Here is a 49,702-nt window from a genome sequence, read left to right as displayed (position 1 = left end):
AAGCGCATAACTGAGCGCACCGTCAACGGGCGTGGAGCCTTTGTCGAACACCGCCGCGCCTGGCGCAGGCGAAAGCAATAGGCGTTCCTATTCCTTTAGATTGTTACTGGAGTGATAAATGACTTCAGCAATTGATCGATGCATCCTCCTTTGCAGGGGCCTCTTTCCAAATATTATGCACGTACAGCCCACCATCTCAACGCGATGGGCACCAGGACACTGAAGGTGCATTTTTGCGGAAGTGATGTTCATGACTGGGCGCAAGGCGAGGCAATACGTTTTACAGATAAGCCAGAAAACTGGGCGCTGTTTCTGGAGGCACTGATCGTTTCCCATGGGGTGACAGATATTCTGCTGCACGGAGACCGCAGATATTACCACAAATTGCCATTGGCGTTGCCAAAGCGTTTGACGTGAATGTCATCGCCACAGAGCTCGGCTATCTTCGCCCCGACTGGATGACTGTTGAATATGGCGGGTGTTCTGCGCTCTCGCATTTTCCGCAGAGTAAGCAGGAGCTGCTGCTGCTCGATTGTCCCGTCAGCAAGGACGAACCTGCTGTGCTTTATCCTAGCAATTATGCGCAGATTGTCTTGCAAGAGCTTGGGTTCACTGCTTTCAACAGTGTCCATGCGCGCAAGTTCCCCCATTATAAAAACCATCGCACTGAGCCCCGCACACAGGTCTACGCTGGGTGGCTGAGGGCTCGCATGTTAGCCAAACGCCGGAACCGTGATGCCGTAGCAGTCAGGGAACAGCTCAGGCACAGTGGGGTCTCGTATTATCTATTTGCGCTTCAGCTCAACGGCGACTTCCAAATCCGCGATCATTCACCGTTTGCGAGCATCTATGAAGCTATAGAGACTGTCATTGCTTCCTTCGCCCAGAAGGCACCAGAAGGGACCTTGCTGCTACTCAAAAGCCATCCGTTAGAGTACCGGTTTAAGATCTAATGAGAGCTCTAAAACACGCAAGTCGTAAACATGGAGTTGAGGACCGGACCCAACTGATCCACGGACAATCCATCAAAGAGCTAGCAAAACCCTCCCTTGGTCTGCTGACAATCAACAGTTCAGCCGGCATTGAGGCGTTGGAACACGGTGTGCCAACTTGTTGTATTTTGCCAACCATTTACGATGTTGAAGGTTTGACTCATCAAGGCAACTGGGAAGATTTTTGGACAACGGCGTCAGTGCCTGATCCAATTATTTTCCGCAAGTTCGTTGATGCGCTCAAGGCAACCATTCAGGTGCGCGGTACTCTTTATAACGCTAAAAGGCTGGAAGCTGCAGCCAAAGGCACGGCAGAGAAAATCTTATCCAGTGAGTATGAGGCACAACGCCGTAAGAAATCAGAGCCTCCACGCTTGGAAAAGGCTCGGAATATGGGCGTCACCTACAACGAATTTTTGTGATTTAGGGAAAGCACGTGCGGATCTGCCTCATCTCCAATGCAAGCGTCTATGCGGATGCAGTACTACATTCACTCCTTGCTTATCCGGAGTTAGAGATCTCCGGTCTGGTCGAATGTACAGCGTTACGGGAACCGCCAATGACTGGCATGCGTATAAGCGTTTGTTTGCGCGTTCTGGGATTATCTATGCCGGATATTTGGGTGCAGTGACAAAACCCCAGTTTCGACTTCCTCACCTACCTAAATGGAAGAGTATGAAGGCATGGTCTCACAGTCTCAGCTGCCCAATTTGGCAACCACCAACATTAGCACGCCAGAAACACTAGATTTTATAGAGCAGTGTACGCCTGACATTATCCTTACCGCTCATTTGGGGCAGATCCTACAGCCAGCCTTCTATGAGCTATTTGCCGGACAGACCTTCAACATACATCCGGGAAAGCTACCGGTGTTTAAAGGGCCCGATCCTGTCTTTCATGCCCTGTTGGAAAAAGAAAAATTGTTCACAATCAGCCTGCATGAAAGCATTCGCCAAATCGATGCGGGAAAGGTGCTTGCTGAAAAAACCATCCAACCTGAAAGACAGACCCTGTTTCGAACCAACCTTGAGCTCTTCAAATTCGCCGGAGAGCTGATAGCCTCACATTTCCTTAGTAAAGACGATTGCCTGCCAGTGCCGGAGAACCGTCCAGCCAACTACCGAAGTTGGCCCACGAATAGCGAGATTCTCAAATTCCTCGCCGCAGGCAATAGACTTTGACCGTAACCGTTCGTTCAAGGCGAGAGCACCCAAAAGGGTTGTGTCGCAAAGTTTTTCTCTCGACTGATATTCTATCATATACTGGTTAGGAACGTAACCGTCCGCTCAGGACCGCCTTACTTGATTGCGTTTGATTGAGTATTTTCTTCTTCAGTTTTAGTTGAGGAGGCAAGTCATTGTTGGATGAATCGAGGCCACGGCGGTCGTGGACACGGGTAGAAAAGGCGGCAATCACTGCGCAAGTTGGGGTTGATGGAGCAACGCTGTTTGATGTTGCGCAGAGCCATGGTGTCGGCCGGTACTTGCTGACGCGATGGATGCCCCCTGTGTCAGGGATGTTGTCCGCTGTTCTATTTTTCTCTATTTTAAGGTGGGCGGGATAGGAAGATGACGTGGGATATTCACCGGAACGAAAAGCGGCAGTGCTTAAGCGGATGCTGCCACCGGGCAACATAGCCATTCGGCAGTTGTCGCGCGAGGAAGGGATTTGCGAGGCGACGCTCCATAAATGGCGGGCTGAGGCGCGCGGCAAAGGCCAGCTTTTGCCCTGCGCTGACACGAGCCCTGAGGGATGGTCCTCGCGTGATAAGTTTGCCGCTGTGTTGGAAACGGCGGCGTTGAATGAGGCTGATTTGGGCGAATACTGCCGCAAGCGCGGGCTCTATCCCGGAACGTGTCAACGACTTTGAGACAGTAGCTTTTGGATTTTAAACTTGATTTTCTTTCGTTGTCTTTGGTGGATTGATCGTAACCGCCCGCTCAAGGCGCCATGATTTGGGCTTGACGCTGTGATTTTGCGTCCGGCTTCCAGTTCCATGGCAGGAGCTCGTGGAGGCGGTTGATCATGTGATCGTTGATGCGGGGTAACCGTCCGCTCAAGGCGCCAAGGTTTGGGCTTGCCGCTGTGATTTTGCGTCCAGCTTCCAGTTCCATGGCAGGAGCTCGTGGAGGCGGTTGATCATGTGATCGTTGATGCGCTCGAGGATGTCGGTCAGATAGATTTGTGGGTTAAGGCCATTCATCTTTGCAGTTTCAATCAGCGTCATGGCGTCGGCTAGAGTTTCTCCGCCCGCCATTGATCCAGCAAATAAGAAGTTCTTACGGCCCAGAGCAATAGGTCTGACTGCGCGCTCAGCAGCGTTGTTATCGATCGCGACACGGCCCTCGTCGAGGAACAGGGTGAAGGCGTGCCAGCGGGAAAGGCCATAGCGGATAGCTCTGGCAAGGTTGGATTTGCCTGAGACGCGAGTAAGTTGAGCTTCACACCAGGCCTTGAAGGCCTGAGCGATGGGTTTACTGTGCTTCTGCCGTACCTCATGCCGCTGGTCTGGTGGTTTTCCGCTGATCTGGCGCTCGATGTCATAAAGCTTACCAATCTGTTCTAACGCGTATCTGGCCAGTTCTGATTTGGTGGCGGTGAAGATATCATGGAAGTCGCGACGCCAATGTGCCCAGCAGGCGGCTTCCTTTATCTTGCCCACCTCGTAAAGCTGCCTGTAGCCGGCATAGGCATCGGCCTGCAGGATTCCGGAGAACTCTTTAAGGTGATCCACCGGGTTTACGGCCTTGCGATCGGCTGAGAACCAATAGGCCGCGATAGGCGGGGCTTCTCCTGCGAAGGGACGATCATCGCGTACATAGGTCCAGATCCGGCCCTGCCTTGAAGCTTTGCCGGGACCGCTCGCCGCCTTGAACTGACGCCCCAGTACATCAATGGGTGTGTCATCGGTGTGTAGGCGATCTGAGAGCATCACCTCAGCTTTAAGCAGTTCGGTTAGCGGGGCCAGCGTTTTCATGGCAAGCCCGCACCAGTCCGACAAAGTAGAGCGGGGAATATCAATGCCGTGCCGGGCAAGGATCTCGTTTTGACGGTATAGCGGCAAATGATCATCGAACTTGGAGACCAGAATATGCGCCAGTAAGCTGGCTCCGGCACTGGATTTTTCAATAGGCCGGGTTGGCGCTGGAGCTTGCACGATTTCTCGCACACCCGACAGGATTTCTTGGGCCTTGCTGTTTCAATCACCTTCAGTTTTGCGGTGATGAACTCCACCAGCTCAGATACATCCTCCCGATGAGCCGCAGCTTGCCACCACACTCGGGGCACGCTTCTGGTGATTGCAGAGTAACGCGCTCGCGGTCCACATCGCTGCTCACCCGAGGTTTGCCGCGGGTTGGTTTGGGTGGTTTTTCAAGTGCGGAGGTGGCCAGTTCGGGCACGGGTAACCGCTCACCTTCCGGCTCCTGGCATGGGTGGGCAACCTCCAGGTTTTCCAACGCCAGTTCAAGCTGCGCAATCTCGCGGTCGATCTTTTCTGAAGATGCGCCAAAGCGTTGCCTGCGCAACTTAGCCAAAGCTTGTTTGAGTGATGCAATCAGAACCAGATGGGCTTGCTCATTAGCTTGTAAACTCTCAACCTTACCGCTTAAAGCTTCAATCTCACTTTGGGCGGACAACAGCAATGCCTTGAGCAAAGCAGGGTCATTAGGAAGGGGGTTAGAGATTGGTTCATATGGGTATTTTACCTCATATATCTCCGATATCAAAGCAATGCCTTATTCAAAACCAAAGATATTCACCCCATTCGAGCGGGCGGAGCTCCCCAGCTTGGGCGTCTCCAGTCCATCCCTTCCCACAGCATGGCCAGCTGTGCTGAGGTCAATCTGGCTGAGCCATCGACTGGTGAAGGCCACGGGAACCGGCCCTTTTGTTAGGGTAAGAGACGTCAGCCACAGCTGACGTTTCTCCCCTCCGAACCGTACGTGCGGCTTTCACCGCATACGGCTCTCCATTCAAGCTTGGCTAGAAAGCCAGCACGAGACCACGATAGTGCGTTTCGTAGAAAGGAGCCTCGTTCTTTTCCCGAAGATAAGGATTTGAACGTGGTGTCTTCCAGCGGAATTGCCCGCGCTGATGATTGGTTAGCCGGTACAAGATGCTTGAAACGCGTACTCCTTCTTTCGTCATCGAGTGCACCATCCATGTCTTGGCTTTTAAGCCATACGGCCGCGCGAACCACTTTCGCATCAGACGAGAGATGCGCGAGCGATACTTGCGCCCCAGCCAATGTGCCATTTTCCAGAACACGACGGTATCGACGTGCTGGAAGACCTTGGATGTGTAATCGGTGAACTGATAGAAGTTTGCCCAACCCATGAGTTGGCGGTTTAGCCGCTTAATCATGTCGTATGGGGCGTTTGTGGTCGCCGCTAAGAGCCTTAACCAGTCGGTTTTGAACCCTGGTTTTCTCCGGGAATGGTCGTTACTGGCGCATCACGCCACGGGGACCGCGTTTGCGAATGATCCGGTGACCGAGAAAGACAAACCCATCATTAACATGAGTGACATGGGTTTTCTCCATGTTTAACGTCAATGCCAGATCGCCTTCCAGGAATGCTCGCATTCCTCGCGTACCGCGAGCGCCTGTGCCTTCGTGCCTTTGACGATGACAACAAAGTCATCGGCATAACGGCAATAGGACACTGCCGGTCTGCGACAGCGGTTCTCACGAACCGCCACAGGGCTGGCTTTTCTGACGCTCTCATTCCAACCACGACGTTTGTTGCGCGCTGCTTTTCCAAGGAATTTCTCATCCATCCAACGATCAAACTCATTGAGCATAATGTTGGACAGAAGCGGAGAAAGAACCCCGCCTTGAGGAACGCCCTTGCTGGCGGCGCAGAAGAGGCCTTTATCGATGTGACCTGCCTTCAAAAGCCTCCAGAGCAGTGCGATAAACCGTTTGTCCCGGATGCGCTTGCGCACACACGAGAGCAGCTTGCGGTGATGGACAGTATCAAAGTAGCTTGCTAGATCACCTTCGATCACCCAGCGACCCTTTGTGTTCCTGCCATCCGTTGTCTGCATCAAAACGGCCCGGATCGCGTGGTGCACGCTACGCTGTGGCCTGAAACCATATGAGTAAGGACTGAAGTCGCTTTCCCAAATCGGCTCCATCACCATCAGCATGGCGCGCTGTACTATGCGATCCGTCAGTGTCGGTATTCCCAACGGTCTCAGCTTTCCGTTCCCTTTCGGGATGTAGACGCGTCGTGTTGGAGCGGGCGCATAGGTCCCATCCAGCAGAGATCGCCCCAACGTCGCAAGGAGTTCCTCCTCATTTTGTCGGAAACGATCTCGGTCCACGCCATCTACGCCCGGGGTCTTTGCGCCGCTCGACGCCAAGGCAACCCGGGCAGCCTCAGTCAGCCAAGTCCGATCAGCAATTAAGCGTAAGAGGCGATCAAATCTTCTGGTTCGCTCGTCCTGCGCCCATTTCGCAAGCTTGTGTTGCATGTCGCTGATTATCAAAGGTCTTCACCTCGTTGTGGTCAGTTAATGTGCAGCCCTAAGCAGCTTGAACTGTTCCCCTTCGCCATGTGACAGGCTTTCCCTATCCCGGACTACTACGGGAACTCCGCCAGCGTGGCCGTCATCGGGGTGAACTCCCTTGCGAGTATTAAATATACCAACCTCATTCGGCACACGCCTTCCCTCGTTCCTATGTTGGACTTAAAGCGTATTGGTTAGGCTGCCGGCCGTAGTCTTTTCCCTTGCGTCCCGCAAGTCGGCATCGGCCATCGCCAACAAACTGCATAAGTTGACGACACCCTCGAAAGCGTTTCTGGAGTACGCTGTCGGTTTGCGCGCTTCCGGTCATGAAATCCATGGCGCGACCGATGTTCCGCCTGTTAACCATGTAGGCGGAGGCTACAATTCAGCCCCTCAGATACGGTTTAGCCGGTTCGTGTTCCTCAACCTTCCAATACTCAGCCTGAAGATGGGTCTTGACTTAATGGCTTCGTCGCACATCTCTTTATCCCACGGGCTACGTCACCTTGCCAGTTCACGACAAATCACCGCCGCTTCGGCTCTCGCCCTTTCGCAGTAAAGGACGGTCTGTTAAAGGAAACGCCTCCTTTCACTAGAATTCCAAACATAAGCGCCCCGGTCGAAACCAGGTTCGAGGCGCACCCAGTACCTTGTAGTAAAGGCAAAACCCTGACCATCCCAATAGAGCAGTTTGATCCGGTCGCCGCGCCGCCCGCGAAACGCAAACACGGCGCCATTTGCAGGGCGCTGGCGTAATTCCGTCTCCGCCAAAGCGGTCAGACCCGCAATGCCCTTGCGCATATCCGTCACACCGCACGCAAGATAAACCCGCACACCTGTTCCCGGGCCGATCATGTCGCTTCCACCAGCGCAATAAACCGGCGAACCTGCGCATCACTTAAGTCACTGGAAACCCTCAGGCTGCGACCGTTCCCGAGCCCAACCTCAATAACAACTGGTCCTGATGGTTCAGGATCAGTAACAACAACAGGCACAAGAAGGGGACCCTGCGGGTCTTCGCTTGTGTTGCTGTCGCCGTACTTAGCCATCCATCGCTTCAGCAAGCACCGGCTGACACCATGGCTCTGCGCAACACCGAACAGCGTTGCTCCATCAACCCCAACTTGCGCGGTGATTGCCGCCTTTTCTACCCGTGTCCACGACCGCCGTGGCTTCGATCCTTCCAACAATGACTTACCTCCTCAGCTAGAACTGAAGAAGAAAATACTCAATCAAATGCAATCAAGTAAGACGGTCATGAGCGGACGGTTACCTTCATGCCGCAGGTCTGGTGGTTTTCCGCTGATCTGACGTTCAATGTCATAAAGCTTACCGATCTGCTCCAGTGCGTATCTGGCCAGTTCTGATTTGGTGGCGGTGAAGATATCATGGAAGTCGCGGCGCCAATGCGCCCAACAGGCGGCTTCTTTAATGTCCCCGCTGTCATAAAGCTGCTTGTAGCCGGCATAGGCATCGGCCTGCAGAATGCCGGAAAACTCTTTGAGGTGGCATCGCGGGTTGTCAGCCTTGCGATTTGCGGAGAACCAATAGGCAGCAATAGGCGGGGCCTCTCCTGCGAAGGGGCGATCATCGCGCACATAGGTCCAGATCCGGCCCTGCCTCGAAGCTTTGCCGGAACCGCTCGCCGCCTTGAACTGGCGACCCAGGACATCAATGGGTGTGTCATCGGTATGCAAGCGATCTGAGAGCATCACCTCAGCTTTAAGCAGTTCGCTCAGCGGAGCCAGCGTTTTCATGGCAAGCCCGCACCAGTCCGACAGAGTAGAGCGGGGAATATCAATGCCATGCCGGGCAAGGATTTCGTTCTGACGGTATAGCGGCAAATGATCATCGAACTTGGAGATCAGAATATGCGCCAGTAAGCTGGCTCCGGCACTGGATTTTTCAATGGGCCGGGTTGGTGCTGGAGCTTGCACGATTTTCTCGCACACCCGGCAGGACGTCTTGGGCCGCGCCGTTTCAATCACCTTTAGCTTTGCGGTGATGAACTCCACCAGCTCAGACACATCCTCCCCGATGAGCCGCAGCTCGCCGCCACACTCGGGGCACGCTTTGGGTGACTGCAGAGTGACCCGCTCGCGTTCCACATCGCTACGCACCCGAGGTTTGCCGCGGGTCGGTTTGGGGGGCTCTTCAAGTGTGGAGGTGGCCAGTTCCGGCACGGGCAACTGCTCATCTTCCGGCTCCTGGCATGGGTGGGCAGTCTCCAGGTTTTCCAGCGCCAGTTCAAGCTGGGCAATCTCGCGGTCGATCTTTTCTGAAGATGCGCCAAAGCGTTGCCTGCGCAACTTGGCCAAAGCTTGTTTGAACCATGTGATCAGAACCAGATGGGCCTGCTCATTGGCTTGTAAACTCTCAACCTTTCCCTGCAACGCCAGCACCATGGCCTTGAGTAAAACTGGATCATCAGGAAGGGAGTTAAGAGACTGGTTCATATGGGTATTTTACCTCATATATCTCCAATATCAAAGTAATACCCCATTCAAAACCCAAGATATTCACCCCATTCGAGCGGGCGGAGCTCCCCAACTGGGGCGTCTCCAGTCCATCCCTTCCCACAGCATGGCCAGCTGTGCTGAGGTAAGTCGGGCTGAGCCATCGACTGGTGAAGGCCACGGGAACCGGCCCTTTTCCAGCACCTTGTAGTAAAGGCAAAATCCCTGACCATCCCAGTAAAGCAACTTGATCCGGTCGCCGCGCCGACCGCGAAACGCAAACACGGCGCCATTTGCAGGGCGCTGGCGTAATTCCGTCTCCGCCAAAGCGGCCAGACCCGCAATGCCCTTGCGCATATCCGTCACACCGCACGCAAGATAAACCCGCACACCTGTTCCCGGCCCGATCATGTCGCTTCCACCAGCCCAATAAACCGGCGAACCTGCGCATCACTTAAGTCACTGGAAACCCTCAGGCTGCGACCGTTCCCGAGCCCAACCTCAATAACGGCGGGTCCTGAAGGCTCAGGATCAGTAACAACAACAGGCACAAAAATGGGAGCCTTCGTGTTTTCACTTGTGTTGCTCTCGCAGTACTGAGCCATCCATCGTTTCAGCAAGTACCGGCCGACACCATGGCTCTGCGCAACATCAAACAGCGTTGCTCCATCAACCCCAACTTGCGCAGTGATTGCCGCCTTTTCTACCCGTGTCCACGACCGCCGTGGCCTCGATTCATCCAACAATGACTTGCCTCCTCAGCTAAAACTGAAGAAGAAAATACTCAATCAAATGCAACCAAGTAAGGCGGTACTGAGCGGACGGTTACGATGCGGGCAAGGACATCTGTGAGATATTCCTGCGGGTTGAGACCATTGAGTTTGGCGGTTTCAATCAACGTCATGGCGTCTGCCAGAGTTTCTCCGCCGGCCATTGATCCGGCAAATAAGAAGTTTTTACGGCCCAATGCAATAGGTCTGACTGCGCGCTCAGCCGCATTGTTGTCGATCGCGACGCGACCCTCGTCGAGGAACAAGGTGAAGGCGTGCCAACGGGAGAGGCCATAACGGATGGCTTTGGCCAGCGGTGATTTGCCTGAGATGCGGGTAAGCTGAGCCTCGCACCAGGCCTTGAAGGCCTGAGCGATGGGTTTACTGTGCTTCTGCCTCACCTCATGCCGCAGGTCTGGTGGTTTTCCGCTGATCTGACGTTCAATGTCATAAAGCTTACCGATCTGCTCCAGTGCGTATCTGGCCAGTTCTGATTTGGTGGCGGTGAAGATATCATGGAAGTCGCGGCGCCAATGCGCCCAACAGGCGGCTTCTTTAATGTCCCCGCTGTCATAAAGCTGCTTGTAGCCGGCATAGGCATCGGCCTGCAGAATGCCGGAAAACTCTTTGAGGTGGCATCGCGGGTTGTCAGCCTTGCGATTTGCGGAGAACCAATAGGCAGCAATAGGCGGGGCCTCTCCTGCGAAGGGGCGATCATCGCGCACATAGGTCCAGATCCGGCCCTGCCTCGAAGCTTTGCCGGAACCGCTCGCCGCCTTGAACTGGCGACCCAGGACATCAATGGGTGTGTCATCGGTATGCAAGCGATCTGAGAGCATCACCTCAGCTTTAAGCAGTTCGCTCAGCGGAGCCAGCGTTTCATGGCAAGCCCGCACCAGTCCGACAGAGTAGAGCGGGGAATATCAATGCATGCCGGGCAAGGATTTCGTTCTGACGGTATAGCGGCAAATGATCATCGAACTTGGAGACCAGAATATGCGCCAGTAAGCTGGCTCCGGCACTGGATTTTTCAATGGGCCGGGTTGGTGCTGGAGCTTGCACGATTTTCTCGCACACCCGGCAGGACGTCTTGGGCCGCGCCGTTTCAATCACCTTTAGCTTTGCGGTGATGAACTCCACCAGCTCAGACACATCCTCCCCGATGAGCCGCAGCTCGCCGCCACACTCGGGGCACGCTTTGGGTGACTGCAGAGTGACCCGCTCGCGTTCCACATCGCTACGCACCCGAGGTTTGCCGCGGGTCGGTTTGGGGGCTCTTCAAGTGTGGAGGTGGCCAGTTCCGGCACGGGCAACTGCTCATCTTCCGGCTCCTGGCATGGGTGGGCAGTCTCCAGGTTTTCCAGCGCCAGTTCAAGCTGGGCAATCTCGCGGTCGATCTTTTCTGAAGATGCGCCAAAGCGTTGCCTGCGCAACTTGGCCAAAGCTTGTTTGAACCATGTGATCAGAACCAGATGGGCCTGCTCATTGGCTTGTAAACTCTCAACCTTTCCCTGCAACGCCAGCACCATGGCCTTGAGTAAAACTGGATCATCAGGAAGGGAGTTAAGAGACTGGTTCATATGGGTATTTTACCTCATATATCTCCAATATCAAAGTAATACCCCATTCAAAACCCAAGATATTCACCCCATTCGAGCGGGCGGAGCTCCCCAACTGGGGCGTCTCCAGTCCATCCCTTCCCACAGCATGGCCAGCTGTGCTGAGGTAAGTCGGGCTGAGCCATCGACTGGTGAAGGCCACGGGAACCGGCCCTTTTCCAGCACCTTGTAGTAAAGGCAAAATCCCTGACCATCCCAGTAAAGCAACTTGATCCGGTCGCCGCGCCGACCGCGAAACGCAAACACGGCGCCATTTGCAGGGCGCTGGCGTAATTCCGTCTCCGCCAAAGCGGCCAGACCCGCAATGCCCTTGCGCATATCCGTCACACCGCACGCAAGATAAACCCGCACACCTGTTCCCGGCCCGATCATGTCGCTTCCACCAGCCCAATAAACCGGCGAACCTGCGCATCACTTAAGTCACTGGAAACCCTCAGGCTGCGACCGTTCCCGAGCCCAACCTCAATAACGGCGGGTCCTGAAGGCTCAGGATCAGTAACAACAACAGGCACAAAAATGGGAGCCTTCGTGTTTTCACTTGTGTTGCTCTCGCAGTACTGAGCCATCCATCGTTTCAGCAAGTACCGGCCGACACCATGGCTCTGCGCAACATCAAACAGCGTTGCTCCATCAACCCCAACTTGCGCAGTGATTGCCGCCTTTTCTACCCGTGTCCACGACCGCCGTGGCCTCGATTCATCCAACAATGACTTGCCTCCTCAGCTAAAACTGAAGAAGAAAATACTCAATCAAATGCAACCAAGTAAGGCGGTACTGAGCGGACGGTTACGATGCGGGCAAGGACATCTGTGAGATATTCCTGCGGGTTGAGACCATTGAGTTTGGCGGTTTCAATCAACGTCATGGCGTCTGCCAGAGTTTCTCCGCCGGCCATTGATCCGGCAAATAAGAAGTTTTTACGGCCCAATGCAATAGGTCTGACTGCGCGCTCAGCCGCATTGTTGTCGATCGCGACGCGACCCTCGTCGAGGAACAAGGTGAAGGCGTGCCAACGGGAGAGGCCATAACGGATGGCTTTGGCCAGCGGTGATTTGCCTGAGATGCGGGTAAGCTGAGCCTCGCACCAGGCCTTGAAGGCCTGAGCGATGGGTTTACTGTGCTTCTGCCTCACCTCATGCCGCAGGTCTGGTGGTTTTCCGCTGATCTGACGTTCAATGTCATAAAGCTTACCGATCTGCTCCAGTGCGTATCTGGCCAGTTCTGATTTGGTGGCGGTGAAGATATCATGGAAGTCGCGGCGCCAATGCGCCCAACAGGCGGCTTCTTTAATGTCCCCGCTGTCATAAAGCTGCTTGTAGCCGGCATAGGCATCGGCCTGCAGAATGCCGGAAAACTCTTTGAGGTGGCATCGCGGGTTGTCAGCCTTGCGATTTGCGGAGAACCAATAGGCAGCAATAGGCGGGGCCTCTCCTGCGAAGGGGCGATCATCGCGCACATAGGTCCAGATCCGGCCCTGCCTCGAAGCTTTGCCGGAACCGCTCGCCGCCTTGAACTGGCGACCCAGGACATCAATGGGTGTGTCATCGGTATGCAAGCGATCTGAGAGCATCACCTCAGCTTTAAGCAGTTCGCTCAGCGGAGCCAGCGTTTTCATGGCAAGCCCGCACCAGTCCGACAGAGTAGAGCGGGGAATATCAATGCCATGCCGGGCAAGGATTTCGTTCTGACGGTATAGCGGCAAATGATCATCGAACTTGGAGATCAGAATATGCGCCAGTAAGCTGGCTCCGGCACTGGATTTTTCAATGGGCCGGGTTGGTGCTGGAGCTTGCACGATTTTCTCGCACACCCGGCAGGACGTCTTGGGCCGCGCCGTTTCAATCACCTTTAGCTTTGCGGTGATGAACTCCACCAGCTCAGACACATCCTCCCCGATGAGCCGCAGCTCGCCGCCACACTCGGGGCACGCTTTGGGTGACTGCAGAGTGACCCGCTCGCGTTCCACATCGCTACGCACCCGAGGTTTGCCGCGGGTCGGTTTGGGGGGCTCTTCAAGTGTGGAGGTGGCCAGTTCCGGCACGGGCAACTGCTCATCTTCCGGCTCCTGGCACGGAGGGCCCGGGGTCTTTGCGCCGCTCGACGCCAAGGCAACCCGGGCAGCCTCAGTCAGCCAAGTCCGATCAGCAATTAAGCGTAAGAGGCGATCAAATCTTCTGGTTCGCTCGTCCTGCGCCCATTTCGCAAGCTTGTGTTGCATGTCGCTGATTATCAAAGGTCTTCACCTCGTTGTGGTCAGTTAATGTGCAGCCCTAAGCAGCTTGAACTGTTCCCCTTCGCCATGTGACAGGCTTTCCCTATCCCGGACTACTACGGGAACTCCGCCAGCGTGGCCGTCATCGGGGTGAACTCCCTTGCGAGTATTAAATATACCAACCTCATTCGGCACACGCCTTCCCTCGTTCCTATGTTGGACTTAAAGCGTATTGGTTAGGCTGCCGGCCGTAGTCTTTTCCCTTGCGTCCCGCAAGTCGGCATCGGCCATCGCCAACAAACTGCATAAGTTGACGACACCCTCGAAAGCGTTTCTGGAGTACGCTGTCGGTTTGCGCGCTTCCGGTCATGAAATCCATGGCGCGACCGATGTTCCGCCTGTTAAGCCATGTAGGCGGAGGCTACAATTCAGCCCCTCAGATACGGTTTAGCCGGTTCGTGTTCCTCAACCTTCCAATACTCAGCCTGAAGATGGGTCTTGACTTAATGGCTTCGTCGCACATCTCTTTATCCCACGGGCTACGTCACCTTGCCAGTTCACGACAAATCACCGCCGCTTCGGCTCTCGCCCTTTCGCAGTAAAGGACGGTCTGTTAAAGGAAACCCCTCCTTTCACTAGAATTCCAAACATAAGCGCCCCGGTCGAAACCAGGTTCGAGGCGCACCCAGCACCTTGTAGTAGGCCCAATGGGCACATAGCTGCATATTTGGCCATCTTGAGGAACAAGTGCTGAACATCACTATTTAAGACATGTTTGCTCGCCAAAGTGACTTTTTCTTCAAGTTAGGAAAGAGTTGCAATGGATCAGACTTTTAGTCTTACGTGGGGACTGTCATTCGACGACCTCACTTTCATCAATGGCTACAATACGCGGACCCGCCTCGGCGTTGCACTCCAACTCAAACACCTTCAGCACTTTGGTTACTTTGCAGATGAAGATATTCAGGTTGGCGAAGAAGTTTTAAACTATCTGAGTGATCAGCTCGGTGGTAATCGGCCTGTCACATTTGACTATGACTTTCAAAGCCGTTCCGCGCGTCGCCACATGATGGAAATTATACAGTTTCTCGATTTTGAGCGGATGTCGGATAGGCATAGAACTCTGCTAGCACACTGGCTACGACGCGAACATTGTGGTCACGCCAATGGTGTTGAAGACCTGATTTCAATTGCCTACCAGTGGTGTCTTGAGAAGAAGGTGTTTGCGCCCTCCCAAAAGATCATTGAACGTGTTGCTCGTTCTGCACGCCGTGAGTTTCAGAAAGAGTTACTGCAAAAAATTGTCAGTCAACTTTCTCAGGAAGCCATTGTAAAGATGGAAACCTCATTGGTGGAGCCGGATGCTTCCACCGGATTTTCGCGCCTGAAAGATGATATCGGTGGGGCTACGCTGGACAACATTCTGGCCGCAATTGAACGCCTTCAGTTTGTTGAGGGCTTACAGCTTCCAGAACATTTTCTTAAGGAGGTTGAGTGCTCCTTCATTGACCGGATCGTGCGACGGGTGAGTGCAGAAACGGCTTCGCAGATGCGTAGACACAGCGTTGAGCGCCGATTAGGCCTGTTCGCACTTTATCTGATAGTCCGCAAGTCCCAGATGATTGATCGGGTGATTGACCTTCTGGTGGAACAGATCCACCGGATCAATGTAAAATCAAAGCGCAAGGTGATTAAGGATATTAGCCGTGAAATCGAGAAGGTTCATGGCAAGGAGCGCTTGCTGGCAGAGATTGCCATGGCCTCCATGGAACACCCGGAGGGGCGGATCTGTGATGTGATCTATCCGGTCGCCGGGCAGCAGAAACTATCAGCGATTGTCAAAGAGTATCGCTCAAAAGGAACTCTGGATCGTCAAATTCAGTTTGTGATGCGTGGGTCATATGCCTCACATTATCGCCGTATGCTACCACTGCTTCTTTCTGTCCTGGAATTCAGATCCAACAACGCAGCTTGGCGTCCTGTGCTGGAGGGGCTGACCTGTATTACGAAACTGCAGAAGGCAGGTAAGCGGTTTGTTTCTGAGGATGATGTTCCGGTGGAGGCCATTCCAACTAAATGGCGTGGCAGCGTGATTGATGACAAAGGCCGCGTGAATGTGATTTCCTTTGAGCTGTGCCTCCTGACCCAGTTGCGTGAGCGAATTCGTGCCAAGGAAATCTGGGTAGTGGGAGCAGATCGTTATCGAAATCCGGATGAAGACCTGCCAAAGGATTTTGCCGAGCGCCGCGACACATATTATGCGGGACTGAAGCTGACACGAGATGCAGAAGCATTTGTGTCTGAGGTCAGAAAGACATTGGAGGATGAGCTACGTCAGCTCAATTCGTCCCTGCCTCGCAATGACAAGATCAGGCTCCGTTGGACCGGCAAGAACCGGATCTCTGTCAGTCCGTTTGAACCTGCGCCGGAACCCAAAGGACTGGTCTCTTTAAAAGCGGAAATCACTCGTCAATGGCCGATGACGGGACTATTGGATACGCTTAAGGAAGCTGCCCTTGGAACGGGATACTTGGACCGCTTTGAAACCTCTGCAAGTCGTGAGGTGCTAGCTTCAGATGTGCGTGACCGACGACTGTTACTTTGCCTTTACGGTCTTGGCACAAACGCAGGCCTCAAACGTATTGCCGGTGGTCTTGCCGATGTCAGCTACGAAGAGTTGCTGCATGTGCGCCGCAATTATATTTATCCTGCCGCTTTAAGGGCTGCCTGCGCGCGCGTAACTGATGCAACCTTGGCAATCCGCAACCCCGCTATTTGGGGGGAAGCCGGGACAGCTTGTGCAGCAGACAGCACAAAGTTTGGAGCCTGGGATAGGAACCTCATGAGCGAATGGCATGCTCGTTACGGCGGCAGAGGTGTAATGATCTACTGGCATGTGGAACGGCAGGCAACCTGTATCTATTCTCAGCTAAAACGCTGTTCATCCTCTGAAGTTGCTGCCATGATTGAGGGTGTTTTGCGTCATTGCACCGACATGGAGATCCAGCGTCAGTATGTGGACAGCCATGGCCAAAGCGTTGTCGGCTTTGCGTTTTGTCACTTGCTTGGGTTTGAGCTTGCCCCACGCCTTAAGGCGATCAGTCGGCAAAAACTGGCATTGCCTTCAAACACTATGCGCAGTGAGCTTAGCAACCTGCTGCCGATCCTGTCCAGTGCCATCAATTGGGAGGAGATTGCCCGCCAATATGACGAAATGGTCAAGTACGCCGCAGCCATGCAGCACAGAACCGCAGATCCGGAAGCAATTTTACGCCGCTTTGCCCGCTCCGAAGTCATGCACCCAACCTATAAAGCGCTGACTGAACTGGGCCGAGCCATCAAGACGATCTTCTTGTGTCGGTATTTGCGCTCGGAGAATTATCGCCGTGAAATCAACGAAGGGCTCAATGTCGTAGAGAACTGGAACAGCGCCAACGGCTTTGTGTTCTTCGGCAAGGGCGGGGAGATTGCTAGTAACCGCATTGAAGATCAGGAGATCTCGGCCTTGTCTCTGCACTTGTTGCAGGCCTCACTGGTTTACGTCAACACCCGCATGGTGCAATCGGTGCTTTCAGATCCTGTTTGGGCTAGCCGACTTGCCGCAGAAGATTACCGAGGTCTGACACCACTGATATACAGTCACATCAATCCTTATGGCCGTTTTGAGCTTGATTTGGAACAGCGCATTGACTTTGAAAGTCGATTAGTTGCGTAAATGAACGCACTATGGGTATACCCGTGGCTCACACTCTGAAATGAACACAGAGTGAGCCCGGTATCTTGTTCATTTTGGGTTAAATTTGTGTTAGTGAACAGAAATGGCTCATGGCATACCCAAAATGAACAAATTTATGTCTCGCATCGGTTACGCTCGCACCTCTACCACCGATCAGAATCTGGAAGCGCAAGTTCTTGCATTGGAAGCAGCTGGGTGTCATCTGATCCGCTCGGAACAGAAGAGCGGGGCTTCTCTCAAAGAGCGTATTGAGTTGCAGACAATCCTGGACTTTATCCATCCGAGCGAAACTCTGGTGGTCACCCGCATTGATCGGCTTGCCCGGTCTATGCATGACCTGCAAGTTATTGCACGGCGCTTGCAAGACAAGGGTGCTCATTTGTTTGCGACTGAGCAGCCTATCGACACCTCAACGGCTGCCGGCAAAGCTTTCTTCGATATGCTCGGTGTCTTTGCAGAGTTCGAAACCAATCTGCGCCGCGAGCGACAAGCAGAAGGCATTGCGGCGGCAAAGACAAGAGGTGCTTACAAAGGCCGCCCGCCACAGATTGATACAAAGAAGATTGAAGTGCGGCTTGCTGCTGGCCAGAGCCCAACGGAGATTGCCCGAGAGCTCGGCGTCTCTCGAGGAACAGTTTACAAGGTAAAGAACCGATGACCAGCCAACGTGAAAAACATGTGCGCATCACACCCCGCCTGAGCGAAACCCTTGAGAAGGAAATGCTGAAAGCCTGTCGTAAAATTGCGGAAACTCATGGGCTGGAAGTTGAGCAAGGTGGGAAGCGTCTCAAATCCAGAGGCGATGCTTTTGAAATGGTGCTGCGGGTAAAGGTTCCGGTGGCAGAGGGCCAGGATGAGGATTTAGACAAAGAACTCTTTGAACTTCTGTGTTCGCGATATGGCTTAAAGAAGGAAAACTACGGCGAGATATTTAGTGATGGGGAAGAGCGTTTCCGCATTGCTGGCCTGGATACTAGGCGTCCCAAATACCCGATCTCAGCGAAACGGATCTCTGATGGGCGACTATTTAAGTTCTCGCCCGAACAGGTTCGCGTGCTGCTTCAATCAATAGCTAAAGTTCGCTGATTGTTCCTCAAGATGGCCAAATATGCAGCTATGTGCCCATAGGGCCTAGTAAAGGCAAAATCCCTGACCATCCCAGTAAAGCAACTTGATCCGGTCGCCGCGCCGACCGCGAAACGCAAACACGGCGCCATTTGCAGGGCGCTGGCGTAATTCCGTCTCCGCCAAAGCGGCCAGACCCGCAATGCCCTTGCGCATATCCGTCACACCGCACGCAAGATAAACCCGCACACCTGTTCCCGGCCCGATCATGTCGCTTCCACCAGCCCAATAAACCGGCGAACCTGCGCATCACTTAAGTCACTGGAAACCCTCAGGCTGCGACCGTTCCCGAGCCCAACCTCAATAACGGCGGGTCCTGAAGGCTCAGGATCAGTAACAACAACAGGCACAAAAATGGGAGCCTTCGTGTTTTCACTTGTGTTGCTCTCGCAGTACTGAGCCATCCATCGCTTCAGCAAGTACCGGCCGACACCATGGCTCTGCGCAACATCAAACAGCGTTGCTCCATCAACCCCAACTTGCGCAGTGATTGCCGCCTTTTCTACCCGTGTCCACGACCGCCGTGGCCTCGATTCATCCAACAATGACTTGCCTCCTCAACTAAAACTGAAGAAGAAAATACTCAATCAAACGCAATCAAGTAAGGCGGTCCTGAGCGGACGGTTACAGTTGAAACAATTTCTTCCATCAATCATGTCCATGCGGAGGACCTTCCAAAGTCACTGCCGACATTCGTTATTTTCTCACCAGCGCCGAGGCCTCGCCCGTTGTTCTTGCCGCTGCGATCCGCAATCATTGGGCCATCGAAAGTCTGCACTGGGTGCTTGATGTTGGATTTCGCGAGGACGACAGCCGCATTCGCGACCGTAACGCGGCCGCAAATTTAAGTGTTCTGAGGAAAATTTCTATCAATCTCGTCAAAGCCGACACAACCCGCACAGGCAGCATAAAAAGACATCGAAAAACAGCAGGCTGGAATAATGATTATATGCAAAAAATCATAAGCTTATAGTTTCATGCGTTAGCCGTGCTCCTTCCCAATCTCACGGCTGACCCAGATCGTCAAATCACCACGATTACGAAGACTTTCGTTATAGTCACGCCAGTTCGTGACACGATATTTCTTCTTGTCAAATTTGTGACGACGGCTGGCGTGGAACTTGTGGGGCATCGGATAGCTTTATGAAGACGAACAAGCCTTCTAATTACAGACACTGAGCGACCCCTGCAACAAGGCCCGTCTCCACGAGCTCCTGCCATGGAACTGGAAGCCGGACGCAAAATCACTGCGTCAAGCCCAAATCATGGCGCCGTGAGCGGACGGTTACATCAAAACAGCGCTTACGCTGCAAGCTTATTTCGAATTGTGCAACAGCGCCGCTTACACTACAGCTCTGCTCACAGCAGTGATATTGGAATTCATTTAAGGCCGCATAATGCAAAAAAAAATCTATTCATCAGAATTGTCATATATCCCTAACTCTTTCGGATATTTGACATCTGAAGCTACCTCGAGTGACCACGCTGCAACTGGTGCGCGCAATGTGATCATTGCAACTGGTGAACGGAACATTGACGCCCTTTTAATTGGGACTAAATGGAATCGCACTGATATCACCTACAAATTTCCATCGTTTAAATCAGATATACCTGATCCGCTAGTACCCGATGACACAAGCGCTACCACTTATTTCCAGTCAATGAATAGTAGTTGGAAGAACGCATTTAGTTCAGTTTTTGATATGTATGAATCTGTCAGCCAGCTAACATTTTCAGAAAATTCTCGCTTTAATGATGCAAACTTAGTATTAGGCAGAACATCAGACCCAAGTTTAGATACAGCTTATGGTATATTCCCAAATGGGGAGGCCTATTCATTTCAATGGTATAAAACCAGCAATTACGACACGTTCCCCAAAATTGGGAGTTATACTTGGCACACAGTTATTCACGAAACTGGCCACACCATGGGCCTCGCACACGGCCATGCTGATGACTTTTTTGGAAACCCTTTTTCCGAACTTTCTGGAGGCGAAACATTAACCTACGCGAAGGACTCTATGGAGTTCTCAGTAATGACCTATCGGTCTTATGTTGGAGACGATCTCACAGGTTATGACAATGAGACATGGGGGTATGCTCAATCTCTCATGATGTATGATATCGCTGCAATTCAAGAACTATATGGCGCTAATTACGGAACCAATAGCGGAGATACTACATATACTTTCTCGAGCACGACTGGTGAAATGTTCGTTAATGGCGTGGGACAAGGCACACCTGGTGGTAACCGGATATTTCGAACGATTTGGGATGGCAACGGCGAGGACACCTATGATTTCTCGAATTACAACGATGGCATCAATGTAGATCTATCGCCAGGAAACTGGTCATTGTTCTCAGAAGATCAGCAAGCCTACCTTGGTGACGGAAACTATGCCCGTGCAAACGTTTTTAACGCTCTACTTCACAAGGGAGATACTACATCTCTCATTGAGAATGCTATCGGTGGCGATGGGAACGACAGTCTTTCCGGAAATATTGGAAATAACAAGCTAACAGGTGGAAATGGCAATGATACGTTAGCTGGTGAAGCTGGTGATGATACATTGATCGCTGGCAATGGCAACGACACCTTACTGGGTGGAAACGATGAAGACACCCTAAACGGTGGCGATGGAGATGACATCCTGCGCGGAGGTGACGATAATGACTTCCTCAGAGGTGGAAATGGCGCGGATACACTAGATGGCGGGCAAGGGATCGATTGGGTCAGCTACACCGAGTATAAAAAAGCTGAAATCGACACCGTCATTGACCTGCGTCTCGGACAAGGACTTGAGGGAGTGGCCCTCGGAGATACATACCTTTCCATTGAAAATGTCAACGGCAGCGACGGCAACGACACAATCATCGGCACCGATGGCGCAAACACATTAAATGGTCGAAAAGGGAACGATACGCTCAAAGGATATGCCGGCAACGACACCTTACTGGGTGGAAACGATGAAGATACTTTAATCGGAGGTGATGGCGATGACATCCTGCGCGGAGGTGACGATAATGACTTCCTCAGAGGCGGAAATGGCGCGGATACACTAGATGGCGGGCAAGGGATCGATTGGGTCAGCTACACCGAGTATAAAAAAGCTGAAATCGACACCGTCATTGACCTGCGCCTCGGACAAGGACTTGAGGGAGTGGCCCTCGGAGATACATACCTTTCCATTGAAAATGTCAACGGCAGCGACGGCAACGACACAATCATCGGCACCGATGGCGCAAACACATTAAATGGTCGAAAAGGGAACGATACGCTCAAAGGATATGCCGGCAACGACACCTTACTGGGTGGAAACGATGAAGATACTTTAATCGGAGGTGATGGCGATGACATCCTGCGCGGAGGTGACGATGATGACTTCCTCAGAGGCGGAAATGGCGCGGATACACTAGATGGCGGGCAAGGGATCGATTGGGTCAGCTACACCGAGTATAAAAAAGCTGAAATCGACACCGTCATTGACCTGCGCCTCGGACAAGGACTTGAGGGAGTGGCCCTCGGAGATACATACCTTTCCATTGAAAATGTCAACGGCAGCGACGGCAACGACACAATCATCGGCACCGATGGCGCAAACACATTAAATGGTCGAAAAGGGAACGATACGCTCAAAGGATATGCCGGCAACGACACCTTGATGGGTGGGAACGATGAAGATACTTTAATCGGAGGTGATGGCGATGACATCCTGCGCGGAGGTGACGATGATGACTTCCTCAGAGGCGGAAATGGCGCGGATACACTAGATGGCGGGCAAGGGATCGATTGGGTCAGCTACACCGAGTATAAAAAAGCTGAAATCGACACCGTCATTGACCTGCGCCTCGGACAAGGACTTGAGGGAGTGGCCCTCGGAGATACATACCTTTCCATTGAAAATGTCAACGGCAGCGACGGCAACGACACAATCATCGGCACCGATGGCGCGAACACATTAAATGGTCGAAAAGGGAATGATACGCTCAAAGGATATGCTGGCAACGACACCTTATTGGGTGGAAGTGGAGACGATACGCTAATAGGCGGAGCAGGCGACGATATCCTAACGGGTGGCTCTGGAGCTGACACTTTCGAGTTCTTTGGGCCTACAGGCCACGACACAATCACCGATTTCGAGTATGGAGTAGACACATTAATAGTTGAAGGCCCAGCTGTTGCCCTAGCCGACCTGACAATCACTGATCTTGGGGCTGATGCAAAAATTGCTTGCGAAGAGTTCTCTATCACACTTTTGAATGTAGATGCAGCTTCTATCACAGATGATTACATCAATTGGGCTTAGAATAAGCTTTTATAAATCAGGCGCCACGATCGATCTCATCTATCGTTCGTGGCGCTTTTAATTTCTAGCCCCACCTCACGCATACGTCTCACCCCATTTCAGCAGTTCCAGGGCCGTGTTGCGCAAAAGGGCTTTGTTGCGGTATTCCTCTGACATGGTGTATCTTCTTTAAAATTTCCTATTCTGAAGACTTTCTTTATGCCTTTTAAGCACACAGGTGATCTGCGTCACAAGTTGGGTCTATCCCCGCTAAGGGGCAGAATGCGACATGGGTTTAGCCTCCTAGCGTAGGCAAATATTCTGGACATATCGGCTCAGTGCACTGTAAAGAAATAGGTGTCCGTAACGTTACCTGTGTCCTATACCCCGTCAAGCTAAGTTTTGAACAGAGCCCCGCGACCTGTTCAAAATCGCTCGATTCTGGACAGGTCAGATCAACTGCTGGTGCATCAACTCCCGATGTCGTCCCTCCCGAAAATAAGCATTCAACTGTTTGCGTGAAAAACGCCAGGATGTGAAAGGCTCCCGGCCGTTTACTCGGTCTACGGCAAACTGCAGTTCCTCCAAGTCCAGGTCACTCAGACTTCGTTCCGTGTCACGACAGTCTAGAAGGTCTTTCGCAAAGCCAGATAAGAGGTCCAAGTCCCGCCACGCGTCATAGCCATTGGCCTCATCCCGGCGTACTAGAAACCCGCTCGCTCCTCCACAATCCTCCGGTGGGCAAGCGCCTGTTCCACCGGTGCAAATTGGATAGAACTTCTTGGGATCAGTATCCAATAGGCTTTCAACACGGACTTCGTGTCGCCAGTAACTTCCCATATCGTAGATGTAGAAAAACCGGTCATACCGGCGAAATCCGAAGTCGCACAGCGAATTATCCGGGCGCGCCATATGTAGTTCCCAAGAACCATAGTCGACGGCCCGAATATCAAACTGAAACAGATGAATGCCATCCCACCCCATCACCACCTGTAAAATCCCGTGCAACTCGTGCAGGGTGGTCGATGATAAAACAAGGATCCGGCGCCAGATCATCGGGCTGATCCCTAAAAGGCGGATTTTGAGCTGGATAATTTCCCCGAGTGAAGCCATCCTAACACCGTCGCATCAATGGCCTAAAACAGCAAATACCCCACGCTTTGTGGTGCTCTCCTAGAGGAAATAAAAGAACATCTCGATGACCCGGAAGTAGTAGCACAGCTTCAAGCCTGTCAGGCATCGGGCCAGTCCGCAAGCTTTAGTCTTTGGGATCTGATTATTCCTAAAGCCCATGCGGCGTTACCTCTCATCGCAGCTGCGTGCGGATTTGCCGGCGGGAGCATTAGCTTGGAAAGTGTAGCAGTTCTTCTTGCTGTCATTACCGGAGCAAAACTCGCTAGCGATAAAATTAATGATGCAAATGAAGATGATGATGAAGATAGAAATGAGAGTGCAAAAGGTGACAATGACCCTCCAAAAATTGAAGAGGCTAAGCAGGGCAAGCACATACCTGGACATAACAATCATACTCCGGGGAGAAGCGAGTTAGACGATCTGGATCCACAGAAGCTAATTGACAACCATGCCGGGAAAGGAGAACAAGTTGGGAAACTACCTGTTGGCGAGCCGGGTTCAAAGGAGCGCGTTGATTTTGGGAAGGTAATTGGGAAGTACGTTGACCCAATAACCGGCGATAAAGTACCTACAACGAAGGGGATTATTCACTATGGGAAAAAAGGCGTTCATATTGTACCATCTAGGCCATAGTTATGACTGATGCAGAACTGCGCATTGTTGTTTTGGTGGGACTTCAGACTGCTCTGTTGGGCCAAATATCAGAAAGGTTAAGAGCTGTTATATGTTCGTGGAACAGCAACTTACTTTCAATCACCGCAATATTTGATGGTACTCTTTCAGAGAGTGATGCTGAAGGTATGAGTGAAGTCGAGACAGAAATGATTTCACACCTTCCAGATTTGCAGGTAACATTACAAATCAAGCATTTGGATGTTCCATCACTTATTGTCCTGAAAAGAGGCGAGGTTTTCGTTTTTTTACGAAAGGAACTTGAGAGTGGCACAGTTGCATAAATCCGCTTCTGGCGTATGCATAGGCTGATATGGGACCTTGTTGGACCATGTTGCATGGGTCAGAATGGCGCTGTTGCATAAATGCGCTTCAGGCGTATATTTCGGCTGATATTTCCTTCAATGAAGATTCACTTCATGCCGTTTAAAGCCAATGCCGATCGCCGACATAAGTTTGCCAAAGCCAAATACAAAGTGACGAACTGGTCGAAGTATAATGAATGCTTGCGTCGTCGCGGTGATGTCACGGTTTGGATTGAAGAGAGCGCTGCCAAGGCTTGGTTTGCACCCGAGAACCAAAGGGGTGGACGGCCCGCCAAGTTTTCAGAGCTTGCCATTGAAACCTGTTTGCAGATCCGGGTCGTATTCGGTCTTGCTTTGAGGCAGACTCAAGGGTTTGTGAGGTCTGTGTTCCATTTGATGGAGTTGGTTTTACCGGTTCCTGACTTTTCAACCCTGTCGCGCCGCGCAGATGGCTTGAAACTTTCAAAACCCAAACCGCGAACGAACTCTGAGCCAGTAGCGCTGGTAATCGATAGTACAGGCGTTAAGATCTTTGGTGCCGGAGAATGGCAGGAAACCAAGCATGGAACCAGGATAAAGCGCAGAGCTTGGCGCAAACTTCACCTTGGCCTTGATCTGAATGCCGGCGAAATCGTATGTTCTGAAATGACTGAGGATACGGTTGCCGATCCAACCGCTGTGCCGGATCTGTTGGATCAGGTTGAGGGTCCGGTGGCAACGTTTTTAGGGGATGGCGCTTATGATGGCTTCACGACACGACAGGAAATAGCAAAGCGCTATGACGGTGTTGAGATCATCATTCCACCTCCCAAAACAGCTATCCCCGGCCCACAGGCTGCGACCGCTCCCACTGCTCGCGACCGGGATATTCTTGCCATTCAAAAGAACGGCAGGATGTCTTGGCAAAAGCAAACCGGATATGGCCGAAGGTCTCGAGGCGAAACTTTGATGGGCCGCTTTAAGCAGGTGATCGGGACCACGCTCCGGTCACGAAAGTTGAACAATCAGAGGACAGAGGCAAAACTTGGCGTCGCCGTTCTCAACACAATGACCGCCCTCGGACGCGCCACGTTCGAGAAGGTTTCTGCATGATCAGATGCATGGGATTGGGCAAGCTGCAAACTAATTTCGAATTGTGCAACAGCGCCGTAGACAGTCAGCCCCATGTCGCGCAACACGAAAAAAGTTTGCGACAGAACCACTTAGAAGCACCTTTAGCGAGTTGCACGAGAGGCTTGCTCGCAGCAGACTTACTCATACTGCTTAAGATGTCGTCATAATTTTGTTTGATAAGACCGTCTTGCACAGCTACTGAGCGCGCAACCATATTAGGGATATTTCCGATTTTCAAGTAGTTTTGAGCGACTTTAGTTGCCGCGTACCCCTGAGCACCAGTTGATGCAAATTGAGATACATAAAAGCCAGTATTAATACGATCACTAATCTCTTCTGAAACCAACTTATTTGACATCACTTACTCTCGAAATAATTTGAGGCATTACGTAAAAACACGAACAGAAGTGCTGCACTTGGCAGATAAAACATAAAACTGACCAGTATGAATGATGAAGGTAGCGAAGCGTCGCCAATCAACAAGTAAACTTTGGCAGCCCTCGCCGTGAGATGAGCTGCTGGTACGAACTCGTAAAATCGAGGCGCAATTGTATAAAAGAACAATACTGGAGAGCCCAAAAAGAAGGGAGTTATAATAAGAAATTGCTTTATTAAGCGATCTGGCCCAAAAACTTCTCTTGGAAGACCTTGAAGGCGTTTCTTTCGGATCGCATAAAACAGAAATGCAACCAACAAATTTGTAGCAAAATAAACCAGATAAAATTGCTCATACAAACCGACCGGATTATATCTAGACAGTATTTCAATCGAATAAGTTGCAGCAATTACAATTACACTAACGCAAGACATAATGTACCAGAGGTAATACTTATATCTTGCTGTATACAAATAATAGACAGCAGACCAAAACAGTAAAAAAACGCCAGCACCAATATTCTCAACACCATAATGAAAGTACAAAATCATATTGAGGGCAGCTAAGAGTAAGATTACTCCTCTTATCCCTAAGATTAATGCCATTGCTGATCTTATCATAATTTGCCTCTTCACTCGCATGACAAGTTGACGGTACTCTAACTAGTCCGAACCACCTCAAAACCAAAAGACTAAGAGCAACGTCCGAAGTAGGGTTCCCAGCGAAACTTCAAGTCAGGCCGAAATTTATGATATTTGCATACAAGAAACCACCTTTAATCCGCGTTTTATACAGACAAGGAAAGATTGCATACCAGACCTTCGCACACGTCAAACGTAAGCGTCCGCTCAGGGCGCCACGATTTTCTCTTGACGTTTCGATTTTGAGAGCGACGTCCAGTTCCAGGGGAGGAGCTCGTGCAAGCGATTGATCTTGTGATCGTTGATGCGCTCGAGGATGTCTGTGAGGTACTCTTGCGGGTTGAGGCCATTGAGCTTGGCGGTCTCAATCAGTGTCATGGCATCGGCGAGCGTTTCACCGCCTGCCATGGATCCAGCGAACATCCAGTTTTTCCTGCCCATCACCACTGGCTTGATGGCGCGCTCAGCGGCATTGTTGTCAATGGCGACCCGACCGTCCTCGAGAAACAGGGTGAAGGCGTGCCAGCGTGACAATCCATATCGGATCGCTTTGGCCAGGTTTGATTTTCCGGAGATCCGGGCAAGCTGCGTTTTGCACCAGGCTTTGAAGTGTTCTGCTATGGGCTTACTATATTTCTGCCTTACCTCTCGGCGCAGATCCGGCGGTTTACCATTAATCTGGCGTTCAACGTCGTAAAGCTTGCCAATTTCATGGAGGGCATGCTGTGCCAGTTCCGACTTGGTGGAAGTGAAAATGTCATAGAAGTCGCGCCGCCAATGTGCCCAACATGCCGCTTCTTTTATTCTGCCTGTCTCGAAAAGTTGTTTGTAGCCAGCATAGGCATCGGCCTGCAGTATGCCGGAAAACTCTTTCAGGTGTTCTGCCGGGTTTACGGCCTTGCGATCCGCTGAGAACCAGTAAGCGGCAATGGGTGGGATTTTAGAGCTAACGGTGAATCTTGGTGACGGAGTGAATTGCGGCGTATCATAGCAAGAGATTGAGGCTTGCTTTTGACTCCAGAGGAGCTGATACGCCTATGACAGATGATAGTGTTATCCCGCTGGTGCAGCCAGGGGAATTTCAAGATGCGCTCACGGAAGTTTTGCGTTCGGGTGCACAGCAACTTTTGCGAGCGGCCATTGAGAGTGAAGTCATGAGCGTGCTTTCGCTTTACTCGGACTTGAAATTACCAGATGGCCGTCAGCGGGTGGTTCGGCATGGGCATTTGCCAGAGCGACAGGTCCAGACTGGCGTTGGGCCAGTCACGGTCAGCAAACCTCGGATCCGGGATCGAGATGAGAATGCAGAAGAGAAAATTCATTACCATTCCAATTTGTTACCTAATTATCTGCGCCGTTCAACCAGTCTTGATGAATTGATCCCAGCGCTCTATTTGCGTGGGGTTTCTACCAATAATGTTCAGCAAGCTTTGAGTGCTTTGTTGGGTGTTGATGCCCCCAACCTTTCACCGGATGTCATCCGCGGCCTTGTCAAAAGCTGGCGATCTTTATGGGAAGAGTGGAAAACCAGAGACCTGTCAGCGCGCAACTACGTTTATATGTGGGCAGATGGCATCTATCTGAAAGCCCGGGGAGAACGGGAAAGTCGCTGTATTCTGGTGTTGATCGGGGCAACACCGGAAGGCAAGAAAGAGCTGATTGGCTTTGATGATGGCTACCGGGAAGATACTCAGAGCTGGCGGGAGCTACTGCTTGCTCTCAAAGCTCGCGGCTTGCAGATCGAACCGAAGTTGGCTGTCGGTGATGGTGCTCTGGGTTTCTGGGCGGCATTGCGGGAAGTCTTTGGCACAACAAAAGCTCAACGCTGCTGGGTCCACAAGACAATGAATGTCTTAAGCAAAATGCCTAAATCCTTGCAGGCCAAAGCAAAGAAAGATCTACAGGATATCTGGATGGCAGAGAACCGCGTAGATGCTGAGGCGGCTTTTGATCTTTTCATAGAGAAATTTGAGGCCAAATACCCCAAAGCCACGCAATGCCTTGCCAAGGATAGGATCGAACTGTTGGCTTTTTATGACTTTCCTGCTGAGCATTGGGGGCATATCAGAACCACCAATCCAATTGAATCAACCTTTGCGACTGTGCGCCACAGAACAAGGCAGACCAAGAACTGCCTCTCCCGGGATACTGCAATGCCAATGGTCTTCATGCTGATCAAGGCAGCGGAGAAGCGCTGGCAGAAATTGAGAGGCAAAAATCAATTGCCTAAGATAATACAGGGTGTCATCTTCAAAAATGGCATCGAGAGTGATGCAAACCAAAATCACGCCGCGTGAAACCCATCACCAACTTTTGCGGTTAGCTCCCTGCTTCGTGACCGCCCGATAAAGATACATCCAGCAGCCCTTAACCTTGATGTACGTTTCATCAACTTGCCAACTGCCATTCCAAGATGGCCGCCGCCAATGCCAACGAAGCCGCTTTTCCATCTCAGGTGCATAGTGCTGAACCCAACGATAAATCGTGGTATGGTCGACATCCACACCGCGCTCTTCAAACATTTCTTCCAAATCACGATAGCTAATCCCGTAGCGACAATACCACCGCACAGCCCACAGGATGACTTCCCCACGATAATGTCGCCATTTGAAATCACCGCTCACTGGAATACCTCTTGCTTTACCCAAACATCAGACATGAGAAGATTATTTGCAACAGGGCCGATGTAACCTCACGATTGACTTGTGCACCATTTGGGCGCACATTGCTCAATGCTAAAGAAATGGAGTTCATTATGGGTGCAGCAAAGAAGCAAGATACGAAATGGAGCACCACAAAGAAGCGTGGTGCAGCCCAATCAGGAGAATTTATCGTAACCAGAAACAGTGCTACTGGAGTTCATCAATCAGTAAGCTCAAACCCTACTGTAGTCAGAACGAAGAACGAACGTTTGAATTTGCGGGTTTCAAGCGATCTAAAATGCCGATTGAGTCACGTTGCCGATGCTATTGGAAAAAAGGCGGCTGAAGTCGCCACAGAAGCCATCGAAAACACACTGGATCAATTAGAAAAAGAATTAGGGGCCACCAAGCTCACTCTAACCCGAGCGCAAATGCAACATGCGCTGGACCTTCTTGATCAACCTATTCAACCACATCCTAGGTACAATGTATGGGCAGCACAGGCTAATAAGGCATACGATAAAACGTGATGGTGGAGCTAGTCAGACTGAACGCTGGTAATAAGAAGAGCTTTGATAGGGCAGGTTTCGATTGTGGCGAGCCTGCCCTGAATATATTTTTGCAAGAAACTGCTGCTCAAGCTGAGGCTAAGAACCTATCCCGGACGTACATCCTACCAGCTAAAAGCGCACCGGACAAAATCGTTGGATTTTACACTCTGACAATGAAAGAGTTCGACACTTCAGCGATCCCGCCCTCTTTACTCAAGCGTTTGCCACCCAAGGCCCCCGCTCTTTTGCTTGCACGCATCGCTATTGACCAAGAGTATCAGGGTAAAAAACTCAGCTTTATCCTGATTAGTGATGCTTTCCAGCGTGCACTAAACGTAATTAATGAAGTTGGTGGATTGGGTTTATTTGTTGAGGCCAAGAACGAGAGGGTGGCTGAATATTACCAGCACCTTGGAGCAATGCCTCTCAGTGATGCTCCGCTTAACAGCCTGTTTACGCCCAAGCGCATGGAAGACGCCCTGCTGGCTAGAAGCACCTCGGAAGTAAGCTGAAGACGAAACAGTCCACAAAAGGAGAATTGTTCAAGATATGTCAGATGGGCATTGCCAAGGGTTCTGTCGCAAACTTTTTTTCGTGTTGCGCGACATGGGGCTGACTGTCTACAACCCAAGGGCTCTGTAACCATGCATTAAGGATTGCTGCTGTGATCAGTTTCAAAGGAAGCCACTACCCCAAAGTCGCGATCCTGTATGCGGTTTTCTTTTACGTGCGCTACTCGGTTTCTTACCGCGACCTTGAGGAGATCATGCAAGAACGCTGGGTTGAGGTTGATCACGCCACGCTCAATCGCTGGGTTGAAAAATACGCGCCTCTCATTGCAGCAGAGGCCAAGAAGCAGAAACGTCAGGTTGGCACATCCTGGCGAATGGACGAGACCTATATCAAGGTCAAAGGCAAATGGGTGTATCAGTACCGGGCCGTTGATAAACAGGGAAAAACCGTTGATTTTATGCTCTCTGAAACACGGGATGAAGAGGCCGCGACCCGTTTCTTTGAAGAAGCTATCGGCAACAATATTTTGCCAGAAAAAGTAGTGATGGATAAAAGCGGAGCAAACAAAGCCGGGTTAACCAACATCAATATTTGCCACTTCCTGTCGGGGTGCTGGCTTTCCTTCATTGACATTCTTCAAGTCAAATACCTCAACAATGTCGTTGAACAGGATCACCGCTTTATCAAGCGCATCACCAAACCCATGATGGGATTTAAGGCCTTCCGATCTGCAGCGGCGACGCTGGATGGAATTGAGGTGGCTCACATGATCCGAAAAAGGCAAATGGGACAGGAAAGCGTTCCAGCCTTTCGTCAGTTTATGGAGCTCGCAGGATAACTGTGCCCAGACCGTAGGTGTATTCAAACCGCCTCTAAAATTTGGGACAGAACCGCTTTTGCTTTGTTCCGTGTTTGGTTTTCTGCCATTCGCCAGCGCCAAAGACCTTCAGGCCGGTGCTATCGATCACGAGGGTTGCAGGAGCGCGCGCTCCTTTTGACTTAGGAGGTGAAAGCTTTAATCCTCCAGCTCTGCGTGACAGAGTGGAACAATCAGGAACCGGCAAGGCCAGCTTCATTAAACCGAATATAGAGCGCATAAATCCTTGCGTCTGGCGCAGAGCAAGGCCGAAAACAGAACGAGCGATCAAACAGGTTTCAATGGCGAGTTCTGAAAATATGCAGGGTCGACCGCGTCGCTTGCCCGCAGGAGCAAACCAGGCCGTTGCTACGCTGGCGGCAACCCAGATGGTAATGTCACCACGGCGGCGCAAACTCTCATTATATGCCGACCAGTTGGTCACCTTGTATTTGGTTTTGCCAAATTTGTGCTTGCGATTAGCGTTGTGTTTAAACGGCATAAACTGGATCTTCACGGAAGGAAATTTCAGCGAAGATAAACCTCAATGTGGAATTACGCAACAAAGCCCTCCAGACTCACCGCACCGTGATCGACGCGATATCCGGCCTCGCCAAAGATCTGGGTGGTTCGTGCATCATAGGACACAGCCTTGCAGAACAGCTAGATGGGGCTAATGTGGCGCATGGACAGTGCGCAAGTGCGGCAAAATGGTGTTCACCACACCGAATTTCGCTTGAGCATCTTCCGTACTAACCGCTGGCGGTACAATCACATCTTGTCCTACCTGCCAATCAGCTGGGGTAGCAACGCCTTTGGCAGACATTTGTAGGCCATCCAAGGCACGCAATATTTCAGAAAAATTACGGCCAACGGACATCGGATACGTCATCATAAGTTTCACCTGCTTGTCAGGTCCAATGATAAACACTGAACGTACTGTGGCAGTGTCTGCTGGCGTCCGACCATCGGGCATCACATATTCCGCTGGCAGCATGTCAAATGCCTTTGCCATCTCTAAATCGTGATCAGCAACAATCGCAAACTCTGGCCTGGTCCCACCAACGGCTTCAATGTCACCTTTCCACTTTTTATGGTCTTCAACACCATCTACCGAGATACCCAATACCTTGGTGTTTCTAGCTTCCCATTCCTTCGCCAGTCTTGCAACCGCGCCAAATTCAGTCGTGCAAACGGGTGTAAAGTCTTTAGGGTGCGAGAAAATTATCGCCCAGCTGTCGCCAACCCAATTGTGCAGGCTGAGGTTTCCCTGATCAGTCGTCACAGTCAAATCGGGGATAGTATCGTTTATACGTAAAACCATGGTTTGGCCTTTCTAAAACGTCCACTGACGTGATGTAATTTGCTGTGCGGATATTTGAGCTTGACGGTTGCATGGCTAGTTAATGCCAGCTCATATCGCATGCACACGTTGATGCGTTCAGCCTGCCGCACGACTACACAGCCGAGTTGCGCTTACTAAAGTGGCAAACGTGGGTTTGCTTAACCAAATTTGAACAAGTTGACAGGCACCATTCGGAAAATAGTTATCAAAACATATAGATCCCTCAGCCTACAGCTCATTTGCTCACAATTTTGGATTAGCCACTGCGATTTAATGTGATTGGTAGGTGGTCTCACGTTACTTGCCAGCGCTCACTTCATACAGTTCGTCTCATATTCATTATGGCTTCCAGTGATATCACGACGGTTAGTAATTGGCTCAATAGATCGCGGCAACAAAAATAAACTGAAGGCCCTATTGCTATAAGCTATAAGGGGTCTGTTCAGGTTGAGTGTGAGATCCTACGCTAAGCGTTTAATTAGCGTTTTGGCCATCTGTACTCGCCTGTAATTAGAATGTGGGCCCACCCAAGGGGTGAGATGTGCGCTAGAAGCTCTGGTGAACAGTCCAGGCCCCTACGTTTTCGTTGTGCAACGGCCTTACCAAGCTGGTCAGTGTTCCAATAGATTATGATGGCGGCAAGCAAGTTGAGGCCAGCCATTCTGTAGTGTTGACCTTCTGTCGTACGATCACGGATTTCACCCTGACGCCCGATCCTCAGCGCATTCTTTAAGGCGTGGTGAGATTCACCTTTGTTTAACCCAATCTGAGCACGGCGCTGCATGCTTGTATCAAGCACCCATTCAATTATAAAAAGTGTCCGTTCAACCCGTCCCACTTCACGAAGGGCGATAGCCAGATCATGCTGTCTGGGATGGGCGGCGAACTTTCGCAGGAGCTTGCTGGGAGGTATGACCCCAGCCTCCATGGTAGCTGCGCTGCACAAAATGTCTGGCCAGTTGCCCTCAATTGTGCCTTCGCGGACTTTACCACCAATCAACGACCTTGTTGCAGGGATCGAGACACGGGTTTAAGCTTCAGCACTTTTCATGGTCTCATCAGGTTCTAATGCCGCATAAGCACAACGCCTCACGGCGCCACAAATTTGCGAAGCCCGGCTATCGTGTCACGAACTGGAGTGATTACAATGAGAGCCTGAGGCAGCGCGCAGATGTGAGTGTGTGGATCAGCCATGATGTTGCTCAGAGTTGGTCAGCAAGCAAAAGAATAACGCGTGGTGGCCAGCCCCAATACTCTGCTCTGGCGATTGAAGTGTGCCTGACGGCCCGAGCGGTCTTTGGTCTGGCGCTACGACGCAAGGTTTCCTGCGCTCTGTGTTCAGGCTTATGAAGCTAGATCTTCCAGTACCTGATTTTTCAAGCTTGTCTCGGAGAGCGGGAAACTTGCAGCTTTCAAACATAAAATCAAAGATTGGAAAAGAGCCCGTGCATCTGGTGGTTGACAGTACTGGTTTGAAGATCTTTGGTGCAGGTGAATGGCAGGAAACCAAGCATGGGACCAGGATAAAGCGCAGATCCTGGCGCAAATTTCACCTTGGCCTGGACTTGAACACCGGCGAAATTTTGTGCTCTGGACTCACTGAAGAGAGTGTTGGCGACCCGACGACCTTGCCAGAATTGTTGGGCCAAGTTGAAGGCCCGGGTGCCAGGTTTTTCGGCGATGGTGCCTATGATGGCGAGCAAAACCGGAAAGAATTGGCGAACCGCTTTGAGGGCGTGGAGGTCATTATTCCGCCACCCAAAACCGCAGTTCCCAGCCCTCAGGCTGAGACCGCTTCCACTGCGCGTGACAAGGATATTCTCGCCATTCAAACGAATGGCAAGATGGCATGGCAGAAGCAAACCGGGTACGGTCAACGGGCGCGAGGAGAAACCTTGATGGGCCGCTATAAGCAAGTGATCGGGGCCAGGCTCAAATCACGAGAGTTTGAAAATCAGAAGACGGAGGCAAAAGTTAGCGTCGCCGTTCTCAACACAATGACTGCCCTCGGACGCCCCGCGTTCGAGCGTGTTTCTTAAACCCAAATTTACGGGTTTGGGCAAGCCACGCGCTAATTCTGACCCATGCAACATGGTCGTGCAGAACGAGGAGAGCATGCCGACTGATCGGATTATCGATCTGAAGTACTCTGTCTCAGCACGCGAGAGCACGCAGAGAGGCTAGGGCAAACAACCCCTCCTCTCTCCTCAATGATAGTGTTTGCAGCGGGATGTTTTGCCAAGGCCGGGGTTGAAACTGTTGGTCGGGTCTACCGATTTATAGAAGTCGACCAGATCCGGTTTGGCTTTGTAGATATGGCCAACGTTGTGCTCGGCTGGGTATTCTGCGCCGCGTTGATCTAGAATCTCCAACATCTCCTGCTTGAGCGCGTCGACGTCGACACCCTTTTTGACGATGTAATCCTGATGCAAAACATGACACATGAAATGCCCATAGTAGAGACGGTGAACCAACTTCTCTTCTATGTGATCGGGAAGTTCTTCAAACCAACTGCAATCATCTCTGCGTAACGCGATATCCAGCGCAAGGATGCCTTCAACATCATCCTCATGAATGGCTTTATAACGGATTGCTGCGCCAGCTGCTGCAAACCGGTGCAAGGCTGCGATTTGCGCCTCTTCGCCATCACACGCAAAAAAGTCGCCTGTGCGTTCGTCAAAGAAGCGCTGCAAAAACTGCTCGGCTTCATCAACACCAGCATCGCTTATTTTCAAGATCAGATGATGCTTGTAGCGTTGGCGAAACATGCTCATTCGTTTTGGTAAAACACTCGGCCAGATACGAGCCAGCCCCTGCATAAACCGATCCGTCACGTTTTTTGGCAAGAAACTGATTTTGCTCAGATATGCATCAACAGCGCCTTTGATGGCGAAGAACATGGGAAGTCGATCTGTCCCAAGGTGCTTGATCATCAGCACAGTGTCTTTGCCGTAGTCCCTTGAGATATCGTAGGCCTCAAAATGCATATATTCGGCAGAAACCGGTAGATCCTCAAATTGAGTCAGGATATGCCGACGCAGATCAGTCAGCTCCCCTTCATCATTGGTGCCGATGTAGAATGTCTTTTCAGCACCTACTTTGGGGAATGTATCAAGACGCACCGCGAAGACTGCAAGCTTTCCGGCGCACCCACTGGTTTCATAGAGGCGGCGCTTGTCTGCGTTAAAGCGGGCTGGGGTCGCTGCATCCACATCGCGCACCCGACTGCTGTATTCGCTGTCAGATGCTTTGAGGATTGTGGTGCTGATATCGGCTGGTGTATATGTGCCAGCTTCCAGATTGATGAGGATCTGCTCCGGCGTATCACCCAGTTCTATTCCGAGGTGATTGACCAGCACCAACTCGCCCCTTTTATTCAGTTGGGCGAACAGGGAGAGTTCAGTGTAAGACGGGCCTCGTTCGATCAGCGAGCCACCGGAATTATTGCACACACCGCCGATGATGGAAGCGCCGATGCAGGAAGAGCCAATAACGGAGTGGGGTTGGCGGTTCAAAGGAGCCAGCAGCTTCTCCAGATCAAACAGAGATGATCCAGGGAAGCTGATGATTTGCTTGCCATCATCCAGCGGCTGGATTTGCTTCATGCGGTTTGTGTTGATCAAAACCACATCCCGCTCATACGTCCCTTTTGGCGTTGAGCCCTCCGTCAATCCGGTATTGGCGGCTTGCATGATGACGATTTTGTCCGCTGCAACGCAGGCTTCCAGAACCTTCCATTGTTCCAGCAGGATGCCGGGACGCACCACGGCAATTGCCTCACCCTCACCAGAGCGGAACCCTTTGCGGAACCGCTCTGTTTTCTTGGGATCGCTGAGAACGTTACAACGTCCGACGATAGCTTGAAAAATCTGGATGAGCGCTGCGTTTGTCATTGCTGCCTCCTAATACGCGACCGATGGGAGCCATGTGGCCAGCGCTGGCAGGTAATACACCAACAGCAGGCCGACCAACTGCAGCAGTACGAACGGAATGATGCCGCGGTAGATATCTGTCAGCTTGATTTCCGGCGGGCAAACGCCCTTGAGATAGAACAAGGCAAAACCAACAGGCGGCGTCAGGAACGAGGTTTGCAACGTCACCGCAACAAGGATCACGAACCAGATCAAGGCAGGTTCATCAATCACGCCAAAGCCATCAATGTCCAGACCAAGACCATTGATGATCGGGCGCATCAGCGGCAGAACGATCAAGGTGATCTCGATCCAATCCAATACAAAGCCAAGCAGGAACACGATGAACAGAATGAACATCACAGTTCCGTTGGCACCAAAGCCTGTTGAGGCAACCATGTCTTCAATCAGGGCATCGCCGCCCATTTCCCGCAGAACGTAGGAGAAGATCGTCGCGCCGAGGAAGATGGCAAAGATGTAAGCGGTGGTGTTGAAGGTGGATTTTAGAACGTTCACCAACTTGCGGAAAGTAAGTTTGCGATAGCCAAGTGCCAACAAGGTTGCACCGAGTGCACCGACGCCTGAGGCTTCCGTTGGTGTGGCCAACCCCGCAAAAATGGAGCCCAGAACGGCAAGGATCAGCAGTAACGTTGGCAATGCAGCCAGAGCAACGTCTTTGATCGCATTCCAATCGGGAGCTTTGGCACCTTCCGGTACTGGTGCTACGTCGCGTTTCACCAATGCGATGATGAAGATGTAGAGCAGGTACAGCATTCCAATGATGAGGCCGGGGAAGACTGCTGCCATGAACAGATCACCTACGGACAGAGCCATCTGGTCTGCCATGATGACGAGCATGATGGATGGCGGAATGAGAATGCCAAGCGTACCGGAGGCAGACACAACACCAGCGGCCAGAGATTTGGAATAATTCTGCTGCATCATGGATGGCAAAGACAGAATGCCGAGCAACACTACGGAAGCCCCAATGATGCCCGTGGACGCAGCAAGGATGATACCGATGAGTGTAACGGTGATGGCAAGGCCGCCGCGTACAGTGCCAAACAGTTTTTGCATGGCGTTCATCAGACGTTCAGCAACACCGCTCTCGTCCAGCATCAGACCCATGAAGATGAACATCGGTAGGGCGACAAGAACAGCGTTGGACATTGTCGCGTAAACACGGTTCACGGTTGCGCCAAGTGTCAGGTAGTCGAGGCCGGTGAATGTGCTTTCAAGGCCAGTCCAGACCATCAGGTCATTGTCGAATAAGTAGGCAAGGCCGCAGAAGCCAACACCCACGCCAGCAAGCACCCACGCGACCGGATATCCGGAAAACAGCAGCGCAATGAAGCTGAGGAACATGGCAATGACGAGCTTCTCTTCCGTCGTTTCAACGAGGAAAGACAGGCCGTACGCGACGAGTGCAAACGCGAGGAACGCACCAAAAATGAGGCGGAAGCCCTTGCCTTGCCGTTCTGTTTCGCTGTTGACCCAAATCGCATGCACGTCATGAATGAGGCGGGCTATTGCAGCAAGGGCAAGCAAAGTAAAGCTGATCGGGATGACAGCTTTTAGCGCCCACCGCGCCGGCAGACCGGTTGGGCTGGCGGATCGCTCGTTAACGCGGAAGCTCTCGTAAAAGTAATCGAAACCCTGATCAATCATCAGGTAGAGGAAGGGTGTGAGCAGGGCCAGAATGCCCACAATCTCAATAAACCGCTGTGTCCGCAGGCTCAACTGCATGTGCAGCAGGTCTACTCGCACATGGCTGTCTGTCACCAGCGCGTAGGAGATGCCAACCATGGTCACAAGACCGTAGAAGTGCCATTGGATCTCGTCAATTTGGGGGTAGTTCTGGTTAAACAAGTAACGCATGGCCACCTGAAAAACGATTGCCGAGATGAGAAGGAGATTGGCCCACATCACCACATGACCAACGCCCTTCACAACAGTGTCTAGAGCGACAGCAATGGGTTGTTTGTCGGTGTCTTCGTGCTCAAGAATTTCTTCAAAAAGCTCGATTGGATCTGAGGTGTCTTGAAGGTTTTTGATCATAACATCCACTCTCGCAGGTCAACGCGGCAACAAGTTCATCTGGAAGGTGGCACTGCACCTTGGGAAAGTGGGAGTGGTTTGAGGAAGCCACTCCCGACAAGCCTGTTATTTGCGCGGCAAGAACGCGTTTTCTTTCCAGATTTTGTAGTTGTCGCGGAACTGGTTCATGTCGGTCAGAACCTTTGCGAAGAACGGGTCATTCGCAGCTTCTTCTTTTGCAACATCATTCCAGGTCGCCCGGAATACGTCGAGCATCTCAGGAGACCACTGCTTGATCTGAACGCCGTTGTTTTCAATGTTGTCGATCATCGCTTCGTGCTGGATCGCTTCACCTTCTGCAAAGCTGTCAGTCATGGAAGCCTTACAAGCGTTTTCAATAATTGCTTTATGTTGGTCGCTGGCTTTGTTCCAAACGCTTTTGTTGATCAGCAGTTCGAACACTGTTGCCTGCTGGTGCCAACCCGGGAAGTAATTAAATTTTACCAGTTTATGGAAGCCAAGACGGGCATCAATTGCAGGCATGGAGAATTCAGTCGCGTCAATCGCCCCCTTTTCAAGTGCAGGGAAGATTTCACCGCCCGGCAGCAAGGATGTTGCAACGCCCAGCTTCTGCATGACTTTGCCGCCAAGACCGAAGAAGCGCATTTTCAGGCCCTTCAGATCTTCAAGAGAATTGATTTCCTTAGCAAACCAGCCGGATGTTTCTGGCGCGATGATGGCACATGGCAGAACTTTTACGTTGTAGCCAGCCTGATCATACATTTCCTGATAGAGGGTAAGGCCGTTGCCGTAGTAGAGCCAGGCGGCGTATTCGCCAGCTTCTGGTCCAAATGGGACAGCAGAAAACAGCGGTGCAGCGGGTATCTTACCAGCCCAGTAACCGGCTGTTGTGTAACCGGAGTTGATTTTTCCGGAGGAAACAGCTTCAAGGATCTCGAATGGTGGAACCAGTTTACCCGGCTCATACACCTTCATTTTGATGGTGCCGCCAGACATCAGTTTCAGCTGTTCAGCAACACGTGGAATTGGACTACCAAGACCCGGCAGAGACGTTGAGAAGGCAATTGGTGTTTTGAGTAACAGTTTATCGGCAGCATTTGCAACTGGTGCAGCGAGTACTGTTGCGGCCAGAGCGAGGCTCAAAATTGATTTATTCATTGTTTCCTCCAGAAGTGCATTCGGCTGTCGCAAAATACGCTCTCGCGCAGCCCTCCCAAACAACCGATATCTGGTAAATAATATTGACCTCTCAGATAAATCAAGAAATATATTTGAGCGTTCTAGCCGTTTTTCGGGCTTGACTAACGGGATATTACCTAGAGTGCAGTTACCTATGTTGCTATTGAAATCACCGCTACTCAGAGGGAAAAGAACGGTAAAACAACGCATTAGTGCGTAATGCATATGTTGATATATCATAAAATAAGGCTGTTTCGTTCTCCCCTTGAATTGAGAAATAAAATCAACCAGTATTGAAGTTCGTTCTGTTGGAAGTGTGAGTTATGGTGTCAGTAAATAATCTTTTTGAACCGATCGACCATGATACGGTCGTAGATTCTGTAACCGATCAGATCGAAGGCCTCATTCTGGCAGGGGTCTTAAAAGAGGGCACCAAGCTCCCCTCTGAGCGTGAAATTTCCGATCGTATGGGTGTCTCACGACCAAAAGTCCGAGAAGCACTGAAGCGTTTAGAAGAGTCCAATCTCATTAATATTCGCCACGGAGAGGGGTCGTTCATTGCACCCTTGATCAGCGCGGCTATGAGCCCCGCACTGATCAATCTCATCAGCCGTAACCAGACTGCGTTTTATGACTATCTCGAGTACAGACGTGTGCAGGAAGGATTCGCCGCGCGCTTAGCTGCTGAACGTGCCACAAAGCTGGATCTCGACCGGATAGAGGAATTGCTGGTTAACCTGCGAGAGGCGCAGGCTGCCGGTGATGATAGTGCCTCCAAGAAGAGCGACATCGCCTTTCACTCCTCAATCGTAGACGCCAGCCATAATGCGATGCTGGTTCATATGATGTCCTCCATCTATGAACTGACGAAAAAAGGCGTGTTTTATAACCGCGAGTTTCTGCGTGCCATCGATGGGACTGGAGAACAGCTATTGGAACAGCATGAGGAAATTGGGCGTGCGATCATGAACCGGAACAGCGCAAAGGCTGAAGATGCTGCGCACCGGCATATCGATTTTGTTGAAACGTCTTTCCGCCTCGGCCAGGACCAACAGCGGCGTGAGCTCATCTCCTCCAAACTCTTTGCAATTCAAAAAATTGAAGAGTGACCCTCGTGCTATTTGGGGTTGTGTCGCAAACTTTTTCAGTCTTGCGTGACATGAGGCTGATTGTCAAAACACAAGGGCTCTGTAACCATGCGATGAGGATTGCTGCTGTGGTCAGTTTCAAAGAAAGCCACTACCCCAAAGACGCGATCCTATATGCGGTTTTCTTTTACGTGCGCGACTCGGTTTCTTACCGCGACCTTGAGGAGATCATGCAAGAACGCGGGGTTGAGGTAGATCACGCCACGCTCAATCGCTGGGTTGAAAAATACGCGCCTCTCATTGCAGCCAAGGCTAAGAAGCAGAAACGTTAGGTTGGCACCTCCTGGCGGATGGACGAGACTTATATCAAGGTTAAAGGCAAATGAGTATATCAGTATCGGGCCGTTGATAAACAAGGAAAAACCGTTGATTTCATGCTCTCTGAGACACGGGATGAAGAGGCTGCAACCCGTTTTTATGAAGAAGCCATCGGCAACAATATCGTTGAGCAGGATCACCGCTTTATCAAGCGCATCACCAAACCCATGATGGGCTTTAAGGCCTTCCGGTCTGCAGCGGCGACGCTGGATGGAATTGAGGTGGCTCACATGATCCGAAAAGGGCAACTGGGACAGGAAAGCGTTCCAGCCTTTCGTCAGTTTATGGAGCTCGCAGGATAACTGCGTCCAGACCATAGCTGGATTCTGTCCGCACCTAAAATTTGCGACAGAACCCGTGACAACACCCTTATGAGGAGTCTACTTAGAAACCGAACTTCTGGGCTTGTCACCAAAACTTATAGCGAGACGGCCTTGTTGCAGGGGTCGCTCAGTGTCTGTAATTAGAAGGCTTGTTCGTCTTCATAAAGCTATCCGATGCCCCACAAGTTCCACGCCAGCCGTCGTCACAAATTTGACAAGAAGAAATATCGTGTCACGAACTGGCGTGACTATAACGAAAGTCTTCGTAATCGTGGTGATTTGACGATCTGGGTCAGCCGTGAGATCGGGAAGGAGTGGTCAGCGCAGCGCTGGACCACTCGCGGAGGGCAACGCAAGTATTCTGATTTAGCCATTGAGGTATGCCTAACACTGCGTAGCGTATACGCCTTGGCGTTACGACAGTCGCAAGGATTTATGCGCTCTGTGGTTCGATTGATGCAAGTTGATTTGTCAGTTCCAGATTTTTCAACGTTGTCCCGGCGAGCCGGTGGCTTGCAGATTACCAAGCCAGCAAAGGCCAGAACAGAGCCGGTGCATCTTGTGGTCGACAGTACTGGTGTCAAGATCTATGGCGAAGGCGAATGGCTTCAAAACAAACACAAAACTAAGGCAATGCGGCGATCCTGGCGCAAGCTCCATCTTGGTATGGACTTGAACACTGGCGAGATTGTATGCTCCGATCTCACCTATGAAAATGTAGGTGACCCGACCGTCCTGCCTGACCTTCTGGATCAGGTTGACGGTCCTGTAAACAAGTTTTTAGGCGATGGAGCCTATAACGGTGAGCCAACACGAAGGGTCCTTGAGACACGGTATGGAGATGACGTTGAGATTATCATTCCCCCACCCAAAACAGCTGTTTTAAGTCCTAAGGCTGACCGGAATCCGTCATCGCGAGATAAACATATTCTTGCGATCAAAGACAAAGGGCGCCTCGGTTGGCAAAAACAAACAGGCTACAATCAGCGCTCGCGAATTGAAACGCAGATGGGACGCTGGAAGCAAGTCATCGGCAACAAACTGAAGGCACGCACCTTTAACAATCAGAGGACCGAAACAAAGATTGGCGTTAGCATTCTCAACACAATAACCAAACTCGGCAGGCCCGCGTTCGAAGCAATCACATGACCTGAATTTACGGGTTTGGGCGTGCTTTAAGCTATTCACGACCCCTGCAACAAGGCCTGCCCGACCAGAGTCGGAACCAGAGGCAGATTTGGCCATCGTCAGGTTCGACGCCTCCGGCTTTGAACAGCGCTGGCAAAAGGGCGATGCAACCTTGCTGGAAACCGCAGAGGCGCATGGACTGACCCCAAACTTCTCTTGTCGGAGCGGGGTGTGTGGCAGTTGCCTCACCAGGAAACTGGCGGGAGATGTTACGTACCGCACGCCTGTTCCCGCTGAACATGCCGATGACGACGTGCTGATCTGCTGCGCGGTGCCCGCCGCAGGGACTAAAGAACTCATCCTCGAACTTTAAAACCCATCCACTTAAAGGAAACGAATTTCGGCAACACCGCCAATGATCATGCCGTTTAAACACAATGATGATCGGACATAAATTTGCTAAAGCCTGATACCGGCTCACTAAAGCGTTTCGAGATTAGTTTGAGGTGCATTGTGCGGCCTTGAAGTAGTTCCAGCATTCAGTTGGGTCGTAAAGATCACAGATTTCGCCGATGGCCTTGAAGACAGCCGAGAACGAGCGAGCGCCGATCTTGCGCAGGTGGGCTTTGAGTTTTGAGAACGCCAACTCAATCGGGTTCAGGTCTGGCGAATATGGCGGCAGGTAAAGGAACCAGCAGCCGTGTGCCTTCAAGGCAGCCGCCGCTTCTGTGTTGTAGTGCGTGGCAAAATTGTCGAGGATGACCACGGTGCCCGGTTCGATCTGCGGCACCAGCACGTGGCGGACATAAGTTGCAAAAGCTTCTCCATTCATTGCACCATTGATTATCCAGGGCGCAATCAATGCATCGCAGGTCAAGCCTGCAATCAGCGTCTGCGTGCCCCAACTCCCGAAAGGCGCGTCCATCACAAGTCGCTCGCCCCGGACTGCCCAGCCACGCTGACGGGTCAGATTGGTTTTGACCGCGGTTTCATCAAGAAAAACAATGCGCTCAGGCAGGGCCTTGATAGCCGGGAGGCGATGTTTGAACCAGTCAGACCGCCGTTGCTTTACTTTCAGGCGCTGACGCTCGCTGGCAACCAGCGACTTTTTTTATGCGTGAAGCCAAGGCGCTTCAGCAGCTGTGCAATGGCTGAATGATGTACCGTGATGCCCTCAGCATTGGCAAGCGCATCGCGCAGTTCAAACAATGTGATGTCCGGGTCTTGCATCACCAATTCTTTGAAGAACCCGACATAGGGGGCGAGCTTGCCAGTTCCACGAGGTCGACCCATTGGCGCTATGGTAGCCGATCCACAAACGCGCACCTCACGCCCCCAACGAGATCCTGTTGCAGCAGATATCTGAAGACGTCGCGCGGCCTCCCGACCCGATATACCGCCCTTGATCAGACGCGCAAAGCGTTCTCGCAGGTCTAGAGAAAGTGCTGCTGGCATATGGTGATCCTCCCAAACACAGGGAATCACACTTCCACCTCTTTGTGAATCTCAACGATTCAATTTTTGATCGAAACGCTTTAAATGGTCTGAGTATAACGCAAGCTTGCGCTGGCGCGGGGACATCACCGGGGTGAAGATCTTTGGTGTTGATGAATTGCAGGCAACCAAGCATGGACCAACGTCTGGTAGAGGGAGCATCCACTGCATCAGCTATCTGCCAATAAAGCCTGCAACGGGGGATATAAATGGTCCAAAAAAATACCAAGGAAGCCTTAAAGTGTCTTTTAGTCCGCTATTGCAGCAGCAGCCTCCATGTACTTCAGAGTTTGATGATTGCCATTTTGTCGTGGGTCATGTCGTGCATTGTGTAGCCGATGCCGCCTGTTCCATAACCCGATTGCCTGCGCCCTGCAAAAGGCATCCAATCGACACGGAAGGCGGTGTGATCATTGACCATCACAGCTGTTGCATCCAGGTTCCTTATTGCGTTCATGGCGGTATCAAGACTACTGGTAAAAACTGAGGCTTGGAAAGCAAATGGGAGGCTGTTTGCCATTGTAAATGCATCTTCGATCGCTTCGTAATCATAGATGCAAACGACAGGGCCAAAAATTTCTTTTTGAGACACGCTTACGTCGAGTGGTGGACGATGCAACACTGTCGGCGCATATGTTGTTGCTCCTAGTTTTTGCCCGCCAGCCAATACGCTGGCACCAGCTTGTCTTGCTTCCTCAACCCAATCTGATACCCGGTCGACTTCCCGGGGTCTTATGAGCGGACCGCATTCGGTTTCCTCATAAACTGCGTTCCCGACTACAAGTTTGGAAACTTCCTCAGCCAATAACGGGCCGATAGTTGCCGCAATTTTTTTTGGGGCATATATCCTTTGAACGGACACACAAACCTGACCGGAGTGATAATATCCTCCCTTAACAAGCTTTGGGATCATCTCCTCAATATCTGCATTTTCATCTATGATCACAGGTGCGGCCCCGCCATGCTCCAAAGCACATCTGGTTCCTTGCGCTAGCTTGGAGCGCAGCATCCAACCGACCTTGGCAGATCCGATAAAACTAAAGAACGCAACCCGCGGATCAGTCACCAGCTTCTCGGCGGTCGGTGTATCGCAAGGTGCAAAGCAGCACCATTCCTCGGCCAATCCCGCCTCATAAAGAATGTTCACGAATGATTGGCAGGACAATGGTGTATCATCTGCCGGTTTTACTAATACCGGGCATCCGGCAGCAACAGCAGGGCCAACCTGATGTACAATCAGATTGAGAGGGTGGTTGAAAGCCGAGACGGCGACCACAACTCCAATAGGCTCACGGCTGGTAAATGCCAGTCTACCAGCTCCTGCAGCGGTGAGATCCATCGGGATCTCTCTGCCAGCCAGACTCATAATATTGCTAGCACACAACTCTACACCATCAATCGCCCGTGAGACCTCGACACGTGCATCAATGAGGGGTTTCCCTCCCTCATTTGCAATCTGATACGCAAGTTCTTCAAATCGCGATTGCATTATGGTGGCGGTTTTTTTCAATATTTCAATTCGCCGATAGACAGGTATCCAATTTTTCCGGTGCATGTGAAGTTGATGCGCCACCGACAAACATGCATCAACTTCATCCCATGATTTTCGATCTACACTGCCAATAACCAACTGATCGAAAGGATTTACGACTTCTATGACCCGATCAGTCTTCAATGAATTTGTATTACTCATAACAGGCAGACCTTGGCTTTGAGTTCATCTACCAGAACCTTTTGGTTCTCAGAATAATCGACAGGCAGATCAATCAGATGTACTCCGCCAGCCTGAAAAGCGGCTTCAAATGTAGGCACTAAATCATCCGTTGCACCTATACGATGACCCGTCGCTCCATAGCACTCGGCGTATTTCACAAAGTCAGGGTTGGAGAACTTCAATCCCCAATCCTGGAACCCTGCTGCGACCTGCTTCCATCTGATCATACCGTATGAGCCGTCGTTCAGTACTGTAACAACCAGATTGAGCTTCAACCGGACAGCAGTCTCCATCTCTTGACTGTTCATCATGAAACCGCCGTCCCCACAGATCGCCATGACACGGCGCTCAGGGTTCAAAAACGCGGCCATCATCGCAGAAGGCAGCCCAGCCCCCATAGTGGCCAAGGCATTGTCCAATAGAACTGTATTTGGCTGATATGCCTTATAGTTTCGCGCATACCAGATTTTATAGATCCCGTTATCGAGGGCAATGATGTCCTTCTCGCCCATAACGCGTCTTGTATCAGCCACGAACCTTTGGGGGGTTATGGGGTATCTTGGATCATCAATTCCTTGCGCAAGATGTTTTTCAACTTCACGTTTAATTGTTCGGAAGTAGCTGATGTCGACCTTCAGGTCATTGCCCAGCTTGTTTTTCAGATGAGTAACCGAGTTACCCAGATCCCCGACGACTTCCACCTGCGGAAAATAGACCTGATCAACCTGCGCGGACTTATAGTTGACATGGATGACTTTTTTGCCGCCCACCTCCATGAAAAATGGAGGTTTTTCAACAACATCATGGCCGATATTGATGATCAAATCTGATCTGTCGATTGCGCAATGCATATAATCATTGTCTGAAAGAGCAGCTGTGCCAAGAAACAGGTCGGAACGTTCATCAACAACACCTTTGCCCATTTGCGTATCAAAAAACGGAATTCCGGTGGTATGGATGAAATCTGAAATTTCGCTTCGGACATTTTTTCTGTTCGCCCCTGCTCCAATCAGAACCAACGGCATTTTGGCATTCTTGATGAGCCCGACAGCATCAGAGAGAGCATGATCATCCGCAGTTGCGTAATAACGTGGGTGTGGCTCAATCACACTTGAGCTGCATGACTCTTCCGCGATATCTTCAGGAAGCTCCAGCAGTACGGCGCCCGGCCTTTCTTCCTCTGCAATACGGAAAGCTTCCCTCACCAAAGCCGGAATTGTATCTCCATGGACAATCTGCTTAGACATCTTACAAATTGGCTCGAACAACTTGACGATGTCGATGATTTGGAATTGGCCTTGTTTGGATTTCTTGATGGGCTTTTGACCAGTAATCATGATCAATGGAAATCCACCCAGATGAGCATAAGCTGCCGGTGTTGCAAAGTTGGTTGCCCCGGGCCCCAAGGTCGCCAGACAGACACCAGCTTTTCCGGTAAGCCTGCCATACGTGGCGGCCATGAAAGCAGCTCCTTGTTCATGGCGGGTGAGGATTAATTTGATGCTGGAGGTTCTCAGGGATTCGACAAAATCCAGATTTTCTTCACCGGGAACACCAAAGACATGGTCTACGCCCTCTGTTTCCAGTGCTTTGACGAATAAATCCGTGGCCTTCATTGTACTTTCTGCAGGGGTAACCATCTGGAAACTCTCCATTTCCGTGGTCCTTTACATTAAGGACGAGCGTACGTTTTATCGATTTAGTCGGCATAATCTCACAGGAACACTAATTTGCGTTACCCAGATATCTGTTGTTTTATAAAACTTGAGTTCGTTGGGTTCAGCGTACCCACTCGCTCAGGACGCCCTGCGCTGGAACAAGAGACAGTTTTGGCGCTGCAAAAGCTCATTGAGGGTGGTTTTACTGCGGGTCAGGCTTCCAAGTAGCTCGGTATCGGCAGATCAACGGCTTACAGATTTGCCAAGGATCTGCACGAAATACGGCTGTTTATGGATATGGCCGGCGATCGGCGTTGATGGGTTGGATGCCCCACCCCTACGGGCCCAATGGGCACATAGCTGATGGAGTGGATGCTCCCTCTACCGGGCATCTAAGCATGCCATAGTGATGTTGATGACGTCAGCAAGGAAGGGGGATCTCATGGGTGAGGTTCATTTTATCGGGATTGATCTGGCTAAAACAGTTTTTCATTTGCACGGTGCTGGGAGGGACGGAACCGTCATTTTCCGGAAAAAGCTTAGCCGCAGCAGAGTTCTCGAATTTCTTTCAAAATGGGATAAATGCACAGTGGCAATGGAAGCGTGCGCGACTGCTCACTTCTGGGGCCGGGAGATAGCCAAGCTCGGACATGAAGTGAAATTAATTCCACCTGTCTACGTTAAGCCATTTGTGAAACGGCAGAAGAACGATACCAATGATGCTGAAGCCATTGCCGAAGCGGCAGTACGTCCCACGATGCGGTTTGTCGCTGTGAAATCTGCAGACCAGCAGGGATTGGGAACGGTATTCAGGAGCCGTGATCTACTGGTTCGACAGCGCACTCAATTAATGAATTCCTTAAGGGCACATCTGGCTGAATTCGGTATTGTTTCAGCAAAAGGAACCGAGGCATTTAAAGCACTTATCGCAGCAGCCCATTCTGCAAAAACATCTTTACCCGATGATGTTTTGGAGATCATGGGTCTCTATGTTGCGGGCATAGCGGAGTGTACGACCAAAATCACAGTGCTTGAGAAGAAGATAAAACTCAGAACTCGACAGGACCGGTTGACGAAACGCTTACAAACGATGCCAGGTGTCGGTCCCATGACCGCTGCTGCCATTCAGGCATTTGCGCCGTCGTTGGACAGCTTTGGGTCCGGGCGTGATTTTGCGAGCTGGTTGGGCTTGGTTCCCAAACAACATTCAACCGGAGGCAAGGCGCGCTTAGGAAGAATTTCGAAGATGGGACAGCAAGATATCCGAAGGCTTCTGATCAATGGTGCCATGTCCCTGATCAACGCCACGCTTCGACCTGGAAAGCTTCGAAACAAGTGGCTTGAGGCTCTTTTGGATCGAAAACCCCGACTTGTGGCGGCTGTAGCCATCGCCAATAAAATGGCACGGGCCCTGTGGGCAATGATTGTGAAGGAACAGGATTACATAGAGCAACCGCAACGAATTGCCTGCTAGGAATCAAGACTAGTCAAGGGCAATGCAAGAAGGTCAAAAGCTGTAAGGAACAACGATCACCAATACCGAGTGAAGGTAAACCGCAAATATGCATCGAACCTCAGAGTTCGCATAGCTGATTAGGACCTTATTCTTGCGTATTCCATACCGGCCCGTAGGTGTTCATCTACATCCAGAGGCCTTACACATGACTGCACCTGATCAACCTGTTCCAGATAGTAAATTGGCACTTGCAAAACCGGGAGCATCCACACATGCATATTTGGCCATCTTGAGGAACAATCAGCGAACTTTAGCGATTGATTGAAGCAGCACGCGAACCTGTTCGGGCGAGAACTTAAATAGTCGCCCATCAGAGATCCGTTTCGCTGAGATCGGGTATTTGGGACGCCTAGTATCCAGGCCAGCAATGCGGAAACGCTCTTCCCCATCACTAAAT

General features: G+C 51.3%; 52 protein-coding genes and 7 pseudogenes (1 of these 59 cut by a window edge). 25 read left to right on the top strand and 34 right to left on the bottom strand.

Annotated elements, in window-relative coordinates:
- Window positions 1-138 precede the first annotated feature (138 nt).
- The 7 genes from BLS62_RS31840 (at window position 139) to BLS62_RS27740 (ending at window position 2,862) form a co-directional block, all read left to right on the top strand.
- The gene (locus BLS62_RS31840; RefSeq protein ID WP_208991272.1) at window positions 139-417 is read left to right on the top strand and encodes a hypothetical protein; all 279 of its coding nucleotides are present in this window, start codon (window positions 139-141) and stop codon (window positions 415-417) included.
- Complete coding sequence (locus BLS62_RS32665; RefSeq protein ID WP_208991271.1) at window positions 414-953, top strand: capsular polysaccharide export protein, LipB/KpsS family; 540 nt, start codon at window positions 414-416, stop codon at window positions 951-953. Before BLS62_RS31840 ends, BLS62_RS32665 begins: the two co-directional genes overlap by 4 nt.
- Complete coding sequence (locus BLS62_RS32660; protein ID WP_208991270.1) at window positions 953-1,414, top strand: capsular polysaccharide export protein, LipB/KpsS family; 462 nt, start codon at window positions 953-955, stop codon at window positions 1,412-1,414. The genes BLS62_RS32665 and BLS62_RS32660 overlap by 1 nt, the downstream gene beginning before the upstream one ends.
- Before the next feature lie 14 nt (window positions 1,415-1,428).
- Complete coding sequence (locus tag BLS62_RS31825; RefSeq protein ID WP_208991269.1) at window positions 1,429-1,623, top strand: hypothetical protein; 195 nt, start codon at window positions 1,429-1,431, stop codon at window positions 1,621-1,623.
- 52 nt (window positions 1,624-1,675) lie between these two features.
- The gene (locus BLS62_RS27745) at window positions 1,676-2,173 is read left to right on the top strand and encodes a formyltransferase family protein (RefSeq protein WP_208991268.1); all 498 of its coding nucleotides are present in this window, start codon (window positions 1,676-1,678) and stop codon (window positions 2,171-2,173) included.
- Window positions 2,174-2,349: 176 nt separating this feature from the next.
- Window positions 2,350-2,556, top strand: coding sequence for a transposase (locus tag BLS62_RS30880; protein ID WP_143521612.1), 207 nt, complete (start codon window positions 2,350-2,352; stop codon window positions 2,554-2,556).
- A gap of 9 nt (window positions 2,557-2,565) precedes the next feature.
- Complete coding sequence (locus tag BLS62_RS27740; RefSeq protein WP_093189743.1) at window positions 2,566-2,862, top strand: transposase; 297 nt, start codon at window positions 2,566-2,568, stop codon at window positions 2,860-2,862.
- A 186-nt stretch (window positions 2,863-3,048) separates the two neighbouring features.
- On the opposite strand, the pseudogene BLS62_RS27735 reads toward BLS62_RS27740, so the two are convergent.
- The 15 genes and pseudogenes from BLS62_RS27735 to BLS62_RS27675 form a co-directional block, all read right to left on the bottom strand.
- Window positions 3,049-4,678: pseudogene (locus BLS62_RS27735) on the bottom strand (IS66 family transposase).
- Window positions 4,679-4,749: 71 nt separating this feature from the next.
- Window positions 4,750-4,869 (bottom strand): annotated as a pseudogene (locus BLS62_RS32855) (IS66 family insertion sequence element accessory protein TnpB); the annotation flags it as partial.
- A 107-nt stretch (window positions 4,870-4,976) separates the two neighbouring features.
- Complete coding sequence (locus BLS62_RS32365; protein WP_200798634.1) at window positions 4,977-5,357, bottom strand: group II intron maturase-specific domain-containing protein; 381 nt, start codon at window positions 5,355-5,357, stop codon at window positions 4,977-4,979.
- 186 nt (window positions 5,358-5,543) lie between these two features.
- Entirely contained in the window at window positions 5,544-6,470 is a 927-nt protein-coding gene (locus BLS62_RS32360) for a reverse transcriptase domain-containing protein (RefSeq protein ID WP_200798633.1), read from the bottom strand.
- A gap of 606 nt (window positions 6,471-7,076) precedes the next feature.
- Window positions 7,077-7,361 (bottom strand): IS66 family insertion sequence element accessory protein TnpB, encoded by a 285-nt coding sequence (gene tnpB / locus BLS62_RS27725; RefSeq protein WP_093190105.1) that lies wholly within the window; start codon window positions 7,359-7,361, stop codon window positions 7,077-7,079.
- Window positions 7,358-7,696: a transposase gene (locus tag BLS62_RS27720; RefSeq protein WP_093176425.1), complete on the bottom strand. Its 339-nt coding sequence runs from the start codon at window positions 7,694-7,696 to the stop codon at window positions 7,358-7,360. The genes tnpB (BLS62_RS27725) and BLS62_RS27720 overlap by 4 nt, the downstream gene beginning before the upstream one ends.
- Before the next feature lie 42 nt (window positions 7,697-7,738).
- On the bottom strand, window positions 7,739-8,962 hold the full coding sequence (locus BLS62_RS27715) for an IS66 family transposase (RefSeq protein ID WP_093189733.1): 1,224 nt from the start codon (window positions 8,960-8,962) through the stop codon (window positions 7,739-7,741).
- A 63-nt stretch (window positions 8,963-9,025) separates the two neighbouring features.
- The gene (gene tnpB / locus BLS62_RS27710; protein WP_093189727.1) at window positions 9,026-9,373 is read right to left on the bottom strand and encodes an IS66 family insertion sequence element accessory protein TnpB; all 348 of its coding nucleotides are present in this window, start codon (window positions 9,371-9,373) and stop codon (window positions 9,026-9,028) included.
- Entirely contained in the window at window positions 9,370-9,708 is a 339-nt protein-coding gene (locus BLS62_RS27705) for a transposase (protein WP_093189725.1), read from the bottom strand. The genes tnpB (BLS62_RS27710) and BLS62_RS27705 overlap by 4 nt, the downstream gene beginning before the upstream one ends.
- Before the next feature lie 38 nt (window positions 9,709-9,746).
- The gene (locus BLS62_RS27700) at window positions 9,747-10,628 is read right to left on the bottom strand and encodes an IS66 family transposase (protein ID WP_159436595.1); all 882 of its coding nucleotides are present in this window, start codon (window positions 10,626-10,628) and stop codon (window positions 9,747-9,749) included.
- Window positions 10,612-10,884, bottom strand: coding sequence for an IS66 family transposase (locus BLS62_RS32655; RefSeq protein WP_159436594.1), 273 nt, complete (start codon window positions 10,882-10,884; stop codon window positions 10,612-10,614). Before BLS62_RS32655 ends, BLS62_RS27700 begins: the two co-directional genes overlap by 17 nt.
- Window positions 10,848-11,312 (bottom strand): IS66 family transposase, encoded by a 465-nt coding sequence (locus BLS62_RS27690; RefSeq protein ID WP_093190098.1) that lies wholly within the window; start codon window positions 11,310-11,312, stop codon window positions 10,848-10,850. Before BLS62_RS27690 ends, BLS62_RS32655 begins: the two co-directional genes overlap by 37 nt.
- A gap of 63 nt (window positions 11,313-11,375) precedes the next feature.
- Window positions 11,376-11,723, bottom strand: a complete 348-nt coding sequence (gene tnpB / locus BLS62_RS27685) for an IS66 family insertion sequence element accessory protein TnpB (protein ID WP_093189727.1) — start codon at window positions 11,721-11,723, stop codon at window positions 11,376-11,378.
- Window positions 11,720-12,058: a transposase gene (locus tag BLS62_RS27680; protein ID WP_093189725.1), complete on the bottom strand. Its 339-nt coding sequence runs from the start codon at window positions 12,056-12,058 to the stop codon at window positions 11,720-11,722. Before BLS62_RS27680 ends, tnpB (BLS62_RS27685) begins: the two co-directional genes overlap by 4 nt.
- A gap of 83 nt (window positions 12,059-12,141) precedes the next feature.
- Window positions 12,142-13,371: pseudogene (locus BLS62_RS27675) on the bottom strand (IS66 family transposase); the annotation flags it as partial.
- Window positions 13,372-14,383: 1,012 nt separating this feature from the next.
- Here BLS62_RS27675 and BLS62_RS27665 point away from each other — a divergent pair.
- The 3 genes from BLS62_RS27665 (at window position 14,384) to BLS62_RS27655 (ending at window position 18,385) form a co-directional block, all read left to right on the top strand.
- Entirely contained in the window at window positions 14,384-17,278 is a 2,895-nt protein-coding gene (locus BLS62_RS27665; RefSeq protein WP_093189717.1) for a Tn3 family transposase, read from the top strand.
- Window positions 17,279-17,414: 136 nt separating this feature from the next.
- Window positions 17,415-17,957: a recombinase family protein gene (locus BLS62_RS27660; RefSeq protein WP_093177232.1), complete on the top strand. Its 543-nt coding sequence runs from the start codon at window positions 17,415-17,417 to the stop codon at window positions 17,955-17,957.
- On the top strand, window positions 17,954-18,385 hold the full coding sequence (locus tag BLS62_RS27655; RefSeq protein WP_093177126.1) for a hypothetical protein: 432 nt from the start codon (window positions 17,954-17,956) through the stop codon (window positions 18,383-18,385). Before BLS62_RS27660 ends, BLS62_RS27655 begins: the two co-directional genes overlap by 4 nt.
- A gap of 45 nt (window positions 18,386-18,430) precedes the next feature.
- Here the strand turns inward: BLS62_RS27655 and tnpB (BLS62_RS27650) are convergent, their stop codons facing one another.
- From tnpB (BLS62_RS27650) to BLS62_RS30555, 3 genes are all read right to left on the bottom strand, one after another.
- Window positions 18,431-18,634 carry an IS66 family insertion sequence element accessory protein TnpB gene (tnpB, locus tag BLS62_RS27650; RefSeq protein WP_093189716.1) on the bottom strand — a complete coding sequence of 68 codons (204 nt, stop codon included), beginning with the start codon at window positions 18,632-18,634 and terminating at the stop codon, window positions 18,431-18,433.
- On the bottom strand, window positions 18,631-18,969 hold the full coding sequence (locus BLS62_RS27645; RefSeq protein WP_093189725.1) for a transposase: 339 nt from the start codon (window positions 18,967-18,969) through the stop codon (window positions 18,631-18,633). The genes tnpB (BLS62_RS27650) and BLS62_RS27645 overlap by 4 nt, the downstream gene beginning before the upstream one ends.
- Before the next feature lie 437 nt (window positions 18,970-19,406).
- Window positions 19,407-19,556, bottom strand: coding sequence for a hypothetical protein (locus BLS62_RS30555; RefSeq protein ID WP_244283676.1), 150 nt, complete (start codon window positions 19,554-19,556; stop codon window positions 19,407-19,409).
- An 889-nt stretch (window positions 19,557-20,445) separates the two neighbouring features.
- Between BLS62_RS30555 and BLS62_RS27640 the strand changes: the two genes are divergently transcribed.
- Window positions 20,446-22,731: a calcium-binding protein gene (locus BLS62_RS27640; RefSeq protein WP_159436593.1), complete on the top strand. Its 2,286-nt coding sequence runs from the start codon at window positions 20,446-20,448 to the stop codon at window positions 22,729-22,731.
- A gap of 429 nt (window positions 22,732-23,160) precedes the next feature.
- Here BLS62_RS27640 and BLS62_RS27635 read toward each other — a convergent pair whose 3' ends face one another.
- Window positions 23,161-23,823, bottom strand: a complete 663-nt coding sequence (locus BLS62_RS27635) for a plasmid pRiA4b ORF-3 family protein (RefSeq protein WP_093190092.1) — start codon at window positions 23,821-23,823, stop codon at window positions 23,161-23,163.
- Between the two features lie 234 nt (window positions 23,824-24,057).
- Here BLS62_RS27635 and BLS62_RS27630 point away from each other — a divergent pair, with 234 nt between their 5' ends.
- From BLS62_RS27630 to BLS62_RS27620, 3 genes are all read left to right on the top strand, one after another.
- Complete coding sequence (locus BLS62_RS27630; protein ID WP_159436592.1) at window positions 24,058-24,477, top strand: polymorphic toxin type 50 domain-containing protein; 420 nt, start codon at window positions 24,058-24,060, stop codon at window positions 24,475-24,477.
- A 2-nt stretch (window positions 24,478-24,479) separates the two neighbouring features.
- Window positions 24,480-24,800 (top strand): hypothetical protein, encoded by a 321-nt coding sequence (locus tag BLS62_RS27625; RefSeq protein WP_093190087.1) that lies wholly within the window; start codon window positions 24,480-24,482, stop codon window positions 24,798-24,800.
- A gap of 120 nt (window positions 24,801-24,920) precedes the next feature.
- A complete protein-coding gene (locus tag BLS62_RS27620; protein WP_244283675.1) occupies window positions 24,921-25,913 on the top strand; it encodes an IS5 family transposase in 993 nt (330 codons plus the stop codon).
- A 64-nt stretch (window positions 25,914-25,977) separates the two neighbouring features.
- On the opposite strand, the gene BLS62_RS27615 is transcribed toward BLS62_RS27620, so the two are convergent.
- The 3 genes and pseudogenes from BLS62_RS27615 to BLS62_RS27605 all read right to left on the bottom strand — a co-directional run.
- Window positions 25,978-26,292 (bottom strand): hypothetical protein, encoded by a 315-nt coding sequence (locus BLS62_RS27615; RefSeq protein ID WP_093190082.1) that lies wholly within the window; start codon window positions 26,290-26,292, stop codon window positions 25,978-25,980.
- Complete coding sequence (locus BLS62_RS27610; RefSeq protein WP_093190079.1) at window positions 26,292-26,930, bottom strand: hypothetical protein; 639 nt, start codon at window positions 26,928-26,930, stop codon at window positions 26,292-26,294. Before BLS62_RS27610 ends, BLS62_RS27615 begins: the two co-directional genes overlap by 1 nt.
- Before the next feature lie 228 nt (window positions 26,931-27,158).
- A pseudogene (locus BLS62_RS27605) lies at window positions 27,159-27,872 on the bottom strand (IS66 family transposase); the annotation flags it as partial.
- 116 nt (window positions 27,873-27,988) lie between these two features.
- On the opposite strand from BLS62_RS27605, the gene BLS62_RS27600 reads away from it, so the two are divergent.
- Window positions 27,989-29,248 carry an IS256 family transposase gene (locus BLS62_RS27600; protein WP_093190074.1) on the top strand — a complete coding sequence of 420 codons (1,260 nt, stop codon included), beginning with the start codon at window positions 27,989-27,991 and terminating at the stop codon, window positions 29,246-29,248.
- Window positions 29,249-29,287: 39 nt separating this feature from the next.
- On the opposite strand, the pseudogene BLS62_RS27595 reads toward BLS62_RS27600, so the two are convergent.
- Window positions 29,288-29,575: pseudogene (locus BLS62_RS27595) on the bottom strand (IS6 family transposase); the annotation flags it as partial.
- Between the two features lie 131 nt (window positions 29,576-29,706).
- On the opposite strand from BLS62_RS27595, the gene BLS62_RS27590 reads away from it, so the two are divergent.
- The 3 genes from BLS62_RS27590 (at window position 29,707) to BLS62_RS27580 (ending at window position 31,495) form a co-directional block, all read left to right on the top strand.
- Window positions 29,707-30,123 (top strand): type II toxin-antitoxin system TacA family antitoxin, encoded by a 417-nt coding sequence (locus tag BLS62_RS27590; RefSeq protein WP_143521507.1) that lies wholly within the window; start codon window positions 29,707-29,709, stop codon window positions 30,121-30,123.
- Window positions 30,123-30,656 (top strand): GNAT family N-acetyltransferase, encoded by a 534-nt coding sequence (locus tag BLS62_RS27585; RefSeq protein ID WP_093177388.1) that lies wholly within the window; start codon window positions 30,123-30,125, stop codon window positions 30,654-30,656. Before BLS62_RS27590 ends, BLS62_RS27585 begins: the two co-directional genes overlap by 1 nt.
- A gap of 152 nt (window positions 30,657-30,808) precedes the next feature.
- Complete coding sequence (locus BLS62_RS27580; protein WP_093190072.1) at window positions 30,809-31,495, top strand: IS6 family transposase; 687 nt, start codon at window positions 30,809-30,811, stop codon at window positions 31,493-31,495.
- A 34-nt stretch (window positions 31,496-31,529) separates the two neighbouring features.
- Here the strand turns inward: BLS62_RS27580 and BLS62_RS27575 are convergent, their stop codons facing one another.
- The 3 genes and pseudogenes from BLS62_RS27575 to BLS62_RS27565 form a co-directional block, all read right to left on the bottom strand.
- Window positions 31,530-32,015 (bottom strand): transposase, encoded by a 486-nt coding sequence (locus BLS62_RS27575; RefSeq protein ID WP_093190069.1) that lies wholly within the window; start codon window positions 32,013-32,015, stop codon window positions 31,530-31,532.
- A 171-nt stretch (window positions 32,016-32,186) separates the two neighbouring features.
- The gene (locus BLS62_RS27570) at window positions 32,187-32,837 is read right to left on the bottom strand and encodes a peroxiredoxin (RefSeq protein WP_093190067.1); all 651 of its coding nucleotides are present in this window, start codon (window positions 32,835-32,837) and stop codon (window positions 32,187-32,189) included.
- 499 nt (window positions 32,838-33,336) lie between these two features.
- Window positions 33,337-33,864 (bottom strand): annotated as a pseudogene (locus BLS62_RS27565) (Tn3 family transposase); the annotation flags it as partial.
- A 62-nt stretch (window positions 33,865-33,926) separates the two neighbouring features.
- Here BLS62_RS27565 and BLS62_RS32350 point away from each other — a divergent pair.
- A complete protein-coding gene (locus BLS62_RS32350) occupies window positions 33,927-34,208 on the top strand; it encodes a transposase (protein WP_244283674.1) in 282 nt (93 codons plus the stop codon).
- Window positions 34,205-34,897 carry an IS5 family transposase gene (locus BLS62_RS27560; protein ID WP_244283673.1) on the top strand — a complete coding sequence of 231 codons (693 nt, stop codon included), beginning with the start codon at window positions 34,205-34,207 and terminating at the stop codon, window positions 34,895-34,897. Before BLS62_RS32350 ends, BLS62_RS27560 begins: the two co-directional genes overlap by 4 nt.
- Before the next feature lie 168 nt (window positions 34,898-35,065).
- Here the strand turns inward: BLS62_RS27560 and dld are convergent, their stop codons facing one another.
- The 3 genes from dld to BLS62_RS27545 form a co-directional block, all read right to left on the bottom strand.
- Window positions 35,066-36,751, bottom strand: coding sequence for a D-lactate dehydrogenase (dld, locus tag BLS62_RS27555; protein WP_093190064.1), 1,686 nt, complete (start codon window positions 36,749-36,751; stop codon window positions 35,066-35,068).
- A gap of 9 nt (window positions 36,752-36,760) precedes the next feature.
- Complete coding sequence (locus BLS62_RS27550; RefSeq protein ID WP_093190061.1) at window positions 36,761-38,827, bottom strand: TRAP transporter large permease subunit; 2,067 nt, start codon at window positions 38,825-38,827, stop codon at window positions 36,761-36,763.
- A gap of 105 nt (window positions 38,828-38,932) precedes the next feature.
- Complete coding sequence (locus tag BLS62_RS27545) at window positions 38,933-39,985, bottom strand: TRAP transporter substrate-binding protein (RefSeq protein ID WP_093190059.1); 1,053 nt, start codon at window positions 39,983-39,985, stop codon at window positions 38,933-38,935.
- Window positions 39,986-40,329: 344 nt separating this feature from the next.
- Here BLS62_RS27545 and BLS62_RS27540 point away from each other — a divergent pair, with 344 nt between their 5' ends.
- The 4 genes and pseudogenes from BLS62_RS27540 (at window position 40,330) to BLS62_RS27525 (ending at window position 43,296) form a co-directional block, all read left to right on the top strand.
- Window positions 40,330-41,115 (top strand): FadR/GntR family transcriptional regulator, encoded by a 786-nt coding sequence (locus BLS62_RS27540; RefSeq protein ID WP_093190057.1) that lies wholly within the window; start codon window positions 40,330-40,332, stop codon window positions 41,113-41,115.
- 107 nt (window positions 41,116-41,222) lie between these two features.
- Window positions 41,223-41,774, top strand: a pseudogene (locus tag BLS62_RS27535) (IS6 family transposase).
- 195 nt (window positions 41,775-41,969) lie between these two features.
- A complete protein-coding gene (locus tag BLS62_RS27530; RefSeq protein ID WP_093190054.1) occupies window positions 41,970-42,944 on the top strand; it encodes an IS5 family transposase in 975 nt (324 codons plus the stop codon).
- Window positions 42,945-43,032: 88 nt separating this feature from the next.
- Entirely contained in the window at window positions 43,033-43,296 is a 264-nt protein-coding gene (locus tag BLS62_RS27525; protein WP_244283672.1) for a 2Fe-2S iron-sulfur cluster-binding protein, read from the top strand.
- 123 nt (window positions 43,297-43,419) lie between these two features.
- Here BLS62_RS27525 and BLS62_RS32345 read toward each other — a convergent pair whose 3' ends face one another.
- The 4 genes from BLS62_RS32345 to BLS62_RS27510 form a co-directional block, all read right to left on the bottom strand.
- The gene (locus tag BLS62_RS32345; protein ID WP_244283678.1) at window positions 43,420-43,929 is read right to left on the bottom strand and encodes an IS630 family transposase; all 510 of its coding nucleotides are present in this window, start codon (window positions 43,927-43,929) and stop codon (window positions 43,420-43,422) included.
- 68 nt (window positions 43,930-43,997) lie between these two features.
- Window positions 43,998-44,378: a helix-turn-helix domain-containing protein gene (locus BLS62_RS32340; RefSeq protein WP_200798632.1), complete on the bottom strand. Its 381-nt coding sequence runs from the start codon at window positions 44,376-44,378 to the stop codon at window positions 43,998-44,000.
- Between the two features lie 322 nt (window positions 44,379-44,700).
- The gene (locus tag BLS62_RS27515) at window positions 44,701-46,110 is read right to left on the bottom strand and encodes an aldehyde dehydrogenase family protein (RefSeq protein ID WP_093190049.1); all 1,410 of its coding nucleotides are present in this window, start codon (window positions 46,108-46,110) and stop codon (window positions 44,701-44,703) included.
- Window positions 46,107-47,771, bottom strand: coding sequence for an acetolactate synthase large subunit (locus tag BLS62_RS27510; protein WP_200798631.1), 1,665 nt, complete (start codon window positions 47,769-47,771; stop codon window positions 46,107-46,109). The genes BLS62_RS27515 and BLS62_RS27510 overlap by 4 nt, the downstream gene beginning before the upstream one ends.
- Window positions 47,772-48,231: 460 nt before the next feature.
- Between BLS62_RS27510 and BLS62_RS27505 the strand changes: the two genes are divergently transcribed.
- Window positions 48,232-49,263 (top strand): IS110 family RNA-guided transposase, encoded by a 1,032-nt coding sequence (locus BLS62_RS27505; RefSeq protein ID WP_093190046.1) that lies wholly within the window; start codon window positions 48,232-48,234, stop codon window positions 49,261-49,263.
- 282 nt (window positions 49,264-49,545) lie between these two features.
- Here BLS62_RS27505 and BLS62_RS27500 read toward each other — a convergent pair whose 3' ends face one another.
- Window positions 49,546-49,702, bottom strand: the 3' portion of a protein-coding gene (locus BLS62_RS27500; protein ID WP_143521623.1) for a hypothetical protein. Its footprint extends 92 nt past the window's final position; only the last 157 of its 249 coding nucleotides appear in the window; its start codon lies beyond the right edge, outside the window — the gene reads right to left on this strand; its stop codon occupies window positions 49,546-49,548.

It is taken from the genome of Pseudovibrio sp. Tun.PSC04-5.I4 (assembly GCF_900104145.1).
Classification (GTDB): Bacteria; Pseudomonadota; Alphaproteobacteria; order Rhizobiales; family Stappiaceae; genus Pseudovibrio.
The sequence above is the reverse complement of the archived record's forward strand: the minus strand, read 5'-3'. Positions and strand labels throughout refer to the sequence as shown.

Excerpts from the sequence above, each read along its gene's own strand:
- BLS62_RS31840 (WP_208991272.1), top strand. The coding sequence starts at position 139 with ATGCATCCTCCTTTGCAGGGGCCTCTTTCCAAATATTATGCACGTACA.
- BLS62_RS32660 (WP_208991270.1), top strand. The coding sequence starts at position 953 with ATGAGAGCTCTAAAACACGCAAGTCGTAAACATGGAGTTGAGGACCGG.
- BLS62_RS27745 (WP_208991268.1), top strand. The coding sequence starts at position 1,676 with ATGGTCTCACAGTCTCAGCTGCCCAATTTGGCAACCACCAACATTAGC.
- BLS62_RS32365 (WP_200798634.1), bottom strand. The coding sequence starts at position 5,357 with ATGATTAAGCGGCTAAACCGCCAACTCATGGGTTGGGCAAACTTCTAT.
- BLS62_RS32360 (WP_200798633.1), bottom strand. The coding sequence starts at position 6,470 with ATGCAACACAAGCTTGCGAAATGGGCGCAGGACGAGCGAACCAGAAGA.
- tnpB (WP_093190105.1), bottom strand. The coding sequence starts at position 7,361 with ATGATCGGCCCGGGAACAGGTGTGCGGGTTTATCTTGCGTGCGGTGTG.
- BLS62_RS27715 (WP_093189733.1), bottom strand. The coding sequence starts at position 8,962 with ATGAACCAGTCTCTTAACTCCCTTCCTGATGATCCAGTTTTACTCAAG.
- tnpB (WP_093189727.1), bottom strand. The coding sequence starts at position 9,373 with ATGATCGGGCCGGGAACAGGTGTGCGGGTTTATCTTGCGTGCGGTGTG.
- BLS62_RS27690 (WP_093190098.1), bottom strand. The coding sequence starts at position 11,312 with ATGAACCAGTCTCTTAACTCCCTTCCTGATGATCCAGTTTTACTCAAG.
- tnpB (WP_093189727.1), bottom strand. The coding sequence starts at position 11,723 with ATGATCGGGCCGGGAACAGGTGTGCGGGTTTATCTTGCGTGCGGTGTG.
- BLS62_RS27665 (WP_093189717.1), top strand. The coding sequence starts at position 14,384 with ATGGATCAGACTTTTAGTCTTACGTGGGGACTGTCATTCGACGACCTC.
- BLS62_RS27660 (WP_093177232.1), top strand. The coding sequence starts at position 17,415 with ATGTCTCGCATCGGTTACGCTCGCACCTCTACCACCGATCAGAATCTG.
- BLS62_RS27655 (WP_093177126.1), top strand. The coding sequence starts at position 17,954 with ATGACCAGCCAACGTGAAAAACATGTGCGCATCACACCCCGCCTGAGC.
- tnpB (WP_093189716.1), bottom strand. The coding sequence starts at position 18,634 with ATGATCGGGCCGGGAACAGGTGTGCGGGTTTATCTTGCGTGCGGTGTG.
- BLS62_RS30555 (WP_244283676.1), bottom strand. The coding sequence starts at position 19,556 with ATGCCCCACAAGTTCCACGCCAGCCGTCGTCACAAATTTGACAAGAAG.
- BLS62_RS27640 (WP_159436593.1), top strand. The coding sequence starts at position 20,446 with ATGGAGTTCTCAGTAATGACCTATCGGTCTTATGTTGGAGACGATCTC.
- BLS62_RS27635 (WP_093190092.1), bottom strand. The coding sequence starts at position 23,823 with ATGGCTTCACTCGGGGAAATTATCCAGCTCAAAATCCGCCTTTTAGGG.
- BLS62_RS27625 (WP_093190087.1), top strand. The coding sequence starts at position 24,480 with ATGACTGATGCAGAACTGCGCATTGTTGTTTTGGTGGGACTTCAGACT.
- BLS62_RS27620 (WP_244283675.1), top strand. The coding sequence starts at position 24,921 with ATGAAGATTCACTTCATGCCGTTTAAAGCCAATGCCGATCGCCGACAT.
- BLS62_RS27615 (WP_093190082.1), bottom strand. The coding sequence starts at position 26,292 with ATGTCAAATAAGTTGGTTTCAGAAGAGATTAGTGATCGTATTAATACT.
- BLS62_RS27610 (WP_093190079.1), bottom strand. The coding sequence starts at position 26,930 with ATGATAAGATCAGCAATGGCATTAATCTTAGGGATAAGAGGAGTAATC.
- BLS62_RS27600 (WP_093190074.1), top strand. The coding sequence starts at position 27,989 with ATGACAGATGATAGTGTTATCCCGCTGGTGCAGCCAGGGGAATTTCAA.
- BLS62_RS27590 (WP_143521507.1), top strand. The coding sequence starts at position 29,707 with ATGGGTGCAGCAAAGAAGCAAGATACGAAATGGAGCACCACAAAGAAG.
- BLS62_RS27585 (WP_093177388.1), top strand. The coding sequence starts at position 30,123 with ATGGTGGAGCTAGTCAGACTGAACGCTGGTAATAAGAAGAGCTTTGAT.
- BLS62_RS27575 (WP_093190069.1), bottom strand. The coding sequence starts at position 32,015 with ATGCCGTTTAAACACAACGCTAATCGCAAGCACAAATTTGGCAAAACC.
- BLS62_RS27570 (WP_093190067.1), bottom strand. The coding sequence starts at position 32,837 with ATGGTTTTACGTATAAACGATACTATCCCCGATTTGACTGTGACGACT.
- BLS62_RS32350 (WP_244283674.1), top strand. The coding sequence starts at position 33,927 with ATGCCGCATAAGCACAACGCCTCACGGCGCCACAAATTTGCGAAGCCC.
- BLS62_RS27560 (WP_244283673.1), top strand. The coding sequence starts at position 34,205 with ATGAAGCTAGATCTTCCAGTACCTGATTTTTCAAGCTTGTCTCGGAGA.
- dld (WP_093190064.1), bottom strand. The coding sequence starts at position 36,751 with ATGACAAACGCAGCGCTCATCCAGATTTTTCAAGCTATCGTCGGACGT.
- BLS62_RS27550 (WP_093190061.1), bottom strand. The coding sequence starts at position 38,827 with ATGATCAAAAACCTTCAAGACACCTCAGATCCAATCGAGCTTTTTGAA.
- BLS62_RS27545 (WP_093190059.1), bottom strand. The coding sequence starts at position 39,985 with ATGAATAAATCAATTTTGAGCCTCGCTCTGGCCGCAACAGTACTCGCT.
- BLS62_RS27540 (WP_093190057.1), top strand. The coding sequence starts at position 40,330 with ATGGTGTCAGTAAATAATCTTTTTGAACCGATCGACCATGATACGGTC.
- BLS62_RS27530 (WP_093190054.1), top strand. The coding sequence starts at position 41,970 with ATGCCCCACAAGTTCCACGCCAGCCGTCGTCACAAATTTGACAAGAAG.
- BLS62_RS32340 (WP_200798632.1), bottom strand. The coding sequence starts at position 44,378 with ATGCCAGCAGCACTTTCTCTAGACCTGCGAGAACGCTTTGCGCGTCTG.
- BLS62_RS27515 (WP_093190049.1), bottom strand. The coding sequence starts at position 46,110 with ATGAGTAATACAAATTCATTGAAGACTGATCGGGTCATAGAAGTCGTA.
- BLS62_RS27510 (WP_200798631.1), bottom strand. The coding sequence starts at position 47,771 with ATGGTTACCCCTGCAGAAAGTACAATGAAGGCCACGGATTTATTCGTC.
- BLS62_RS27505 (WP_093190046.1), top strand. The coding sequence starts at position 48,232 with ATGGGTGAGGTTCATTTTATCGGGATTGATCTGGCTAAAACAGTTTTT.